This window comes from Rhizobium sp. TH135 (assembly GCF_002855515.1).
Lineage (GTDB): Bacteria > Pseudomonadota > Alphaproteobacteria > Rhizobiales > Rhizobiaceae > Allorhizobium.
Genome location: NZ_PKRP01000001.1, coordinates 730,903 through 787,691 on the forward strand (window position 1 = coordinate 730,903; position 56,789 = coordinate 787,691).

The following is a 56,789-nucleotide window of genomic DNA, read 5'->3' on the forward strand; positions in this document are numbered from 1 at the left end:
CCTGCAAAATCAATATCCTAACATTTTTATTTGATCGCCTTCCGGGAACCGGTGAGCCGCTTGCGAGTTCACCGCTGCGAAATGGAGGAAGGCATGACTGAAGCCGATTTTACCTGGAACATCCCCGTCGAGCTCGAACTGCCCTGTGGCCTGACGCGGCGTTTCCTGAATGCCTATGACGCGCTCGATTTTCTTGACGCGGAATGGCCGACCCGGCGCGGCGAGGCCTATCAGCGGGCTCTGCGCCTGTGTCAGAACGCCTTGTGGGGTTCGCGGGCCACAGAACTTGCCCGAAGCGCCTTTATCGCGGCCGCCTATGAAGCCGGCATGCCCCAGTGTTCAAACCCGCAGAAACTCGTGAGCTTCCTGCCGCGAGCCCGATCCGCCGCCTGAGGGCGGCGCCGGAGGATGCGATGCGCCCTAAGGCGCATCCGCACCCGCGCCTATCTCACTCCACCTCTGACATCAGCATGACCACCGTCTGACCATCCAAGAGGTCGCGCAGCGCAAGCGGCTTGCCACTCGCAAATCTGCGCCCCGTCAGCACATCGGTGAAAGTCCGCCCGGCGATCTCCCCCGGCAAGTCGACGACCGTGTCGCCCCAGAACGCGGCAGAAGCCAGTCCTTCGCCTTCCCCGAGCATCGCGACCGGCAGACGGCAGGCAACCGTCACAGCACAGATGCCCGCCCTCTCCCGGGCGAAAGCCACAGCGTGGGCCTGGCGCGGCCCAGTGACCGTCAGCGGCAAATAGCGCCCCTCCAGGAAAAGCGACGAATAGCGATTTCGCAGCGCAAGACCGCGACTGATCACGGCCTGCTTCAGCCATCCCTCCTTCAGCGCACGCTCGTCCGCAAAGGCAAGTGGTGCCTCAGGATCGAACTCACAGAGCGTATCGAACAGTGGCAGACGTCGATTGTCAGGATCGACAAAGCTCAGATCGATCGCCTCGCTCCCCTGATAGATATCCGGGATACCGGGCGCCGTGAGTTTGATTACGGTCTGCGTCAGTCCGTTGATCAGTCCTGCCCGGATCAAAGGCTGGATCTCCCGCACCAACTCGGCGACGAAGTCGTGATCGCCCAGCAGTGCGCGCACATAATCTGCGGCAGCGGCCTCATACTCCGCATTCACCTTGTTCCAGTCGGTCCGAAGCTTCGCCTCCCGCAGGGATTTTTCAACGAAGGCCGTGACACGCTCGGAAAAATCCGACAGGCCTTCCCGGTCATCCGCACTAAGATCGACCGGCCAGTGACCGATAAGGGCCTGGAAGATCATCCACTGAACTTCCGGCTCCGGCGCCATCCGTCCGTCGATGTCGATGACGGCACTCTCATGCGCCTTGCGCCACCTTTCGATCAGGCGAGCAAACCGCGGCGCATCTTCGGCGAGCGCAAAGAGGCGGGCGCGGGCATCCTCGCCGCGCTTGGTGTCATGGGTGGAAGAGGCCGAAAGCCCAAGCGGTTGATGCTCTGCCCGCCGCTGCATCTCGGCGTGGAAGTGCTGCAAGCCGCCGTCTTCCGGCTCGAGTTCGCCGCCCACCTCGTTGAGAGCCAGGAACTCCACATGGCGAAAGAACAGCGTGTCTTCGAGAGACTTGGCCATCAGCGGACCGGTCAACTGCTGGAAGCGACGACGGAAGATCGCTGCCGATGGGCGGTTCTCTGCCGCCACGCCGTCACCCTTGAGCAGGGTGACCAGATCCTCTGCCACCGCCTGAGCATCGCCCCCGAGCCGGTCTGTGACAGACGACAGCACTTCATCGAGTAGGGCACGATCTGCAGCCGGCATGCCCTGATCGGTGCCATAGGTCCGGTAGCGTGGGAAGGCGAGCAGCAACTCCTCGAGAGCTCTCCGAACCAGGTCCGTCGTTTGCCCGAGCAGGCGCGAACCCAGGTCAACCAGCGCCTTCACCTCACCGGCAAAATTCACCCGGACCATCTGCAGTTTCGCGTCCCGCATCTTATCCGCGACGGGAGCCTGGGGCCCGGCGACATCGGCATAGGCCTCTCGCATGGCAAGGAAGCCTGCGGAATCAAGAATGACAGGCACTTGGGCTGCGATGAATTCGTAGCCGGTCGAGCCCTGCACGGGCCAGGCCTTCGGCAACTCTTCGCCGGACGCCAGGATTTTCTCGACGTAGATCGGGATCTCCGGCCCAACGGCGGCCCGCAACTGCTCCAGATAACCGGTCGGATCGGCAAGCCCGTCCACGTGGTCGATGCGCAGCCCGTCCACCTGGCCGGCACGCACCAGTTCCAGCACCGTCCGGTGAGCCGCCTCGAAAACATCCACTGCCTCCACGCGCAGCCCCACGAGTCCGGCGATTTCGAAGAACCGTCGATAGCTCAGGCCTCTCGCCGCTTCGCTCCAATGCATCAGGCGCCATGGTTGAAGATCATGCAGGAAGAGCAGGAATTCCCCTGCCTGTGCCTTGGCGTTCAATTCCTGCAGCAGCCGTTCACAGCCGTGCTCACCGCAAAGCGCCAGCACCGAATTGTGAAACGCCTGCTCATCGCCGGGCTTGACCTGCCGTCCGAGTTCGCCAAGCTGAGCGGCCATTGGATCACTGCAACTGTTGAGGACCGCCGGATAGGTGGAGGGGTTCAGCGGATAGAGGCTGTCGAAGTACTTGAAGGCGAGCGCACCCTCATTACGGTCGAGCGTCAGCGATATCTCGCCGTCCACCACCGCCTGCTCGAAGGGTTTTCCAAGAAACGGCAGGGTGAGACGCTGGCTCCAGTCGATGTCGAAGTAATGCCCGTAGCGGCTGGCTTCTCCCCACTCGATGACGCTGCGCCACCAGGGATTCTCCAGGCTCGCCGCCATATGGTTCGGTACGATGTCGAGGATGAGACGCAGTCCTTGCGCCTTCAACGCGGCTGCAAGCTGCTCAAGCCCCGCACGACCGCCGAGCACCGGATCGATCAGGTTCGCATCGGTGACGTCATAACCATGGGTCGATCCGGCCGTGGCGGCGAAAACGGGGGACGCGTAGAGATGCGTGATCCCGAGCCGCTTCAGATAAGGCAAGAGGCCGATGGCACGGTTGAAATCCATGCCACCGCGAAATTGAAGGCGGTAGGTTGAAACGGGAAAAGGCATGCTGGCATCCTTGCGGCTGGCGGTATCCGACGCCAGCTAACGCCCTCCTGCCCCCCTTGTTCCAACCTCGGCCGGTGCATGCTGCAGCATCAGTGGAAGTCGAATTCTCCATCCAGCTTGCGCCACTCATTGGGGCCGATCAGCCGCTGGTGACTGAAGCGCACCGAATGCAGATCACCGTCGAGATTGGTCCGCCAGAATTCGAGAAATTTGGTCATTTCCGGAAAGTTTGGCGCCAAGTCGTAATGCTGCCAGAGGAAGGTCTGCAACACGGAACGAAAGTCCGGCATCCGATAGAGGATATGCGCAGTGGTGAGGCCATACCCCTCCATCTGGAGGGTGAAGTCATGCGATGAATTCATGCGGTTTCCCTCTTGTTAGTTGGCGATAAAAAGTCTGCCAAAAAATTGCGGAAAAACAATAGAGTTCTTGAATTTTATAGCAAATTCATACTGTTAGCAGCAGAGTAAATGAGTGCTGATTTTTTCGTGGACGCCTCTTGAAACGCAAAATCGGAAAAACCAAATCTTCGCGCGCCGGATGCCATTGAAGGGTCCGGCGACCCGCCCGGACCCAATCCGGTCCGGCCTTTGGGGACGTTCCATTTTGTTTGTCCAGGAGGAAAACATGAAGTTCCGTCCGCTGCACGACCGCATCGTCGTCCGCCGCGTTTCGTCCGAGGAGAAGACCAAGGGCGGCATCATCATTCCCGACACTGCCAAGGAAAAGCCGCAGGAAGGCGAAGTCATCGCCGTTGGCCCCGGCGCTCGCAACGACCAGGGCCAGATCGTCGCCCTCGACGTGAAGGTCGGCGACCGCGTTCTCTTCGGCAAATGGTCCGGCACCGAGATAAAGATCGACGGCGAAGAGCTGCTGATCATGAAGGAAGCCGACGTCATGGGCATCATCGAAGCCCAGGCCGCCGAAAAGAAAGCCGCCTGAGAACCATCAGTCATCATTTGCCTTTGAGGAGTGAACCATGGCTGCAAAAGAAGTGAAATTCCACACCGATGCCCGCGAAAAGATGCTGCGTGGCGTCGACATCCTCGCCAATGCCGTGAAGGTGACGCTCGGTCCCAAGGGCCGAAATGTCGTCATCGACAAGTCCTTCGGTGCACCCCGTATCACCAAGGATGGCGTCTCGGTCGCCAAGGAAATCGAGCTTGAGGACAAGTTCGAGAACATGGGCGCGCAGATGCTGCGCGAAGTGGCGTCCAAGACGAATGATCTCGCCGGCGACGGCACCACCACGGCAACCGTGCTCGCCCAGGCCATCGTCAAGGAAGGTGCGAAGGCCGTCGCCTCCGGCCTCAACCCGATGGACCTCAAGCGCGGCGTCGACCTCGCCGTCGAAGCTGTCGTGGCCGAACTGAAAGCCAATGCCCGGAAGATCTCCAACAATGCCGAGATCGCCCAGGTCGGCACCATCTCCGCCAATGGCGACACCGAGATCGGCCGTTACCTCGCCGAAGCGATGGAGAAGGTCGGCAATGACGGCGTGATCACCGTCGAGGAAGCCAAGACGGCCGACACCGAACTCGAAGTCGTGGAAGGCATGCAGTTCGACCGCGGCTATCTCTCGCCCTACTTCGTGACCAACCAGGAGAAGATGCGCGTCGAACTCGACGATCCCTACATCCTGATCCACGAGAAGAAGCTGTCGAACCTGCAGGCCCTGCTGCCAGTCCTCGAAGCCGTCGTCCAGTCCGGCAAGCCGCTTGTCATCATCGCGGAAGACGTCGAAGGCGAAGCGCTCGCGACCCTCGTCGTCAACAAGCTGCGCGGTGGCCTGAAGGTGGCGGCCGTCAAGGCACCGGGCTTCGGCGACCGCCGCAAGGCCATGCTCGAGGACATCGCCATCCTGACGGGTGGTACGGTCATCTCCGAAGACCTCGGCATCAAGCTCGAAAACGTCACCCTCAACATGCTGGGACGTTCGAAGAAGGTGTCGATCGAGAAGGAAAACACCACCATCATCAACGGCGCCGGCTCCAAGGCCGAGATCGACGGCCGGGTGGCCCAAATCAAGGCGCAGATCGAGGAGACCTCCTCCGACTACGACCGCGAAAAGCTGCAGGAGCGTCTGGCCAAGCTCGCCGGTGGCGTTGCCGTCATCCGCGTCGGCGGCTCGACCGAAGTGGAAGTCAAGGAAAAGAAGGACCGCGTGGACGACGCCCTGCATGCGACCCGCGCGGCCGTCGAGGAGGGAATCCTGCCCGGTGGTGGCGTTGCCCTCCTGCGTTCGGTCAAGGCACTCGACAACCTGAAGACCGCCAATGACGACCAGCGCGTCGGCATCGAGATCATTCGCCGCGCAATCGAAGCCCCGGTGCGCCAGATCGCCGAAAACGCAGGTGCAGAGGGCTCGATCATCGTCGGCAAGCTGCGCGAGACGTCGGAATTCGCTTATGGCTGGAACGCCCAGACTGGCGAGTATGGCGACCTCTTTACCCAGGGCGTCATCGATCCGGCCAAGGTCGTCCGCACGGCGCTTCAGGATGCAGCATCGGTGGCAGGCCTGCTGATCACCACCGAAGCGATGATCGCCGAGAAACCGAAGAAGGAAGCCGCCCCGGCAATGCCGGCCGGTGGAATGGACTTCTAAGGTCTGAAACAGTTCCGAACGAGGAAGGGCCGCTCATGAGAGCGGCCCTTCTTTTATACGGGGATTGGGAATTTTCAGGCGGCAAGCGCAGTCGGAATGGGGCTGAGCCCCTCGAAGGTCGGCCGGGCGATATAGTAGCCCTGGATCAGATCCACGCCGAGTTCCGTCAGCAGCTGAAGCTCACCCGCCGTCTCCACACCTTCGCAAACCGCGGTCACGCCGAGATCGCGCAGCATGTCGAGCGTCCGGCTGACGACGATCTGCTTCACCGTATCGGTATCGATGCCCCGGATGAGATCCATGTCGAGCTTCACGAGGTCAGGCTGGAAGCGCGTGAGAAGGTTGAGGCCTGAATAACCGGCACCGAAATCGTCGATCGCCGTCTTGAAGCCGATCTCGCGATAGCTCTTCAGAATGTTGAGGAGATGCGCGGTGTCGAGCTTCTCGACTTCGGTAAACTCGAAAATGATGCGGTCGAGCGGGAAGTCGGTTCGCCGTGCGGTCTCGAGCGTCTGGCGAATGCAGGCGCGCGGTTCGTAGACGGCATTCGGCATGAAATTGATCGACAGATGCGGCATCGCGTTGCGAGGAAAGAGGTTCGCAGCCAATTCGATTGCACGTACTCTGCATTGCTGGTCGAAGGCGTAGCGATTGTCGGGATCGACAAGTGAAAGCACCGACACGGCGCCGCTGCCATCACGGCCACGGACGAGCGCCTCATGGGCGAAAACCTCGCGACGCCGGGTATCTATGATGGGCTGAAATGCCATCGAAAATCGTGACTCGAAGGCGGTCCCATTCTTGCAACCCTGGCAGGTCATCACGGCTCCTAAATTATGCATCACAACAAAAACACAACCGTCTTAAGGAAGCTTGAAAGCTGCTACGCAACCAGTTTCCGAGGAAGCAACCGCCTTGTTTCGCAATTCATGACCTTTTTTGGATTGCTGATTTAACCAATCGAGATAATCGAATATCCTTGAAATATGAGGCTGATTCGAGAAAGCCTCGCGGGCTAAATGACTTAGCTGGGGATGCGGACATGCGGGAACAGATCGATATCGAGACCTGGGCAATGGTCAGGGCTCATGAGATTGTAATGCAGCAGGGTGCCAATCTGGTCGTCGCCGCTCAGAGATTGGACCACAAGAAAACCACAGCCAACACTTATGCACTGAGAACGGCGATCATGGCATCGCTGATCGAAGCGCTACAGGCACCCCCGGCAGATGTACTGGCCGCCATGCAGACGCCGGCTGGCCTGCACCAGGCCTGACATTACATCCGCGATCCGGCGATCTGCCATTTGTCTCCGACAAGGCGATCATATTCCGGCGGCTCGAAGGCTTCGAAGCCGCCGCCCGGATAAAGCGTGAGCTCACCGACGAAGAGATTGTCGCCCGTATCGAACAGGTCGACGCGGACGAAATCCAGATCACGCCCCAAGGTTTCCGACAGCGACACCATCAGGTCCAGCTGCTCCGGGCGCGGGATCTCGTTCGGATAGGGCGGATAGTAGTCCGGGTCGTAGAACGGCAGGCGTTCCCATGAACGCGAATAGGTCGCGGAATAGCCCTGATCGTCGGTGCGCGTATCGATGATGATGTGCGACAGCCGTCCGTTGAAGACGAAACAGCGATAATCCCAGGGGATGCCACCATCCTTGCTGAGCATCTTCTCGATGACAACCTTCCGCGCGACCTGCGAATAGGCCCATTCCCTGTTGTACCGGGCATGGTCGATCGACAGCCATTCGGCACAGGGGTCATTGCGCTTGAGGGTTTCGACATCTTCAGTCGTGTAAAGGAACTCGCCAAGCCCGCTCGCATGGTTGGGCTTGATCACAGCCGGCAACGGAATGGTCGACCAGTCCACCTCCGATAGGTGGGTGCCTGCCCAATAGGTGGGGATCGTGTGCTCGGCGCCAACCTTCTCTGCGACGTAGTCCTTCACCGCCAGCTTGTCGACCAGCTTTCCATAGAGCGGATTGCGGTCATGGATTTTGCGATACTGAACCTTCTCCGAGAAGGTCTTCGGGTTGTCGACATCGGGCCATTCGCCCTTGATGCTCCAGAACTTCAGCTGGATGTAAAGCTTGTCCGGCAAAGGCCCGATCAGGCGCCAGAAGATGCGCTTCATGAGATAGAGCAACGAGCTTTGGTCGTAACCCGCCCGGATGAAGCTTTCCTTCTGTTCTTCTGCCAAGACCGCGTCTCCGTTTCCCGTTGCTGGCGAACTTTAGTGGTCCCGGTTTATCGTCGAGTTAACCGGAAGCCCTGAATACAGCCTTTCCGCCAGCTTGATCGCAGACGTCAGACATGCGAGCGTCCGGCCATGCGCATTCTGCTTGTGGAAGACACGCTTGACGTCGGAGAGGCAATCTCCCGCCGCTTTGAAACCATCGGCCATACGGTCGACTGGCAGACGGACGGCCGTGCTGCAGCCGATATCCTCGATTTCACCGAATACGACCTCGTCATCCTCGACGTCATGCTGCCCGGCATGGACGGGTTTTCGATCCTGAAGAGGCTGCGGGACAACGGAAGCGCCGTGCCGGTGCTCGTCCTGACGGCGCGCTCCGAGATCGACGATCGCGTAGGCGCGCTCGATCTCGGCGCCGACGACTACCTGGTGAAGCCCTTTGACTTCCGCGAACTCGAAGCCCGCGCCCGCGTATTGATGCGTCGCCGCGCCGGAGGCGAGGCAACCAATGTGATCGTCTGCGGCGACGTTTTGCTCGACCGCTCCCAGCGCTCGGTCAAGGTCGGCAATCGCGAAGTGCCGCTGAAACGTCGTGAAATGACATTGCTTGAAATTCTCGCCAGCCGACCGGGTCGCGTGTTCAGCAAGGACCAGTTGCTCGACCAGCTCTTCGGCTTCGATGAACCGGCTGGCCCCAATGCCATTGAGCTCTATGTCGGGCGCCTCCGAAAGAAGCTCGAGGGGGCAAAGGCCCGGATCGTGACCGTTCGCGGCGTGGGCTATCAACTGGTGTCTGATGCAGAGGACTAGGCGCTCACTTTTTGCCCGACTGGTCATCCGGGTTGCCGTGGTTCTCGCCGGCGGCGCCGCGATCCTGATGACGGCGGCCTGGCTTTATGCCCGCGCGGCCGCCGACGAGGCCTATGATCGGCTGCTTCAGGGCGCCGCGATCCAGATCCTCGACAGCCTTGTGGTCGAAGAGGGCCGCATTGCTGTCGACCTGCCGCCGAGCGCCTTCGAGCTCCTCGGATTGGCGCCGCGCGACAAGATCTTCTACCGCGTCGTCGCCCCCGATGGCACGACGCTGACCGGCTACGAAGACCTTGAGTTTCCGACCGACACCGCCAATGCCCGCACCGACACTCTGTTCCAGACCTCACGCTTCCGCGATCAGCCGGTGCGCATGGTGGCAGCGAGCCGCGCGATTGCCGATCCCTTGCTCGGTGGTTGGGCCAAGGTCCTGATCGCCCAGACCATCGGGGCCCGCCAGGAACTGACGACCGAATTGACGACCCGTGCCCTAGCGCTGGTCGGGGTCATGAGCCTGCTTGCGCTCGGAGGGACAATTCTTGCCGTGCGTTATTCGCTACGGCCGCTCGATGCACTCGGCGACACGCTTCGCCGCCGCGACAGCCAGGACCTGACACCGCTCGCCGTCGACGTGCCTCGCGAGCTCTCCCCCTTCGTGGAATCCATCAACCACTTCATGGGCCGACTGGATGACCGATTGCAGCTGTTGCAGCGCTTCATCGCCGACAGCGCCCATCAGATCCGCACCCCACTGACGGCATTATCGGCCCAGGTCAGCCTGATCAACGAAGAAGCACTTTCGGAGAATGACCGCCGTCACCTCGACCGGGTGAAGAACCGGGCATCGGAGCTTGCGCGGTTCACCACGCAATTGCTCAACCATGCCATGGTCATCCACCGTTTCGATTCCGTGCAACTCTCGCCGATCGACGTCGTCGATGTCGCGCGTAAAGCCTTCCGCGCCGCCGTCCCGATCACCATCGACCCCGACATCGTCGTTTCATTCGAGGCGCCGCCGGAGCCGCTGATGGTGCTCGGTGATGGCTTGAGCCTGCGCGAGGCGATCGTCAACGTCATCGACAATTCGCTGCGCCATGGTGTGGTGTCGAGCCTTGCGGTGCGGGTGATCCGGCGCGGCGATTTCGTTCTGGTCGAGGTTGAAGACGATGGCCCAGGCATCCCGGCCCAGGACTGGGCGCAAGTGACCCGACGCTTCGTCTCTTCGAAGTCAGGCGAAGGCAGCTCCGGCCTCGGCTTCGCCATCGCCTCTGAGGTGGCCACAACGCTGAACGGTGCGCTGGCCTTCCGCGAACGGACGCCCGGGACAGGCTTCACCACCTTTCTTGAACTTCCCCTGATCGATGCGAGGCCAAACGCATGAACCTGTCGACGATGTTCCGCGCCGTGGTGTCGGGATGTGTAACGGCGGCCCTGGCCTCGACCTCGGCTCTCGCGATTGAGGGCGAGCGCTCCGTCTTCCCCGCACCTGAACAGGAGCGGACAAGACTTGTCATCAACGGGGTGACGGACGCCGACGTCATTGCGCCGCTGATCCGGGACTTCCAGGAAACGGCGCGCGACGTGACGGTCGAATTCAACGACTATGTCAGCAACGATCTCTTCCGCGAGGCGGAACTGGCCTGTCGCCAGCGGCGGAGCCACGGCGACCTCTGGATTTCCTCGTCGGTCGACCATCTCGTCAAGCTCGCCAATGACGGCTGCGCCAGGTCCCACCAGTCGGAGGAAACGGAGCGTGTTTCGGCCTGGGCAAACTGGCGCGACGAAATCTTCGGCTTTGCCTTCGAGCCCGCCGTCATCGTCTATCACGCCGCGCAGGTGCCGCCGGAGGATGTGCCCCGCTCGCATGTCGAGATCGCCGAACTCCTGCGCCGCAAGCCGGACGAATACTGGACACGGATCGGCACCTACAACGTCAAACTGTCAGGCGTGGGCTATCTGCTAGCCTTCCATGACGCGCAACAGGCGCCGACAAGCTACGGCCGTCTGCTGGAGAGCTTCAGCCGCGCGCAGGTTGTGACCAGCTGTTGCAACAAGGAAGTGCTCGACCTGATCGAGACCGGCAGGTTGAAGATCGCCTACAACATCCTCGGCTCCTATGCCTATGCGCGCTATCTGCGCAACAATGACATGCGGGTGGTCGTGCCGCGCGATTATACGCTGATCCTCACCCGCGGCGCGATGATCCCGACCCATTCGCCACAGCCCGACCTCGCCGCTCGCTTCGTCGATTATCTGGTCTCGGAGCGCGGCCAGAAGGTCGCGCGGGAAAAGGCCTTCTACTTTGCCGAAAACGCACCTTTGCCACCCGGCGTTGATGGGCCGATCTCGCTGATCGAATCCGGCATCGGCCGCCCGATCCGTGTCGGCCCGGCGCTCCTTGCCGCCCAGGACAGGGCGACGCGCGAGGAATTCATCCGCAATTGGACATCGCTTCTCGCGCCCGGTGCGCCCTGATGAAAAAAGGCCGGCGTCTCCGCCGGCCTTTGCAAAGTACCAGGATCAAAGACCTCAGTCCTCTTCCTGGAAGACCTCCTCGCGCTTCTTCTTGACGCTCGGAAGGAAGACCACGATCAGAACCGCAAGCGCGAGCAGCAGCAGGGTGAGGCTGATCGGCCGGGTGACGAAGGTCGACGGATCGCCGCGCGACAGGATCATCGCTCGCCGCAAGTTCTCCTCGAGCAACGGTCCCAAAACGAAGCCGAGCAACAAGGGTGCCGGCTCGCAGCGCAGCTTGACCAGCACGTAGCCGATGAGCCCGAAGAAGGCGACGGCATAGAGGTCGTAGATGTTGCCGTTGACGCTGTAGACCCCGATCGAGCAGAAGGCCATGATGATCGGGAAGAGCACGTAATAGGGGATCGTCAGAAGCTTCACCCAGAGCCCGATCAGCGGCAGGTTCAAAACCAGCAGCATCAGGTTACCGATCCACATCGAGGCAATAATGCCCCAGAACAGGGCCGGCTGTTCGCTGGCGACATTCGGACCGGGCACGATGCCCTGGATGATCATCGCACCGACCATCAGCGCCATGACCGGGTTTGCCGGAATACCGAGGGTGAGCAGCGGGATGAACGAGGTCTGCGCGCCGGCATTGTTGGCCGATTCCGGACCTGCTACCCCTTCGATAGCACCATGCCCGAACTCCTGCGGGTTCTTCGACATGCGCTTTTCGACCGTGTAGGACGCGAAGGACGCCAAGATCGCGCCGCCACCCGGCAGGATGCCGAGCGCCGAGCCAATGCCTGTGCCGCGCAGCACCGGGCCGACCATCCGCTTGAAGTCGTCACGCGTCGGCATCAGGCCGCTGACCTTAGTGATCAGGACTGTCCGGTTACGATCGCTTTCGAGATTGCGAAGGATTTCAGCGACACCGAAGACACCGACGGCGACAGCGACGAAATTCAGACCATCCGCATATTCGGTGATCCCCATCGTGAAACGCGGCGTGCCGGAATAAATGTCCGTGCCGACAAGGCCGAGCAACAGGCCGAGTGCGACCATGGCTAGCGCCTTGATGATCGACCCATGGGCGAGCGCGATCGACGAGACGAGACCGACGATCATTAGGGAGAAGTACTCGGCAGCCCCGAATTCGAGCGCGATGGCGGTGAGCGGCGGCGCGAAGATCGCGACGAGGAAGGTCGAGACGGTGCCGGCGAAGAAGGAGCCGATTGCGGCAATCGCGAGTGCCGCCCCTGCCCTGCCATTGCGGGCCATCTGGTAGCCGTCGATCGCGGTGACGGCGGATGAGGATTCGCCCGGCATGTTGATCAGGATGGCCGTGGTCGAACCGCCATACTGCGCGCCGTAATAGATGCCGGCGAGCATGATCAGCGACGAGACGGGCTCAAGCTGGAAGGTGATCGGCAAGAGCATGGCGATCGTGGCTGTCGCACCGATGCCGGGAAGCACGCCAATCAGCGTGCCCAGGATGACACCGATCAGGCAGAAGAACAGGTTCTCGATGGAACCGGCGGTCGCGAAACCGAGGGCAAGATTGCTGATGAAATCCATGTTCGTCGCCTCAACGGAACCAGGGGCCGAAGCGTTCGAACGGCAGGCCTAGGCCGTAGCTGAACACGAGGACCGAGAAGAAGGTGATGCCCGTCGCAAGCGCGAGAGCCGCCGGAACCCGGAGCCGCTCAGAGGCGAAGCTTGCGATGAAGGCGGCAACGAAAAGGGCCGGCACGAAACCGGCGCCGCGCACCAGGAGACCGAAGACGATCGGTGCCGGCAGAATGAAGAGCATGCCGCGCCAGGCGATTGCGCCGATCACCTCGCCGGTGACCTTCACGGACTGCACAAGGATGACGACGCCGAGCAGCGTCAGTACACCGGCAAGCACGAGCGGGAAGTAGCCCGGCCCCATGCGAAACGCGGTTCCGAGTTCCAGCGACAAGGATTGAATGACGAAGAAGAGGCCAAGCCCGATGAACAGCAAACCGCAAAGCAGGTTGGCCGTGTCGAAGCGTAAGGATTTCATGTTGTCCCCCGACAAAAGGCGCGGACGGCCTTGGACTTGGCCGACCGGCACGACAAGTCGCGGACCCGGCCAACCGGGCCCGCGCAGATGTGGATGGATCAGTCGGCGTACTGGCCGGCAGCTTCGATCACCGGCTTCCACCGGGCGATTTCGCCTTCGAGCTTGGCCTTGAGGGCCGCAGACGTCACATCGCTGTCCGGCGACGGTGCGGTGCCGAGTTCGGCGAAGCGAGCGACGACGTTTTCGTCCTTGAGAGCCTTCTTGAGCGAGGCGTTGAGCTTCTCGATCGCTTCAGCCGGCGTGCCCTTCGGCGTGTATACGCCATGCCAGATACCGACCTGGAAGTCGTTCAAGCCACCTTCGGCAGCCGTCGGCACGTCAGGCAGGACCGGCAGGCGCTCGGCAGAGGTCACAGCATAGGCCTTGATCGTGCCACCCTGGATCTGCTTTGTCGTATTGGTGGTCTGGTCGCACATGATATCGACCTGGCCGCCGAGCAGATCGGTCATGGCCGGACCCGTGCCCTTGTAGGGAACGGTGACGAGCGGGGTCTCGATCTGGCTCATGAACAGCATGCCGCAGAGATGCGAGGCTGCGCCGATGCCGGCATTGGCCACGGTGACGGTATCCTTGTTGGCCTTCACATATTCAACGAGACCCTTGAGATCGCTGGGCTCGAAATCCTTGCGAGCGACGATCGTCATCGGAACGTCGGTGACGAGACCGACATAATCAAAGGCGTTCAGCGGATCATAGGCGAGCTTGCGATAAAGGCTTGCGCTGGTCGCCATGCCGATGTGGTGAAGCAGAATGGTGTAGCCATCCGGCTCCGAGCTTGCGACGCGGCCGGCACCCAGCGTGCCACCGGCGCCGCCGACATTCTCGACGAGAACCTGCTGGCCGAGATCCTTGGACATGGATTCAGCGACGAGACGCGCGACGGTATCCGTCGGGCCGCCTGCTGCGAACGGGACCACCATGGTGATCGAACGCTCGGGATAGGTCTGGGCCGATGCGGATGCTGCGATGAAGGTTGCCGCAATGGCAGTCGCGCTGAAGAGCGACTTGAAGAAAGTCATGAAAGCCTCCCGGTTCAATTGATCCTGCCGGTTCGGCTCCTCCCGCCCGGCATTGGATGGCCCGATCTTCTTCAGGCGAGACCGCGTCACAATCGCCCGGTCAGGTATCAGCCGAGCTTTTGTGAGGCATCGCAGTGCAACATGGGTGGGTTTCCTCCCAAGCGGCTCAGATGATGTGTGGAATTCCACCCATTACTTAAGGAGGGTGCGGTCAGGAGGGCCCCTAGTCCCTGCCATCGAAGGCGAGGCTCTTGTCGAGCCCATGCTTCTGCATCTTCTCGTAAAGTGTCTTGCGGGAGATTCCGAGCTGCTCGTAGACCGGCCGCAGCGATCCGCCATGGGCGGTAATGGCATTGGCGATCAGCTGCTTTTCATAGGCCGCCACCTTGTCGGCCAGACGCGTATTCGCCGTTTCGAGTGCTGCCGCACTGTCGAGCCCGGTTTCCAGCCCGAGCACCAGCCGATCGGCCGCATTCCGCAACTCGCGAACATTGCCCGGCCAGTCACGCTCGGCGATCTCGGAGAGGATCTCCGGCTCCACCTCCATGTCATCGCGGCCGTAGCGTGCACACGCTTCGCGCACGAGATGCAGGAAGAGCAGCGGAATGTCGGCCCGCCGCTGCGCAAGCGAGGGCACGCGGAGTGTCACGACATTCAGCCGGTAGAAGAGGTCCGCGCGGAAACGCCCCGCCGCCACCTCGCTCTCGAGATCCACCTTGCTCGTGGCGAGGAAGCGCACGTCGAGCGGCACCGTTTCGTTCGACCCCAGACGCGTGATTGTCCGCTCCTGCAGCACCCGCAGGAACTTCGCCTGCAGGTCGAAGGGCATTGAGCCGATTTCATCTAGGAGAATGGTTCCGCCGCGTCCGTGTTCGAACTTGCCGTAGCGTGCCCGAAGCGCACCCGGGAAGGCACCGGCTTCGTGGCCGAAGAGCTCGCTTTCGATCAGGGTCTCAGGCAGAGAAGCACAGTTGATCGCGAGGAAGGGGGCCTTCGCCCGGGCGCTGATATCATGCAGGCTGCGCGCAACGACCTCCTTGCCGGCCCCCGTATCGCCGATAATCAGCGCGTCAGCCTCCGTCGCACCGATCGCCCGTACCCGATAGCGCAGGTCGACCATGACAGGCGTGCGGCCGGGAAGCCGCGTCTCGATATCGTCGCGCTTGCCGGCAACGGCCCTCAGGCGCCGGTTTTCGAGAACGAGCGAACGGCGGTCCAGCGCATGGCGCACGACGCCCGCCAACGCCTGACTTGCAAAAGGCTTCTCTATGAAGTCATAGGCGCCCTCGCGCATGGCCTTCACCGCGAGCTGCACTTCGCCATGGCCCGTCACCAGAATGACGGGGATTTCGTGATCCAGTTCGCGGATCCGGTGCAGAAGCGTCATTCCGTCCATGCCCGGCATCCGGATGTCGCTGACGACCACGCCATCAAAGCCGAAGCCCACCCGCGAAAGGATCTCGTCGCCCGAGGCAAAGGCCTTAACTTGCAGACCATGCAGTTCCAGCGCCTGACTGGTGGAGAAGCGCAGCTCCTCCTCGTCATCGACGAGCAACACCAGACCTGAATTCATTCCGCCGCCTCGTGCAATGCTTCCGCTTCCAGGAGATCGATCCGGAACAGGGCACCGCCACCCTCACGTTCCCGAACCGTCAGGCTTCCGCCGAAATCCTTGATGATATTGTAGGAAATCGAAAGGCCAAGCCCAAGGCCCTTGCCGACGCCCTTTGTGGTGAAGAACGGATCAAAGATGCGCTCCATGATCGCCGGCGGCACACCCGGTCCCCGATCCACGATCTCGATCACCACACGACCATTATCCCGACGCGCCGAAAGTTCGATCGCGCGATCATCGAGCCCTTCGACAGCATCGCAGGCATTGGTCAGAATATTGACGAGCACCTGTTGCAGGCGAACGGATCCGCCCTGCACAGGCGGCAGCCCCGGCTCGAAATTCAGCGACAACGTCGCATCCGCCGTGCCAAGACGCGCGGAGACGATTTCGAGTGTCTCTTCCACCACCTCTTCGATCGAGATGGCGCTCAGCTTCTCGTTCGGCTTGCGCGCGAAATTGCGCAGGTGCCTAGAGATCGAAGCCATCCGGTCGATGAGATTGGAAATACGCCCCAGATTGTCCCGCGCCTCGGAGATCCGGTCGCGATCGATCAGCATGGTCGCGCTGTCGGCATAGGTCTTGGCAGCAGCGAGCGGCTGGTTGAATTCGTGTGAAAGGGCAGCCGACATCTGGCCGAGGCCTGCAAGCTTGCCGGCCTGGATCAGGTCGGCCTGCGTCTGGCGGAGCTGCAGGTTGACCCGGGCGAGATCGGCGGTACGCTCCTCGACCCGCCGCTCCAGTTCAGCCTGAGCCTCGATCTGCATATGCATGCGCTCCTGCAACCGGGCACGACGCTGGATGACGACAGCCAGCCCCAGCCCGAACAGGCACAGGAAGAGCAAAATGGCGACCAGCATGGTCCGCGCCTGGGCATGGATGGTGCCGGTGTCGAAGAGCACCTTCACCGTCCAGTCGGCGTCCGGCATGTACTGCTCAAGAACCAGATACTCCCGAGATCCCGCCCCCTGGTTGACGGTCATCAGCACATGATCATCAAGCGCACTTCGCTTGATCGGCAACTCCCGCAAGACCGCATCGGAATAGCGCCGCGAGGCGGTGGTCCGTTCCAGTCTCTCCGGCGTGAGCGGCAGCACGGAGGCGTAGAGCCATTCGGGATTCCCGGTCATGAAGATGATCCCCTCGGGATCATGCACGAGGATCTTGTACTCCCCACCCCGCCAGGAGGTTTCGATGCCCTCGATATCGACCTTGAAGGCGATGACACCACGGACCGTCCCATCCACCTCGATCGGCGCCGAGAAATAGTAGCCGCGCTTGGCCGAGGTCGTACCGAGTGCGTAGAAACGCGCCTGCTTGCCGGCAGCCGCTTCGTAGAAATAGGGACGGTAGATGAAGTTCTCGCCGACAAAGCTCGCGACACCATCGAAATTGCTCGCGGCGATCGTGTTGCCGTCCATCGTCATCACATAGATGTCGGAGGACTCGAGCAGCGTGTTGATTTCCTTGAGATAGAGATTGGCAGCCCGCCGTAGCGCCGGATTGTCAGGATCAAGGATGAGTTCCTTCATGTCCTCATGGTCGGCGATCAGCGCCGGCAAGGTCTCATAGCGGCTGAGATGGCCTGAGAGCGCCGAAGTCGCCAGACGCAAGGCGCTGTTGGCCTGCAGCGACGCTTCCGCCATGACATTGCGGGTGAGGAGCCGGTTGCCGATGGTGGCGAGTGCAAGGCTTGCAGCGATGAGGATCAGCACGAGCGCCAGGATCATGCGCCGCGCCACGGCCAGTCGTCGCGCCGGTGGTGTCGTTGCTGTCGTCACGGGCTGTCTCCTCCGAGCACAAGGATAGCGACCTGACCGTCGCTTTCCAAGCCGGCTTGCGAACGCGGCCTCGGCTCACGAAAAAGCCGCCAGACCTTTGCGGATCCGGCGGCTCGAAAACGTGGCGGGCCTGGAGGCAATCAGGCCGCGCGGCTGTGTGAATGCGCAGAGGCACGACGACCTTCCGGCGCGAGCTTGAACTGGTTGACGAGCTGCATCAGCGCATCCGCCTCGTCGGCTAGCTGGCGGGTGGCGGCATTCGTCTCTTCGACCATGGCAGCGTTGCGCTGGGTCATCTGGTCCATCTCGTTGACGGAGGAATTCACTTCCGCCAGCCCGTTCGACTGATCACGGCTCGCCATGGCGATGACCGAAACGCGGTCGGCAACCGTGATGATATTGGCCGAGATCTCGGCGAGTACCGCACCAGTCTGCTGCACCAGCTTGGATCCGGCCGAGACTTCCGTGCTCGACTTGTGAATGAGGTCCTTGATCTGCTGGGCGGCACCCGCCGAGCGTTGCGCCAGTTCACGCACTTCCTGGGCAACGACGGCGAAGCCCTTGCCGGCCTCGCCCGCACGTGCCGCTTCGATGCCGGCGTTCAGTGCCAGCAGGTTCGTCTGGAAGGCGATCTCGTCGATGACATCGATGATCTGCACGATCTGGCCCGAGGCGTCCTCGATACGACCCATGGCGTCGATGGCATTTCCGACAACCGTCGACGATGTGTCAGCGCGGCCCTTAGTATCGGCAACGATGTTGTTCACTTCCTCAGCGCGCTCTGCGGACGACTTCACGGTCACCGTGATCTCGTCGACGGCAGCCGCCGTTTGCTCGAGCGAGGCCGCCTGCTGTTCGGTGCGCTTGGCCAGCTGGTCGGCCGCACTGCTCATCTCGGCGGCGTTGCGCTGGATCATGTAGGTGTTCGAACGGATCTGCGTCATCGTATCCTGCAGATGCTCCAGCGACTGGTTGAAGTCGTTGCGCAACTGCTCGAGACGACCGTGGAACGGCGTCTCGATGGTCTCCGAAATGTCGCCCTTTGCAAGGCGGCCAAGACCGGTGGCAAGCGCATTGACCGCGAAGTCGATCTGACGGTCGATCTCCTGCTTTTCGAGATCGTTGCGACGACGCTCTTCCTCGGCCTGGACCCGTTCGGCCTCGCTGCGGCTTTCGATCTCGATCTTCGACAGCGCGTTCTGCTTGAACACGCCAAGCGCACGGGCCATCTCGCCGATTTCGTCGACGCGGGCTTCGCCATTGATCTTGGTGTCGAGCACGCCTTCGGCCAGACGACGCATGGCGCCGGTGATCTGGCCGATCGGGCCCTTGAAGGTCAGCACGAGGCCGATGCCTGCAAAGATCGAGATGAGGATGCCGAGGCCTGTCGCGCCGATGGAGATGGAGTTCGCCTCCTGGCGCTCCTCGCCCGCCGAGACCTTCTGCATTTCGGCAAAGGTGGTCAACTGCTTCCAGATGACATTGAGATCGGAGGCGGCCTGCTCGAAGCTTGACTTGCGCTCCTGGCTGACCTTCACGAGTTCAGCGCTTGCCCCGATCATGGAATCGACGGCCGGCCCGAGCTCCTTCTTCACCTGCATCATGATCGGCTGATCGGCAGCAGTCTTGTCGAGTGCGGCCAGGAACTTCTTCACGGCATTGAACTGTTGCTCCAGGAGCATCCGGTTCTGCTCGGTCGGCTCCAGCAGGAAGCGAGCCATCATGATCTGCAAGGCATAGCCGGCAGCCATGACCTGGCGACCGTCGGCGATGACGGCCTGGGCCTTCGCGAGCGGCGCATCGAGCTCACCGAACTTGATGGTGGCTTCCTTCATCTTCTGCTGGGCGGCAAGACCGAGATAGGCGTTGAGCTGGGTGAAGTTGCGCAGCTTGCCGGCGAGATCGGTGATGACGGCTTCGGACTTGTCGTTGGCAGCCACGGCAGCCTTCAATTCGCCGCCGATCTTGTCGAGCGTCTTTGCGGCAGACTGGTTGGCCTTGGGCAGGACGGCAGCCAGCACCTGCTGGCGCGCAATGATTTCGTCGACGCGGGCCGTGATCACGGCAAACTTCTCGTCCGGCGTCTTGGCCTTGGTGAAGGCGGAATTGGTTTCGGTCAGGAAGGTCCCGGTGCTGCGAATGCTCTCAGCATCGCGCAGCATGGTCTTGGCGGCGGCATCATCCCCCTGGACGGCGCGTTCAAGGGTGGCCATGGCGGCGGTCACGCGGCCTTGGGCGACAACGATCTGCTTGGTGCCCTGCTGCAGCGTATCCACAAGCTTGGACTCGGCATCATGCAGCGTCCAGAGATCGCCGATATGGACGAACACCTGGTCGATCAGTTTGCCGGCTTCTTCAAGTTCGGGGCGGCCATCGGCATCGGGGGCGAGTTGCGAAAGCGTCGTCTCGAGATCCCGCTTCTGCTGCTCGAGGCGCCCCGTCAGATCAGCCCTTGCCTCTTCCGTCGTGTTCGCAAGGAAGCTGGTCATCGAAGCGGAAACATCACGGAAACCGCTCAGCGACTGCAGCACACTGTTCGAAATCTCGATGCGCCCCTGCAGCAGGCCCGACGCGTAAAGGCCGGTAAAGCCGACGGCGGAAATGCTGATGACGAAAGGCAGAATGAAAATCAGCACCTTCGTCTGAATATTGAAGCGCGACAATATACGGTCGATGAACACGGTTTGGTCTCCTCCGACATCGGCAACCGGCTAAACTGCGGTCATCGAGGTCCATGCCTGAATCGTATGGAGAATGGGCAAGGAAGACTAATATGACCTTAATGAGACAGGTCAGATTGACGTCCGGGAAGCGGTATCAGCGACACCGGAACCTCAACGGAATGCGCAACTTTAAATCGAAAATCGCAACGCAAGACGGCACGCGAGATGGACGATCCCGCATGCCACAAGAATGTGTATGACCGGTATGATGAACTGGTCGAGCTCAGCGCATGTCTTCGATGGCCACCGGATCCACGTCGGTATAGTCGACATTGTCGCCGGCCATGGCCCAGATGAAGGAATAATTCGCCGTTCCCGCACCCGAATGGATCGACCAGCCGGGCGACAGCACCGCTTCCTCGTTCTTCATGATGATGTGGCGCGTCTCGTCCGGCTCGCCGAGCAGGTGGAAGACGCGCGTCTTTTCCGCCATGTCGAAATAGAGATAGGCCTCCATGCGCCGGTCATGGATGTGACACGGCATGGTGTTCCAGACGGAACCCTTGGCGAGGCTGGTCATGCCGACCACGAGCTGGCAAGTTTTCACGCCCTCCGGGTGCACGAACTGGAAGATCGAGCGCTCGTTGCTGGTTTCCTGCGCTCCAAGATCGAGCCGCTTGGCATCGCCGATACCGATATGGCGGGCCGGATGGCGGGTATGGGCAGGCGCACTCAAGAGGTAGAACTTCGCCGGCTGCTCGGACGACACAGATGAGAAGCTGACCGAGGAGCCCATGCCGGCATAGACCATGTCGCGGTTGCCGGCCTCGAACCTTTCGCCATCAACCGTCACGACCCCTGCGCCACCGATATTGACCGCAATCATCTCACGGCGCGCCAGAAGCTCCGGCGTGCCGGCCGGCTTGATCGTTTCAAGCGACAACTCCGACGTGACGGGCACGGCGCCACCGACGATCATGCGGTCATAATTGGTGTAGTGCAGCTGGATGCGTCCAGGCACGAAGAGCGGCGGCAGCAGGAAATTCGACCGCAATTCGTCCGTGCCGAAGCCGGCAGCGGTCAAGGGGTCCACGGCGAAGCGATTGGTGAAGTCGGTGTGCGACATCATTCCTCCCATACATGTTATTTCAACTTATCATACATGTTGGAAATTGCACAGCAAGGAGAAAATCTCAGTGCGCTGGCCGAAAAGCCGCCTCTAGGATCTGCTTCGCTGTAACTCATAAGACAGGTTTTAGGGGCGCAGCAGCGGATACACGACCTGCCCGTCTTCTTCACCACGCGGAAAGGCCCCTTCCCGGTTGCGGCGTTCCGCTTCGCGATAGCCCTGCGGGCTGATGCCGATATAGCGCTTGAACATCCGGGAAAAATAATAGGCGTCCGTATAGCCAGAAATGGCAGCTGCCCGCTTCACCGTGCATCCGCCGGCCAGCAACCCCATGGCGCGCTCCATGCGCTTGAACTCCTGAAACTTGTCCATGGTCCAACCGACGCGCTTGCGGAATTCACGCTTGAAATAATCCGGATTGTACGGCGCTGCGGCCAGCACCTGTTCGCTGATTGCCTCGTTCAGCGGGTCGGCTGCGATCTGGCTGGCGGCCACCATGATCGCAAGCGAGAGCTGATCCGGATTGGCAACCGTACCGACGGATTGCTCGCGCCACCGGACGAAAGCCTGCTCGATGAATTCGATGAGCAGGAACATGAAGACATGATGCTGCTGCAGCGTCGTCGAATAGGGCGGCGCCGTCTCGCGGAAATGCCGGACCACCTTTTCCAGCATGTCCCAACGGGCAAGCTTCACCGAAAGCGCCAGATCCATTTGCGCAATCAGGTCGAGGCGACCGAAGAGATCGAGCGTGAAATGCTGCGCGATGCCCGTATAGGCCTCGACAGAAGCCGACCGCCCGACAAACCGCGTGCCGGCTGGTAGAAGCATGGCAGAGCCCGGCTCAAGCTCTACCGTCTGTCCCTCGACCTCATAGATTCCGCGACCGCTGAGGCAGATCACGAGATCATGCACCCGGTTCGACTTGTCGATCGACCAGGTCTGCGAATGCTGCATCCGGATGGTCGAGCGGGTCAGGTTCAGCGCGAGTGCCTGCATTGGAATGCCGGTGAGAACGCTACCTTCAGTTTCGTCCATCATTTTTCCCCTATTTGTCGATTTCCGCGCGAGACCAATTGGGGGGATATTAGCCACAGGAGCGGCCCTTTTGGGAAGGCCGGGAGGATATCAGGAGGAGAAGGGACGTCGGCCAGACGGGCAGCCTTGTGGGCCGCCGCAAAGCCGCAGCCCTTGAATGTTGCGATGCAGAAAACGGAATACACGCGCTCGGTCACCATCGCCTATATCGGCGGCGGCTCGCTCAACTGGGCGACGAAACTGATGGGCGACCTGGCCCAGGACGGCACCGTTCCGGCAACCGTCCGGCTCTACGATCTCGACCATGCCGCCGCCGAGCGCAATGCCCGCATCGGCAACCGCTATGCCACCCGCAGCGACGCACGCGCACGCGTCACCTACTCAGCCGAGCGGACGCTCGAGGCCGCCCTTGCCGGTGCCGACATCGTGATAATCTCGATCCTGCCAGGCTCCTTCGAGGACATGGCGAACGACATCGCGATCCCCGAGCGCTACGGCATCCGTCAGTCGGTCGGCGACACCGTCGGACCCGGCGGTTTTGTCCGCGCCATGCGGGCAATACCGATGATCGCCGAGATCGGCCGCGCCATCGCCCGCCATTGCCCTGAGGCTTACGTCTGCAACCTGACAAATCCCATGTCGGTGCTGACGGGCACGCTCTATGCCGTCTTCCCGGAAATTCGTGCATGGGGCTCCTGCCACGAGGTCATCAAGACCCGCAAGATCATGGCCTATCTGGCCAACCGTCGGGCTGGCGAGGTTCTCTACGGCTATCGCGACGCCCAAGTGAATGTTCTCGGCATCAACCACTTCACCTTCGTCGATCGAGCTGCCGTCGGCGGCGTCGACATGATGCCGGCCTATCTCGATTTCGCCCGCGAGCATCTCGCCACGGGCTGGCGGGAATCCCCGCTCGATCAGGCCAACGAGCACGACCGCTACTTCACAGACAGTTTCCGCGTGAAGTTCGATCTCTCGCTCCGCTTCGGCATCGCCGCGGCCGCCGGTGATCGCCATCTCGTCGAGTTCCTGCCCCAGGCGTGGTATCTCGATGATCATGCCGCATGGAAATTCGGCCTCACCCCCGTGGAGTTCCGGATGCGCGAGCGAAAGCAGAAAGTCGATCACGCGGAGGCGCTCGACAAGGGAGCCGCCCTGCCGCCGGCCCTGGCCTCCGACGAGGCCATCGTCGAGCAGATCAAGGCGCTCCTCGGTGGGCCCGAGCATGTGAGCAACGTCAATCTGCCGAACCGGGGGCAACTTGCTGGGTTCGCGGAAGGCACCATCGTCGAAACCAATGCCCGCTTCAGCCCACTCGGCGTACAGCCCGTCGTCGCAGGGCGATTGCCGCAGGCGATTGAGCTGCTCGCCCGGCCCCATGCTGACCGGCAGAACGCCCTCGTCGCAGCGGTCCTTTCCGATGACGTCGACGCTCTTCTGCCACTCTTTATCTCGGACCCGCTCGTCGCCGCCCTGCCCCAGGACAAGGCGAAGCGCCTCTTCCGCGAGATGGTGACAGCAACCCAGCATCGCCTGCCCGAAACGCTGAGCAGAGCCGGAGGTGCCGCATGAGCGGAGACAGCCGTTACCTCGGGCTCCTCTACCTGGCGCCTTACATCATCGGGCTGCTGATCTTCACGGCGCTGCCCTTCGTCGTCTCGCTCTATCTGAGCTTCACCGACTACAATCTCATGAGCGCGCCGATCTTCACCGGCTTCGACAACTATGTCAGGCTCTTCACCGGCGATAGGACCTTCCGCAAGTCGCTCTGGGTGACCCTCATCTACGTCTTCACGACGGTGCCACTGAAGCTGATTTTCGCGCTCTTCGTCGCGGTGATCCTGAACTACAAGCTGAAGTTCATCAACGTTTACCGCACGGCCTTCTACGTGCCCTCGATCCTCGGCGGCTCGATAGCGATCGCGGTTCTCTGGCGCTACATGTTCGCCGATGTTGGCCTGGTCAATATGGGGCTGGCGATGATTGGCCTCGAACCCGTCAACTGGTTCGGCGATCCGACCAATGCGCTCTTCACCATCACGCTACTGCGTCTCTGGCAGTTCGGCTCCGCCATGGTGATCTTCCTCGCCGCCCTCCAGAGCATCGACAAAAGCCTCTATGAGGCAGCCGCCATCGATGGCGCCGGCAAGTGGAAGAGCTTCGTCCACATCACCCTGCCGCTGATCACGCCTGTCATCTTCTTCAACCTGATCATGCAGATGGTCCAGGCCTTCCAGGAGTTCAACGGCCCCTACATCATCACGCAGGGCGGCCCGTTGAAGGCCACCTATTTCCTGCCGATCTACATCTATGACGAAGCCTTCAAGCGCTTCGACATGGGCTATGCCTCGGCCATCGCCTGGGTGCTCTTCGTCATCATCATGGCGCTCACCCTCATCGCCTTCTGGTCTTCGCGCCACTGGGTCTACTACGCCGGCGACAAGCGGAGCTGATCACATGACCGACCACGCCCTCACCCCCTATGCCACAGGCTTCGACGAAGTCGACAAGGCCCATCGCCGCGATCTGCGCCGTCAGAAGATCACCACTGTCTTCCGCTACGCCGTGCTGACGCTGGTCGGCCTGATCATGATCTATCCGCTGGTCTGGCTGATCGGCGCGTCGTTCAAGACCAACTCCGAGATCTTCGCCAATCCGGGCTTCTGGCCGGAAAACCCGACCGCGGACGGCTATATCCGCGGCTGGCAGACCTCGACGCCCTATTCCTTCGGCACCTTCTTCCTGAACACGCTGTGGATCGTTCTGCCGAAGATCATTGGCACGGCGATTTCCTGCACGGCCGTCGCCTATGGCTTCGCCCGCTTCGACTTCCCCTTCAAGAAGCTGCTCTTCGCGACGTTGATCGCGACGCTACTGCTGCCGAATGTCGTCACCCGCATTCCCCAATACCTGCTCTTCCGCGATCTCGGCTGGCTCGATACCTATCTGCCGCTCTGGGTCCCCTCAGCCTTTGCCGGCGACGCCTTCTTCGTCTTCATGCTGGTGCAGTTCCTGCGCGCCATCCCACGTGACATGGAGGAAGCCGCCCGCGTCGACGGGGCCAATACCTGGCAGGTGCTGGTTTTCATCGTCATCCCGCTCCTGATGCCGGCCCTGATCTCGGTCTGCCTCTTCCAGTTCATGTGGACGATGAACGATTTCTTGGGACCGCTCATCTACATCTCCTCCGTCGACAAGTTTCCCGTCTCCCTGGCGCTGAAACTCTCGATCGATACGACGGAGGCCTTTGAATGGAACCGGGTGCTCGCGATGTCGGTGCTGACGCTGTTGCCAGCCCTCACCGTCTTCTTCCTCGCCCAGAAATACTTCATCGACGGCATCTCCGCCGGCGGCATCAAGGGATAAAACAATGGCCCGGTTGCAACTGAAAAACCTCGAAAAAGACTATGGCGCCTTCCGTGCCGTGCACGGCATCAACCTCGATGTCGAAGACGGCGAGTTCATGGTTCTGGTCGGCCCTTCCGGCTGCGCGAAATCGACGACACTGCGCATGATCGCCGGCCTGGAAAGGATCACCGGCGGCGAGATCCGCATCGGCGGCGAGCTCGTCAACGACCGCGCCCCCGGCGATCGCGGCATCTCCATGGTCTTTCAGAATTACGCGCTCTATCCGCACATGAAGGTGAAGAAGAACCTCTCCTTCTCCATGCGCCTCAAGCGCCGCCCCCAGGCTGAAATCGACGAAGCGACCGACAAGGTGGCGGGCACGTTGGAGATCGGCGCCCTGCTCGACCGGTTGCCGAAGCAACTCTCCGGTGGCCAGGCCCAGCGCGTCGCTGTTGGCCGCGCGCTGATCAAGAAGCCGCAGGTCTTTCTCTTCGACGAGCCGCTGTCGAACCTCGACGCCAAGCTGCGCGCCTCGATGCGCGTGCGCATCACCGACCTGCACAAGCAGCTGAAGGCCGACGGCATGGCGGCGACCGTCATCTACGTCACCCACGACCAGACGGAAGCCATGACCATGGGCGACCGGATCTGCGTCATGAAGGACGGGCACATCATGCAGGTAGCCGATCCGGTGACGCTCTACAACCGCCCGGCCAATGCCTTCGTGGCCGGCTTCATCGGTAGTCCGGAAATGAACCTGATTGCGGCAGAGCTCACCGGAAACGGAGAACTCGTCACTGCCGGCCAGACGCTCTCGATCATGGATGGCCTCGCCCAGCGGCTGCATCGCGATGCCGCGCGTGAGGTCACCATCGGCATACGCCCACAGCATCTGAAGATCGCGCCGCCTGAAACGCCGGGCACGCTGTCCGGGCGCATCAGCCATGTCGAGTTCATGGGCCACGAAGTCTATCTCTATGTGGATATCGGCGGCGAGCGCGTCATCGCCGTCGTCCCCTCCAGCCAGTACGACCGGTCCGCGATCCGCGACAACCGCGTCTGGCTGAGCCCGGACATCCGGTCCACGCACATCTTCAACCGCATGACGGGCGAGAACATCTCGCTCGCCGACTGAAAGCCGTCATCGTTCAAACTTGGGAGGAGCTAGAATGAGAACCTTGATCATGACCGCCGCACTTCTTGCGGCAACCAGCCTGAGCACTGCCTATGCCGCCGATTTGCGCATGTCCTGGTGGGGCAGCGACGACCGCCATATCGCCACGCAGGAAGCCTTGAAGCTCTGCGGCGGCAAGTTCGGTCACACTGTTGCGCCCGAGTTTACCGGCTGGACCGGTCACCAGGAGAAGATCACGACGCAGCTCGCCGGCCGCACCGAAGCCGACATCATGCAGATCAACTGGCCATGGCTGCCGATCTTCTCGAAGAACGGCGACGGCTTTGTCGATCTCAACGAGTTCAAGGACGTGATCGACCTCAGCCAGTGGTCGGAGACGGACCTAAAGGGCGGCACAGTCGAGGGCAAGCTGAACGGCCTGCCCGTTTCGACCACCGGCCGCGTCTTCATGTTCAACAAGACCACCTATGACAAGGCAGGCCTCGCAATCCCGACCACCTGGGACGAACTGCTCGCCGCAGCCCCGGTCATGAAGGAAAAGCTCGGCCAGGATTACTATCCCTTCGAAGGCACAGCTCTCGACGCCCGCCTCGTCGTGATCCTGCGCACCACGCAGAAGACCGGCAAGGACCTGATCGATCCGGCGACCAACCAGGTTGCCTGGACCGTGGAGGAACTGGCCGATGGCCTGAAGTTCTACCAGACGATGGTCGACAACGGCGTCATCAAGTCCTGGAAGGACGTAGCCGCCGGCGGCAATGCGCCGCTGCATGAGAACCCGGCCTGGGCCAGCGGCAAGATCGCCGGGACCTATCAGTGGGACAGCACCTACGGCAAGATCTCCGGTCCGATGGAAGAGGGCCAGCAACTCGTGCCCGTGAAGCTCCTGCAGATCGAGGGCGCAACGACCGAAGGCGTCTACCGCAAGCCCTCGATGCTGCTCGCCATCTCCAAGAACAGCAAGGAGCCGAAGGCGGCCGCCGAGATCGTCAACTGCCTGCTGAACGATCCGGAAGCGATCAAGATCCTCGGCGCAACCCGTGGCGTGCCCTCCAGCAAGGTGGCGCTCGACGAACTGACCAAGGCAGGCTCGATCAAGCCGGTGCAGGTCGAGGCGAACAAGATCGTGCTGGAAAGCAACGGCGTCGGCGTCTCACCGCTCAACGAGCATCCCCGCGTGACGGAAGCCTTCGACAGCACCTTCGAAGCCTTCGCCTATGGCCAGGTCTCCGCCGAAGACGCGGCCGCCGAGATCATCGACGGCATCAACAGCGCGCTGACCGGCATCTGAGGAGGACGATCTTGACCGACGGCCCCATCCAGCTGCTGCACCTGTCGTCGAGGACGGCAGCACTCACGATCGAGGCGGACGCACATCTGTTCGCCCTCGACCGGGCGTTGCCCTGGGTGCTGCAGCTGGATGACGGCACGACGGTCAAGACCGGCAGCGCGACCTCGGTCGTGCTGTGCATCGACGGTCTCGAACCGGACAACGAGTACCGGTTCTCGACCGCGATCGGTGGCATCACCTTTCGAACACGCGACGAGACGGCCCTGGTCGATATCCGCGACCACGGCGCGCGACCAGACAGCAAGGACAATACCAAGGCGATCCAGTCCGCGATCGCCGCGGTGCCGGCGGGTGGAACACTCCGGCTGCCCGCCGGCTCCTGGACTTCAGGCCCGCTTTTCCTGAAGAGTGACATGACGCTGCTGATCGAAGACGGCGCGGCTCTGCAAGACATCGGCACCCGCGAGCGGCGCCCGATCCTATCCGCCCGGCATCCGGACGGACGCGTGCTCGGCACCTGGGAAGGGGTCGCGGAAGCCTGTTTCGCCAGCCTGCTCAACGCAATCGATTGCGACAACCTGACGATCTGCGGCAAGGGTATCGTTGATGGCGGCGGCGACCGTGGCGACTGGTGGACCTGGCCAAAGGAAACCCGCGACGGAGCCCGGCGCCCACGCACGATCTTCCTGCCCGGCTGCCGTCATCTGACCATGGCCGGCATCACGGTGCAGAATTCCCCCTCCTGGACCGTCCATCCAGTGCTCTGCGAGGATGTTCTCGCGGCAGGACTGACGATCCGCAACCACCCTGACAGCCCGAACACCGACGGGCTGAACCCCGAATCCAGCCAGAACATTCGCCTTGTTGGCCTCGACATTTCGGTTGGCGACGACTGCGTGGCGGTCAAGGCCGGCAAGCGCGATCCGCGCGGCGGTCCGGATCGGCCGACCCGCAATGTCGAGATCCGCAACTGCCTGATGCAACGCGGCCATGGCGCCGTGGTCATGGGCAGCGAGATGAGCCAGGGGATCAGCGACGTCACCATCAGTCGCTGCCATTTCATCGGCACGGACCGAGGCCTGCGCATCAAGACCCGGCGTGGCCGTGGCGGCACCGTGTCCAACATCAGCGTCCATGACTGCCGCATGGAGCACGTCGCGACCCCGATCGCCGTCAACGCCTTCTATTTCTGCGATGCCGATGGACGCTCCGATTATGTCCAGTCCCGGATCGCCCTGCCCGTCTCCGTGACCACGCCGAAGATCGAGGGCATCGACATCCGCAATCTCGAGGTTTCAGGCGCCGAGACGGCGGCTGCCGTCTTCTACGGTCTTCCGGAATCGACCATCGACGCTGTGTCGATCGACGGCATGCACATTGCCTACAGCGCAGATGCGAAACCCGCCGTGCCGGAAATGGCCTGCCATCTGCCGGAACTGCGCCACGCCGGCATCATTGCCGAAAACACGAGGTTCAGTCGTCTGACGCGCCTCTCACCCGCTTCCATTCACCCGGACCCATGAAGACCGATGCTGATCTCCTATTTCGACGACTACGCTCGCGACTACGAACCCTACAAGGCCGGTGCCTGGTGTTATGAGGATGGATGCCTCTATCGCGGCCTGATCACGCTGCATGAGGCGACGGGAGACCGGCGCTGGCTCGACCATCTGACCCGTCTGATCGATGCGCAGGTGGATGCCGACGGCGGTCTTGCCGACTACCGGATTACTGAATTCAACATCGACAACATTCTGCCAGGCCGGGCATTGTTCTACCTCCATCGCCTGACGGGACAGGTCCGTTATCTGGAGGCCGCCAAGCTGCTTGGCCGGCAACTCACCCATCACCCCCGCATCGGAAGCGGCCCCTATTGGCACAAGCTGCGCTACCCGCATCAGGTCTGGCTGGATGGCCTATACATGGCCATGCCTTTCAAGGTCGAGCTTGGCCTGGCACTCGGTGACCAGCGCCTCGTGGACGACGCGATCGCCCAGTTCAACACGGCGCTCGACCTGACATTCGACACAGCCTCCGGCCTCTATCGCCACGGCTACGACGAGTCGCGCCTGCAGGACTGGGCCGATCCCGACACCGGTCTCTCGCCCGCCCGTTGGGCGCGCTCCATCGGTTGGCTCGCCATGGCCTTCGTTGACGTGATCGAGCATCTGCCGGAGGGCAATAACCGCCGCGACCTCTCGGCCCGGCTGGCAGCGCTCAACGATCGGCTTGCCGCGCTGGTGACCAAAGATCATCGCTGGTTGCAGGTGATCGATGCACCGGACGCCAGCAACAACTACCCTGAAAGCTCGGCAACGGCCATGTTCGCCTACGCCCTGCAAAAGTCCGAACGGTTGGGGGTCGACCGCCATGCGTCCCTCGGGCGATCCGCGCTGCAGGCGCTTGCCGATCATGAGGTTCGACCCGTCGAGGGCGGACGGCGTCAGTTGCAGAACATCTGCTGCGTCGCGGGTCTCGGCCCTTTCCAGGGCATCTATCGCGACGGAAGCATCGCATACTATCTCACCGAAGCCATCCGGCCGGATGACATCAAGGGTGTCGGTCCGCTGATGATGGCTGAGGCCGAGCGTCTGCTTGCGAGCGGCAAGACCGCATCGCATGTGTCGGAGGCGTCGCGGCTCCAGACCGCCAGCGCTGTCTGACAGGCAACTGGTCACCGCCGACGCAAAAGGCCGGCGGCTTCCACTTTTCCCATTTCAGCTCGCGGCCTTTTGCTCGACGTCAGATGCCGCACTCGGACGGGTATCCGTCCAGCCGAGATTGCCGGCATAGCGCCAGGCCATCTGCCCCTGCTCGTCGAGCGTGAAGAGATGCAGCCAGCCATTGTCGAAGAGGGCGCGCACCTGGGCATGCCGCTTCAGGATGTCTGAAATCGCCTCCTTCGGCGCATCGACGGCGACCGTCAGTCGAAGCGGCTCGTGGACGAAATTCTCCCCGTCATGCACCGACTGCCAGGGAAGCCCGGCGCGCAGGTTCCCGCCATTGCCCTCGACGACCCCGATACCGCCGACGACATTGTGCAACAGCTTGTTGCCAGCTCCGAAGAGCGAGGGCGCAACCGACGAGCCGAAGTATTGCAGGCTGATCCAACTCGCGACGACCACGGGAGCCGTCAGGATGAGTTCGAGGATCTTGAAGCCCTCGTCCTTCTTCCACACATAGTCGTGCAGGAAGGCCTGGCCTTCCAGTGAGCGACCAGCCGTCCGTGAGCGCGGTGCCGCGATAAAGGCGCGGCAACCGGCAAGCCCGAGTTCTGGGCGAACTTCTGACCAGTCCTTGCTGCGCTCGATGACACGGTCAGCGGTCGCCCGCGGCAGACGCCGCGCCCGCTCTGCCCGCGTCAGGCTGCCGGCCTGGGCGAGCCACTGGCGGATCCGAACGATGTCTTCAGGCAGAATATCGTTCTCAAGGTCGTCCTCAAACAGCGTCACGCTATCAGTCGTCGTGTCATGCAGGCCACCGAGGAAGACAGTATCGGCCGGGATGCTGATCCCGTTCCCCGCCAGCTTTTCCCGCACGGCGCGGTCGTTCAAGAGATCGGCCAGCAGCCGCGCGTTGACGTCACCCGCATACCCGCCACAGGCACCGCAGTGAAGCGCACTGGCATAGGGGTTGTTGACCACATTCGCCCCATGGCCGGAGATCAGCACAAAGCGGCCGAACCCTTCCGTCAGCGACATCGCTTTCAGCACCGTTTCGGCGACCACGGCGCGGGTATCCAGATCAAGGCTCGGCGCAAAGCGGGGCTTTGCGGCGTCAGGACCCTTGCCCTTGCCGAAGCCGAGACCATCACGCAGCAGCTTGCCGGCATAAACAGGCCCCATTGCCTCGACGAAGGCGAAGGAGGACACGGCGGCCAGCTTGAACCGGCCCCAGGCACGGGTCGCGCGCGCGCTGAACCGCGCCTGCTGATCGGCATCCTCGTCATGATCGACAGCACTGCAGCTGAACACGGAGGGCTTCAGGAGAACCGGCAGACGATGCTCTGATACGTCGGAGGCAAAGCCTTTGTGGCTGGCACCCAGACCGAAGAAACCGGCAAAGCCGAGTGTGCGAACAGCAGGATCAACGCTTTCGATCGCGCGGCGGAAGACTTCCGAGCGCACGTCGATGCAGAAGGCCGCCTGCAGCACTGGCCGCAACTCGGCAACCTTGATCGGCGCGGGTGCAGCAAGCGTAGCCGCAAGCTTCCGCTGCGCCGCCCGCTCGGCAGCGACCTGCAGCAACCCGTCGATGACGGTGTCGAAGTCAGGGCTGACCGGCTCGACATGGCTCCGCCGCACCTGCTGCCACTCACTCTCGATGGCGGCCTTGTGACGCGCATAGAGCGCCTCTTCGAAGACCAGCCTGATCGCCAGCAGCTCAAGCGCCGTGGTGTCCGTGCGTCCCTCGACCTCGGCCTTGAACTGGATGTGGCGCGCATACTGCGCCCAGCCGCCGACGGTCAGCAGCAGTTGGTGGAAATAGGTGCCGGGCTCAGCACCGAGGCCGAGCGAAACGGCCGCCCGCTCAATCGCCCCATGCGGCGTCTCCGGCGTTTCATCGACATGGATGCTGAAGCCCTTCAGCCCCAAGATCTCAGGCGTCAGGTCATGGGTCGCAAAGGCACGCCAGGCAGCGTAGAGACCGTTGCGCCGGGAAGCGGCCCAAAGCGCCTGGCCCTGATCGAAGAAACCGGCTGCAAAGGTGCCGATCCGCTCGGAGACGAGCCCCGGCCAATCCTTGCCCGTGGCCCGCGCGGCAAGTTCCGCGATCGTTGGGAGTGCTGCCACCGGCTGCGGCTCCTCGGCGACGGCAGCTTTCAGCGCCTGCAAGTCGATGCGGTTGAAGAGCGTGCTCGACTGAAGTGCGGCGACCAGATCTTCATCGATGATCTCGCCCTTGGCGATCTGGTCGGCATAATACTTGCGCGGGAGAGCAAGCCTGACGCCACCGATCCGGGCGAGCCGGGCTGCGGTGTTGTCCAGCGTTTCGCTGATCTGGCCGAGGAAGGGATTGACGGCGACGGTCGCCGTCAGCGGCCAGGCCGGCGGGATCGCCCGCACGGCCTGATCTGCCGCCCGGGCAAGGGCTTCGCCATGCAAGGTGTCAATCGTGGTCATCTCGGTCATCGGTTCACTCCTTCACGGAAGCAGGCGTTGCGGAGGTGGTGCGCGGAAGCGTCCAGCCACCGAGCAGGCGATCGAAGAGGGCATTGACGTAGAGGCCGTTGGCGAGATGGACGCGCAGGCCCGCCGCTGCCGGATGATAGGCCCAGAGCGGGAAGAGCGACTGAGCGACCGCCACCACGCCGAAGGTGACGACGGCGAGCAGCATCAGTGTCCATTCGAGCGGCCCGGGCTGTGGGGTCGCGGGCAGCGTGCCAAGCATCAGCTTGTCGGAAATACGCTGCAGGGCGAAGTAGGCCGTGGCCGCCGAGATCGCGTAGAGCGAGGTCCGCCAGGTGAGCGCCCGGGGAGCCGCATCCGCCAACCCTTGTGCAATGAGATAGGCGACGCCGAAGATCAGGATCGCACCGAGTGCCAGCGCCTGCGGCGGCTTGTCGGCAAAGCCGAAGAGCACACCGATGACGGCATAGATGGCCAGCGCCAGCAGGAAGGCACGCCCGACCGCCTTGGCATTCGGTATCGCGACCGGACCGGGACGCTTGATCGAGGCGACCGTCTCGATGGCGGAGCCGGAGGCGAGGAAGGCATGAGCCTTGTAAAGCGAATGGGCGACGATGTGCAGAAGCGCGATCGGGAACAGTGCCAGACCACACTGCAGGATCATGAAGCCCATCTGCGCGACCGTGGACCAGGCGAGCGAGGTCTTCACCGCCGACTGCGTGAGCATCACGAGGCTGCCGAAAAGGGCCGTGAAGCCACCGACCATGACCAGCACCGCAAGCACCACCGGCGCCTGCAGCATGACATCGGCAAAGCGGATCAGCAGGAAACCGCCGGCATTGACGACGCCAGCATGCAACAGGGCGGAAACCGGGGTCGGCGTTTCCATGACTTCGGTGAGCCAGCCATGGGTCGGGAACTGGGCGGACTTCAGAAGTGCCGCGATCGCCAGCAGGGCTGCGGCGGCAATCGTCAGCGGCAGCCCCTCGCCCTCGCGGGCCGCGGCGAGAATGGTGGCGATATCGCCGGTGCCGAAGGAGATGGCGAGCAGGATGACAGCGCCGATCAGGGCGGCATCACCGGTGCGCGAGACGATGAATTTCTTGCGCGCGGCCCGCTGGGCAGCAATCCGCTCGGGATAGAAGAGCAGCAGCTGATGCAGGAGCAGGCTGGTCGCGACCCAGCCGACAACGAGCTGGAGCAGCGTGCCCGACTGTACGAGGAGCAGGACGGCAGCGAGGGTCGCCGTCATCCAGCCGGTGAACGGACCCTGCCGCTCTTCCCCGTCGAGGAATGTGCCGGCATAGCGCAGCACCACCCAGCCGATGAAGGACACGAGCAGCAGCATTACCAGGCTGACAAGATCAAGCCGCGAGGCAAGTGCGAAGTAGCTATAGCCGATGGCAGGACTGGTTCCCGGCCCCTGCAGCACCAAGACAACAGCGGAAAGCCCTGCGACGAGGATCGAACCGAGGGCAGCGAATTCGGCAATGCGGATCGCCTGACGCGGGCGAAGCCCGGGTGCCTGGAAGGCACAGAGCGAAGCACCGGCAAGCAGCAGCGGCGCGAGAAGCGGCAACATATGGATCACTAGATGTCTCCGGTCTGGGCCGCTGCTTGGGAGGAGGCAGCGGCGATCTCACAGACCTGTTATCAGCGGCGTGATCGCAATAAAAATTCATTGTTTCTCTAAATTCGTTCTATAAAATAGAACTATGTCCGAGCTGAACTATCATCACCTCCGCTATTTCCGCGCCGTCGCCCATGACGGGAACCTGACCCGCACGGCCGAGCGGCTGAACCTGTCGCAATCGGCGCTCTCGATCCAGATCAAGCAACTGGAGGAGCGGTTGGGCCATTCTCTCTTCGAGCGTCGCGGCCGACAGCTCTATCTGACAGAAGCCGGCCGCATCGCGCTCGACCATGCCGACACGATCTTCTCGGCCGGCGAGGAACTGGTCGAGACGCTGAAGGAAACCGGGAGGACACGCCGCGCCATCCGTATCGGCGCGCTTGCAACGCTCTCCCGCAACTTCCAGATGGAGTTCCTGCGTCCGATCCTCGGACGCTCCGACGTCGACATGATCCTGCGCTCGGGCAGCACCAGCGAGTTGTTGGGCGCGCTCGAAGCCCTCAACCTCGACATCGTTCTGCTCAACCAGGCGCCGATGGCCGACTCGGTGACACCCTTCATCGCCCAACACGTCTACCAGCAGCGGGTCAGTCTCATCGGCAGACCGTCCTACGGCAAACCGGGCGCCAAGCTTGCCGACCTGCTGGGCGAGCATCCCGTCATCCTGCCGACGCTGGAAAGCGGCGTGCGCTCGCAGTTCGAAGCACTCGTCGCGCGCCTCGGCATCACGCCGCAGATCGCCGCCGAAGTGGACGACATGGCGATGATGCGTCTTCTCGCCCGCGAAGGTGCGGGCCTTGCCGTTCTGCCGCCGATCGTTGTCAAGGGCGAGCTTGAAGCCGGCACGCTGGTCGAATTCGACGCCCTGCCCGGCATGATCGAATCCTTCTATGCCGTGACCGTGAAGCGTCGCTTTCCGAACCCGCTCATCCGGCCACTGCTGGAAGCGAGCGAAGACGGCAAATCCACCACCGCCTGAACCGCGTAAAGCAGAGGCGCGCCAAGCGCTTGAGAGAGGGATTGCGTGAAGACGTCCATTGCCATCATCGGAGCCGGGATCGCCGGCATAACGCTCGCGCGGGCGCTAACCCCGTCAGCCGACGTCACCGTTTTCGAAAAGAGCCGAGGCCTCGGCGGCCGGATGGCAAACCGCCGCCGGGAGGGCTTTGCCTTCGACCATGGCGCCCAGTATTTCACCGCCCGCTCGCCGGCATTCCGGTCGGTTGCGGAACGTGCCATCAAGACGGGTCATGCCGGCATCTGGCCGAAGGCGGTGCACACGCTCAGGGCCGACGGATTGGTGGCCGACAGCCGCCCACCGGAGCCGCGCTATATCGGGCTGCCTGGCATGAGCGGGTTTGCGAACGGATTGGCCGAGGGCCTTCAGATCCGCAAGGAAGCGACGGTTGCCGCCCTCAAGCCTGCCGAACATGGTTGGTCACTCACCGATAGCGAAGGCCAGGATCTCGGTAGTTTCGATCTTGTACTTTCCACCGCCCCGGCACCACAAACCATCCGCCTGTTGCCCGAGGCATTTTCAGACTGCGAAGCGCTGGCCCGTGTCCGCATGAGCGGCTGCTTCACCCTGATGATCGGCCTCGACGAGCCCCTGCATCTCGGCTTCGATGCCGCCCGCATCGAGGATGACGTCTTGAGCTGGATCGCCATCGAGGGCAGCAAGCCCGGCCGCGGAGAGAAAGAGGCGCTCACCATCCACAGCCGCAATGATTGGGCCGAGTCAAACCTGGAACGCGACCGCGACGAGGTGAAATCGGAAATGCTCGCCTCACTGAAGCGCCTGCTTGGACGGGACTTCTCGAACGCCGCCTGGCTGGATATGCACCGCTGGCGCTACGCCAATGTGGACCAAGCCGCTGACCAACCGTATCTCTTCGATGAAGCCCTCGGCCTCGGCGCCTGCGGCGACTGGTGCCTCGGCAACCGCGTCGAGGCAGCGGTCGAAAGTGCGACGGCCCTGTCGGAACGACTGATCACACGCCTGCATGGAGCCTGACCGATGTATCGCGATCCCGCGCTCACCAAACTCCTGACCTATGCCGGCGCCCTGCCCTTTTGGGCGGTGGGGCTGGCCCAGGTGCTCGGCTACCAGCCCGCACTCGCCGCGCAAGCCTTCATCGCCTACGGAACCGGCATAGCCTGCTTCATGGCCGGCACGCTCTGGAGCCAGGCTCAGATCCGCGCTCAGGATCCACGGCTCATGCTGATCGTGAGCAATGTCGCGGCCCTCGCTGCCATTGGCGGGGTTCTGGCCTATCCTTACATCCCGGCTTTGACGATGGCGCTGCATGTGGGGGTATTTCTGGTCCTGCTTGCCGCCGATCTCGGCATCCACCGCAAAGGCGACCAACCCGCCTGGTATCTGGCGCTCCGGCGCAACGTCACGCTGCTGGTAATTGCCGCCTATGCCGTGGCGATGATCCTGACATGAGATTTTTTCTGCGCGACCTGTAAGATGGCGCTGAAAGCCGCGACCAAATGAAGGCGTGCTGTGTTGCGCGCCGGGTCTTGGCAGGCGCGGGCAATGTCCGGGGGATCACGATGGTAAATGCGGGCGAGCAGGAATTGAACGGCGGAAACGGTGCAGCCGCGCCGTTTCTGGCCGATGCGATGTATATGGCGGAGCTGCGTCAACGCATGTTGAGTTTCGCAAGCCTCCAGCTTGCCGATCCCGGCCTTGCCGAAGATGCCGTCCAGGAAGCGCTCGCCGGCGCACTTCGCAATGCCAAGGCCTTTGCGGGACGGTCTGCCTTTCGCACCTGGGTCTTCGCCATCCTGCGCAACAAGATCGCCGACCAGATCCGCTTCAAGCGCAAGCAGTCGCAGATGATCGCCATGCCGCTCGGACATTTTCCGGATGAGGATGAGCCGCGCTACTTCGATGTCAAGGGTCACTGGGTTCCGGAAAACCGCCCGAGCGACTGGGGCAATCCGGAAGTCGAACTACTCGGCAAGGACTTCTGGCGCGTTTTCGAGGCCTGCCTCGATCATTTGCCCCCCGACCAGGGCCGCGTTTTCATGATGCGGGAATTCGTCGAGATGGACACGGAAGAAATCTGCGCCGAGATCGGCATCACCACCACCAACATGCATGTCCTGATGCACCGCGCGCGGCTTCGTCTGCGCAACTGCCTGCAAGGACACTGGTTCGCGCCGGAGGCGACATTGTCATGATGTGCGAAAACGCAACGAAGCTCGCCTCGGACGAACTCGACCGACGTCTGTCGCTTGGGGAAACAGTCGGCCTGCGTCTGCATCTCTTCAAATGCGGCGCATGTTCGGGCTTCGTCCGGCAAATCCAGATGATGCGCAAGGTCACCCGCCGCTACGTCGCGACCGATGCATCCGATCCGAACGAGGGCTGATCAACGCTCGCCGAGCTGTTCGATCGACTGCAGGACTTCAGTGCCAAGCCGCGTGGCGGCCCCCGTGGCGATTGCCATTTGCGGCAAGATCATCCATTCGAGCGTCCAGGCGGCGCCCGATCGCTCCTGCTCATGCACCAGGGCCTGATGCAGGCCTGAGATTTGCACGGCATTGAACCGGGCGAGCGTGACGAGAACTTCGGCCTTCACCGGGTTTCTCTTGTGCGGCATGGCGGACGAAGCACCGCCGCCGCCGATCACTGCCGTGCCATTGTCCGCCATCAGCGCCAGATCCTGGCCGATCTTGCCGAGGCTGCCAGTGATGAGGGAGAGGAGACCGCCTATCTCGGCAATTACGGCCCGCTGGCTGTGCCATTGGGGCCGGTCTGAGAGTTGAAGGAGTGTGGCGAGCCTTGTACGAACGAACGACGCCTTGTCTCCAAGCTTTTCGAGCGTGCCGGCAGCGCCGCCGAACTGAAGCGGCAGACCGGCTTTCAGCATGTCCTGAACAGCAGCCCGATGCGCGACGACCGGCCCCTTCCACGTGGCAAGTCGATCGGCAACCGTGATCGGAATCGCCGCCTGCATGCGCGTGCGCCCCATCAGGGACTGGGTGCCGAAGCGCGTCTCCAAACCGTCAAGCGACGAGATAATCGCCGCCAGACGCTGATCGAGGATTGAAAGCACAGCACCCAGCCGCAGCATCAGACCGGTATCGATGGCATCCTGGCTGGTCGCGCCGAAATGGAGATGTTTTCCGGCGTCGCCCAGTCCTGCACGCCACTGCCGCACGAGATCGGGGATAACAACACCGTCGCGTCCAATCGCCTGCTTCAGAGCGTCGAGATCGGCAACGAACGCCTCCGGCAGCGCCGCAATCTCTTCAGCGGATGCGCGCGGAATAAGCCCTTCGGCAGCCTCCGCCTCGGCAAGTGCCACCTCGAAACGCAGCATGGCCGAAAGCTCGGCTGCGGCCGAGAACTGAGCTCCGATTTCGTCATCGCCCAGAAGGCCGGACAGGATCGGATGGTCGAAGACGGATGCGGTCATACTGATCTTAAGGCCCTTCTCAGATGTCGAAGAAGACCGTCTCCTTCTCACCCTGCAGGTGGATGTCGAAGTGATAGGTCGAACCGTCCCGCTGTGCAATCAGCGTCGGCACGCGCACGCGGTGCTCGATGCGCGCGAGGATCGGATCCTCGGCATTGGCCGCCTCTTCGTCACCGAAATAGAGGCGCGTGTTGAGGCCGAGATTGATGCCGCGCGCGACGATCCAAAACGAGATATGCGGCGCCATAAGTCGTCCGTCCCGGAAGGGTACCCGGCCCGGCTTGATCGTCTCGAAGCGATATTCGCCGGTCGAGAGGTCACAAGGGCAGCGTCCCCAGCCAGTGAAGTTCGGATCGGCGCTGCCGCGCGTCTCGGACGGACTGTTGTAGAGACCCTCGGCATCCGCCTGCCAGATTTCGATCAGCGCGTCCTTGAGCGGCGTGCCCGAGCCATCGATGACGCGACCGGTCACAGTGATGCGCTCACCGCGCGTCTTGTCGTTGACCATGGTAGTGCCAAGATCAACCGGATAAACGCCCTTGATATCGGCGAAATTCGGCGTGAGGCCGATGTGGACGTAAGGGCCCGCCGTCTGCGAGGCGCTTTCCTTGAGGTAACCGAGATCCTGGACCATCAATTTCCCTCCATCCGGTTTTCGAACAAGGTCGAACGCCGTCCGCGCAACACCATATCGAACTTGTAGGCCCGCGCATCCATCGGGATGGTTGCCGACCAGTCGAGGGCTGCGACAAGCTGCTCGATCGCCGCACGATCCGGGATCGTCAGCACGATCGGACACTTCCAGATCATCGGATCGCCCTCGAAATACATCTGGGTGATCAGACGCTGCGAGAAGCCATGGCCGAAGATCGAGAAATGGATATGCGCCGGCCGCCAGTCGTTGACACCATTCGGCCAGGGATAAGGACCGGGCTTGATCGTGCGGAAGGCATAATAGCCGTTCTCGTCGGTGATCGTGCGCCCGCAGCCGCCGAAGTTCGGATCGAGCGGTGCGAGATAGCTTTCCTTCTTGTGGCGATAACGACCGCCGGCATTGGCCTGCCAGAACTCGAGGAGCGCGCCCGGAACCGGCCGTCCGCGCTCGTCGAGCACACGGCCATGCACGATGATCCGCTCGCCGATCGCGCTCTCGCCCGGCTTGGCGAAATTGTGGATCAGGTCGTTGTCGAGCTCACCCAGGATCGAGTGACCAAACACTGGACCTGTTATCTCGGACTTCGTGCCGTCGAGCGACAGCAGCGCCTTCTGCGGCGAGCGCAAGACGGAGGTCTTATAGGTTGGCGTATAGGCCGGCGGATGCCAGTTGCGGTCACGCGGGAAGAAGGCACCCGTCTCCGGCTTCTTGTTCGGCAGATCAGTCATGGCTCCCTCCCGCAGTCTCGCCCGCATCCATCTGTTCAAACACGTGTTTGGCGATCTTGAAAGCCCTGTTGGCGGCGGGAACGCCGGCATAGATGGCAACATGCATCAGCGCTTCGGTGATGTCCTCGCGGCTCGCCCCGGTATTGGCGGTGGCACGCACATGCATCGCCACTTCTTCGTCATGTCCGAGGGCCGCGAGCAGTGCGATGGTGATCATCGAGCGCTCGCGCGAGCTGATGGTTGGACGCGACCAGACGGTACCCCAGGCGCCCTCGGTGATCATTTCCTGAAACGGCTGATCGAAGGGAGTGGCCAAAGCCGAAGCTCGGTCGACATGGGCATCGCCCAGGACACGGCGGCGTGTCGCCATGCCCTGTCGATAGCGGTCAGAGGGGCTGCGGGCGTCAGCCATGGGATATATCTCCTGAAACGAGAGGCGCAAGAAAGGCCTCAATAACGGCGGTCAGCGCCTCCGGCTGTTCCACGCAAGGGATATGGCCGGCACCGGAAATGACTTCGTAGCGGGCCGAAGGAATGAGACGTGCCAGCGACAGGACCAGATCCGGCGGGGTCGCCCCGTCCTGATCGCCGACGACACAAAGGGTCGGCACAGCGATCTTGGTGGCGGCCACGGTGAAATCGGCATCGCGGATGGCGGCACAGGTGCCGATATAACCCTCGACGGGTTGGCGAAGCATCATGTTGCGATAACCGGGAAAGGCAGGATTGGAAGCATCGCGGAACGGGGCCGTAAACCAGCGTTCCATCACGCCATCGACAATGCCGGAAAGGCCATTCTCCTCGATCGCCTTGATCCGGGCAGCCCACATCTCCGACGTGCCGATCTTGTGGGCTGTATCGCAGAGGATGAGCGCCCGCACGAGATCCGGCCGGCGCGCATAGAGGCCCTGGGCGATCAGCCCGCCGACCGAAAGACCGCAGATCACCGCCTGCCGGACATTCAGATGCTCCAGAATGCCGATCAGGTCGTCGACATGGTCATCAATCGAATAGGGCGCCTCGCCGACATCCGACAGACCATGGCCGCGCTTGTCATAGGTGAGCAGCGGATAGTCGCCTGCCAAGCGCACCAGCACGTCACGCCAGATCCGGAAATCGGTTCCAAGCGAATTGATGAACACGATGACGGGACGCTGCGCCGGTCCGCCGATGACCTGGTAGTGCAGCGCCGCATCGTTGACCTGAACGAATTGCACGAATGTGTCCTCCACTGCCAGCATATTGCTTGCGCAGTTTGGTTAGGTAAAATGATGTTTTCGCCGCCACCCTTAACTGCAGAGTTATGATTCCACCATGATCGACAACAGGATCAAGTTTCGCCATCTGCAGACCTTCGTCGAGGTAGCACGCCAGAAGAGCGTGATGAAAGCGGCGGAAATCTTGCATGTCAGCCAGCCGGCCGTGACCAAGACCATCCGCGAGTTGGAAGAGGTCCTCGGCGTTGCCGTCTTCGAGCGCGACGGCCGCGGCATCCGCATCACCCGCTATGGAGAGGCCTTCCTGAAACATGCAGGTGCTGCCCTGACGGCGCTCCGCCAAGGCTTCGATTCCGTTTCACATGCGCTTCACGCCGATGCCCCGCCGATCCGGGTGGGCGCCCTGCCGACCGTCTCGACCCGCATCATGCCGCAGGCCATGACCCAGTTCCTCTCGGAAGACATTCCCGCCCGCATCAAGATCGTCACCGGCGAGAATGCCGTGCTGCTCGAACAATTGCGAGTCGGTGACCTCGATCTCGTCGTCGGCCGTTTGGCGGCACCCGAACAGATGACGGGCTTTTCCTTCGAACATCTCTATTCGGAGCAGGTGATTTTCTGCGTGCGCGCCGGCCATCCGCTACTCCAGCAGGGACCGGGCGTCTTTGCCGAACTGGAGCGCTATCCGGTCCTGATGCCGACCCGCGCCTCGATCATCAGACCCTTCGTCGAGCGCTACCTGATCGCCAACGGTATTTCCGCGCTGCCGACCCAGATCGAGACCGTCTCCGACAGCTTCGGCCGCGCCTTTGTTCGCTCGACCGATGCAATCTGGATTATCTCGGCTGGTGTCGTGGCAACCGACTTGGCGGACGGTACGCTGGCGGCTCTGCCAATCGACACCAGCGAAACCAAGGGACCGGTCGGCCTCACGGTCCGCGCCGATTCCGTACCCTCCATGCCGCTGGCTCTTCTGATGCGTACCATCAGAGACGTGGCAGCCGGCATCACGCCCGGCTGATCGGGTTACGGCAGAAGGGGCCGCAAGCCCACCTGCACCTCACGCAGCGCATCGAGACAATGCCCCGGCAGGGCCTCGGCCGATAACATGGCCGCCGGTGCGCCGACATTGATCGCCGCGACCACCTTGCCGCGCGCATTGCTGACCGGAACGGCGATCGAGCATAGCCCCATCTCCAACTCCTGATCGATCACGGCATAACCCTGCGCCCGCACCCGGCCGATTTCGGCGATCAGGTCCTGCGGGTCGGTGCGAGTCAGAGGCGTATGCGCCTTGATCTGGGAGGCAGCGAGGATGGTTGCTACCTCTGCATCGCTGAGCGTGGCCAGGAGAACGCGCCCCATCGAGGCGCTATAGGCAGGCAGCCGCGAACCGGGCATCAGGTTGATCGACATCACCCGCTTCTGAGCGGCGCGTGCAATGTAGACGATCTCCGTGCCATCCAGCACGGAAGCCGAGGCGCTATGCCCCAGCCGCTCCGACAGCCGGTCGAGGAAAGGTTGCACGATCGTCGGCAGCGGCGTCGCCGACAGCCAGGCATGGCCGAGCCGCAGGATCTTCGGCGTGAGCGCAAAGAATTTCCCGTCATAATCGGCGTAACCGAGCTGGGCCAGCGTCAGCAGGCAGCGCCGGGCCGTCGCCCGGTCGAGCCCGCTGATTTCGGCAGCCTCTGCGATGCTCAGCCGCTGGCGCTCCGGGCCAAAGGCCTCAATCACCCGCAGTCCCTTGGCGAAGCCACCCATCAGGTCGCGCTCTCCGACGGTCATCGACGCTCCCGTTTGTGCGATTATCGAACAAATATCAAATATCGCACAAATTTCTTGCTGTCGATGCCGTGAGGGACATATTTGTGGACAGAAGACAGCGGCTGGACCGCTGCCCGAGGAAACGGGAGTTCCCATGGACAAGACAATTGCGAGCCTGGCAGACGCCGTGGCCGAAATCGGCGACGGCGCAACGGTGATGATCGGCGGCTTCGGCGGCTCCGGCGCGCCGATCGAGCTCATTCACGCGCTTATCGACAAGGGCCCGAAGAACCTGACGGTCATCAACAACAATGCCGGCAACGGTCGCATCGGCATCGCCGCCATGATCGATGCCGGCCTGGTCAAGAAGATGATCTGCTCCTTCCCGCGCTCCTCCGACCCGCGCGCCTTTACCGACCGTTACCTTGCCGGTGAGATCGAGCTGGAATTGGTGCCGCAGGGCACGCTCGCCGAGCGCATCCGTGCCGGTGGCGCCGGCATCCCGGCCTTCTACACGCCCACGAGCTTCGGCACGGAACTGGCCAACGGCAAGGTGATCGCTGAGTTCGATGGCCGCAAATACGTGCAGGAGCGCTGGCTGAAGGCCGACTTCGCCATCGTCAAGGCGCATCTCGGCGATACCATGGGCAACCTGACCTACCGGATGGCAGGCCGCAACTTCAATCCGCTGATGTGCATGGCCGCCGCCAAGACCATCGCCCAGGTCTCGAAGATCGTCGCCCCCGGCGGCATCGATCCCGAGCAGGTGATTACACCCGGCATCTTTGTCGATGGCGTCGTTGAAGTCGCCAACCCGCAACAGGAAGAAGCGCTGATCCGCGCCGGAGTGGTTTACGCATGAGCGACGCAGCTGCAATCGACACCCGCGAAGACATCAAGCTCTCCAACGCCCAGATCGCCTGGCGCGCCGCCCAGGACATTGAGGACGGCGCCTATGTGAATCTCGGCATCGGCTTTCCGGAAATGGTCGCCAAGTTCCAGCCTGAGGGACGCGAAGCGATCTTCCACACGGAAAACGGCGTGCTGAACTTCGGCGAAGCCCCACCGGCGGGCGAGGAAGACTGGGACCTGATCAATGCCGGCAAGAAGGCGATCACGCTGAAGCCGGGTGCGGCCTTCTTCCATCACGCCGACAGTTTCGCCATGGTCCGCGGCGGCCATCTCGACGTCGCGATCCTCGGCGCGTACCAGGTGGCCGAAAACGGTGACCTCGCCAACTGGCGTGTCGGCTCCAAGGGCGTTCCCGCCGTCGGCGGCGCCATGGACCTCGTGCACGGTGCCAAGCAGGTCGTCGTCATCACCGAACACGTCACCAAGGATGGCAAGCCGAAACTCGTTGAGCGCTGCACCTTCCCGTTGACCGGCGTCGGCTGCATCACCCGCGTCTATACGAGCCACGCCGTCATCGACATCGTCGACGGCAAGTTCGTCGTGCGCGAAAAGCTCGCCGCCATGACCATGGACGAGCTACAGGCCATGACCGGTGGCAAGCTCCACACCGACGGTCCGGTCGCCGACCTCGTCGTCCCGGCCCTGTGAGGAAAATCCAATGACCGAAGCCTTTATCTGCGATTACATCCGCACGCCCATCGGCCGTTTCGGCGGTTCGCTCTCCTCCGTCCGCGCCGATGATCTTGGCGCCGTGCCGCTCAAGGCACTGATGGAGCGGAATGCCTCCGTCGACTGGGAAGCCGTCGAGGACGTGATCTTCGGCTGCGCCAACCAGGCTGGCGAAGACAACCGCAACGTCGCCCGGATGTCGCTGCTGCTGGCGGGCCTCCCCGTTTCGGTGACCGGCACCACGATCAACCGTCTCTGCGGGTCCGGCATGGATGCCGTGATCACGGCGGCCCGCGCCATCAAGTCAGGCGAGGCCGAGCTGATGATTGCAGGCGGCGTCGAAAGCATGAGCCGCGCGCCCTTCGTCATGCCAAAGGCCGACACAGCCTTTTCTCGCAATGCCGAGATCTACGACACCACGATCGGCTGGCGCTTCGTCAATCCACTGATGAAGAAGCAATATGGCGTCGATTCCATGCCGGAAACCGGCGACAACGTCGCGATCGATTTCAAGGTCTCGCGTGAAGACCAGGACGCCTTTGCAGTCCGCAGCCAGGCCAAGGCAGCGGAAGCGCAGGCCAATGGCCGACTGGCGAAGGAAATCACAGCCGTCACAGTACCTCAGCGCAAGGGCGATCCCGTGATCGTCGACCGCGACGAACATCCGCGCGCGACCTCGGTCGAGGCGCTGGCCAAGCTGAAGCCGGTCAACAAGATGGAGGGGGCTACCGTCACCGCCGGCAATGCGTCGGGCGTCAATGACGGCGCTGCCGCCCTGATCATCGCGTCTGAAGCTGCCGTGAAGAAATACGGCCTTAACCCCATCGCCCGCATCCTGGGTGGCGCGACGGCTGGCGTCCCGCCGCGCATCATGGGATTCGGCCCGGCACCGGCCTCGAAGAAGCTGCTTGCCAGCCTCGGGCTCACGCAGCAACAGATAGATGTCATCGAACTGAACGAGGCCTTTGCATCCCAGGGCATCGCCACGCTGCGCGATCTCGGCATTGCCGACGACGCCCCGCGCGTAAACCGCAACGGCGGCGCGATCGCTCTTGGCCATCCGCTTGGCATGTCGGGCGCCCGCATCGCCGGAACGGCAGCGCTGGAACTGAAGGTGACAGGCGGGCGCTATGCGCTTTCCACCATGTGCATCGGCGTCGGCCAGGGCATCGCGATCGCTCTGGAGCGTGTCTGATCAGAATACCAGTGCACGCCAGACCGGCGTGCACGTCTTCGTCACGGATTGAGAAAAGCCAGGATCAACTGATGCACCGCCCCGCCGGGCGACATCTCGATCTGGTCGTATTCGCTATGGCGCGCACCGTGCGCGTCGGAAATCGGTTTCAACTGCGCCTGCAGCGCCGCACGCACCTTCTTGCAGCCCGGATCGTTTTCATCACGCAGGCCGATCGACACATCCTGGATCGCCTGCGTGAGGTCCTTCATGAACTGCCCATGCAGCTTCTCATGCTCGACGATCCCGTCGTAGAAAGTCTGCCACTTCGCCGCCACCTCCGGTGGAAGCTTCTGAGCGGGCTTCGGCAGCGTGTAAGTGATAACAAGTCTCGGCTTGGCCGTCGCTAGCACGCAGGCCTGCCCCTGCTGCTGATAGTCGCGCTGCCAGGTGAGCTTGAAGGTCGTGTGGGCAATCACCCGCCCGAGGCTGAGCTTCGGTCCACGCTCGCCGATCGACTGGTAGAGCTCCATCGGCGCGATGCCATTGACCTTGTAATGCTCCACCTTTTCGGTCGCCTGCCATTCCTGAGCGGCGGCTGGCAATGCTGCGGCGAGTGAGGCGATGAGGACGGCGAGCAGACGAGAGATCGAATTCACGGTGAGGCGGCTCCTAGGATCAGGCATCCTGATACCGGCCGACTTAGCCAACCGCAATGACCATCTGAAGGCAGCCTGCGATGGTGCTTGAATCTGGTAGTCCGCGCTTTCCGCAATTTTAACGGATTCTCATATAAAAAAACAAGCTTGAAGCGACGGGGAGAGCGGACAGGCGTGGCTGAAAAAGGGACGATGCAAGACATCCGAAGCCGGATGGGAGAGTGGTTCGGCCTGCTAAAGGTTCCCAACGGCAATCCGGCGCTGACGGCAGCCCAGTTCGAGGCTTTCTCCAAGCAGGTCCCCCTGCTCTACTTTATTCTTGCCACAAACCTGATCTCGCTCGCCTGGACGCATCAGGGTGCAGCACCGGCTTATCTCGTCGTCTACCTGCCGACTGTCCTGACGGCCCTCTTCGCCCTGCGCTCCCTGATCTGGCTCAGGGGCCGGAACCGCGAGAGAACACCGGAGCAAGCCTACAGGCAGCTCCGCGCCACCAACATTCTCAGCTTTCCGATCGCCGTTTTCTGCACCGCCTGGTCGATTTCGCTGCTTCCCTATGGTGACGCCTATCAGAAAGCGCATGTCGCCTTCTTCATGGCGATCACCGTCATCGGATGCATCTTCTGCCTGATGCACCTGCGCTCCGCAGCCCTGATAGTGACGGTGACGGTCAACCTGCCTTTCTTCGTCGTCATGTGCCTGTCGGGCGAGCCGACCTTCATTGCCACCGGCGTGAACGTAATTCTGGTGACGATGGCGATGATCATGATCCTCGTCTCGCACTACCGAGACTTTCGCCAGCTGCACGAATCCCGCAATGTCCTGATGCTGCAACAACAGGCGCTGCAGGAGCAGAACAAGGCCATGCAGGCGCTCTCGGACGAGAACCTGCGCCTTGCCAATCTAGACAGCCTGACGCTTCTCGCCAACCGCCGCAGCTTCTTTCACATGCTGGAGACGGCCTTTGCGCGGGCGAGCGTCGCGGGTGACAAGCTTGCGGTCGGCGTCATCGACCTTGATGGATTCAAGCCGGTCAACGATCTCTATGGTCACTCCGCAGGCGACAAGGTGCTGATCGAAATCGGTGCCCGCCTGTCGGCCATCCATGACAAAGGACTGTCGGTCTATCGTCTCGGCGGCGACGAGTTCGGCCTCTTGCTCGAGGGTGAATGCGGCGACAACGAGGTCATGGCGCTTGGCCAGAAGGTCTGCGAACTGATTGCCGAACGCATCAATATCGGCAGCGGCATGGTTCAGGTCACCGGCTCCGTCGGTTTTGCCCTCTATCCGAACGTCGGTGAGACAGGCCAGGAAATCTATGAGCTTGCCGACTATGCGCTCTACACCGCCAAGCGCCATCACCGCGCAGGCACGGTGATTTTCAATGCAGATCAGGCCAACGAACTGAACCGCCAGAAAATCGTCGAAGAGGCCCTCGTCGCAGCCGACCTGGATAAGGAACTCTCGCTCGTCTTCCAGCCGATCACCTGCGTCAACCGCCGTATCTGCATCGGCTTCGAGGCTCTTGCGCGCTGGGAAAGCCCGCGCATCGGCCAGGTCTCGCCCGCAGAGTTCATTCCCGTTGCCGAACACAATGGTCGCATCACACTGATCACGCGCCTCCTGTTGGAACGCGCTCTGAGCGTCGCACATCTGTGGCCGGATGACGTCTATCTCTCCTTCAACCTCTCACCACACGATCTCAGCTCGCCGGAAAACACGTTGAAGATCGTCTCGATCGTGCTGAAGAGCGGCTTCGACCCGCGCCGCATCAACTTCGAGATCACCGAAACCGCCGTCATGCACGACTTCGAGCAGGCGAGCGCCTCGATCCAGATGCTGCGCGAAATGGGGGCCGGCATTTCGCTCGACGATTTCGGCACCGGCTATTCCAGCTTGAGCCATGTGCACAAGCTACCGCTCACCAAGATCAAGATCGACGGCAGCTTCGTGCGCAACATTCACACGCGCCGGACGAGCTTCAACATCGTCAAATCCGTGCTGGCGCTTTGCGCGGAGATGGAGCTGGAAGCGATTGTCGAAGGCGTCGAGACTGAAGAGGAACTGCGGATCCTTGAAAATCTCGGTGTCCGGGCGGTGCAGGGCTACTACTTCAGCAAGCCGATGCTGGCGGCCGAGACCGTCAAGTTCCTGGCGGCAAAACCTGCCCAGGCGATGGCGTCTTAAGGGTCAGTCCCGCCCCGGCCGCAACTGCGCCTTCAGAAGACGGACGATATCGGCATCCGTGTACCGGGGTGCCTCGGTCGAGAAACCGAGTTCGGTCAGTCGTGGCTCGCCGATACCCGCCCGGCTGCAGGACGCATGCAGTTCCCTCACCCCGGCAATCGCGAGAAAACGACCCGCATTCTCTGGCCGCACGCCACCCCCGGGCATGATCGAAACGCGGCCGGAACCCCGCTTCGCCAGTCGGGCAATCACATCAATGCCCTCTTCGGCATGCCGCGCACCGCCCGATGTCAGCACACGGGAGAAACCGAGTTCGATCGCAAGATCAAGGGCTGCATCCATGTCTTCAACGACATCGATCGCCCGATGCAAAGTGAGGTCCAGCCCCTGTGCCGCATCGATGAGCCGACGGATGACGTCTTTATCCAGCGCACCAGCGGGCGTGGTCACGCCGATCACAACTCCGGCCAAGCCGGCCTCGCGCGCAGCCACAATGTCGGCCTCCATCAGCGCGACTTCGGCCTCGCTAAAGATGAAGCCACCGGCGCGCGGACGGATCAGCGCATGGACGGGGATCGGTGCTTTGGCCGCGACCACCATGAAACCACGAGAGGGCGTAAGCCCGCCGGAACCAAGCGCTGAGCAGAGTTCGATCCGGTCAGCGCCACCGGCGACGGCCGCGTCCAGCCCGGCGACGTCATCGACGCAGATTTCGAGCAGCGGTCCTGCGGCTTTCTCCCGAGATGTCACCATGCTCCTCCCTCAACCCTCTGTCTTCACGCGTGGCACCCGATCGAGCAACCACAGCAGGCAGACGCCGATGAACCCCGCGATCGAGGCAATGATCGCAGTCCCTGCATAGTCGCTGATGCTGGTGCCGAGCGCAAACATCAGCGAGGCCATGCCACCGCTGAGGAAGATGTTGACCGCAATCAGCGAGCTACCGAGGCCGGCCCGGTCCGCGATCAGGTTCTGCAGATAGGTAATCGGGATTGCGATGATGCCTGCCGCTCCAAGGCCTGCAACGACAGTCAACAGATAGACGTCCATCGGTCGGTCAGCGAGGCCGAGGAAGACGAGATAGCTGCAATAGATCAGCGCAGCCGTCACCATCGCGAAGAGGATGGAGGTTCGGGCTTCGACCCATCCCCAGAAGAGGATGAAGATGATCTCGAGGAAGGCTACGATACCGACGATCACGCCGACGTCAGCCGGTGTTCCGCCGGCCTTGCCGGTGACGATCAGCGGAAGCACGGTGCCATTGGCATGCAGCATGGCCGAGATCAGCGAGATCGCCAGAAGCCTTGGCAACACGCTTGCCGAGCCGATCTGCCGGATGGAACGGAAGAAGGAATAGTGCTGCCGTTCCCCCTCCTGCACAGGCGGCAAGCGATCGAGCCCGAAGACGAACAGAAGAAGACACACAAGGCAGGCGAGGCTCGCGAGCAGGAAAGCCGGCAGCATGCTGGGCTGGCCGGCAAGCAGCGCCCCGACGATGCCGGGAACGAGCACCCACGAAGCAGACAGTACAGCCCGGACGGCAGAATTCACCGCCATCAGCTCGCGCACGGCCATGCCCGAGGAGACCGCCCGGATATTGGCGAAGATCAGCGAATTGATCGTGCCGAAGACCGGGATCAAGACCAGCGTCGCGATGGCGAACATGACAGGTGTCGGCACCACATAGACCAACCCGAAACCGCCGATGCCGAAAAGCGCTGCCAGGATCATCGGCGACCGGAAATGGCCGAGCCGATCGGCGATGATGCCAGCCGTCACGCTGGCCGTAACATTCACCACGGCGGCTAGGAAGATCAGCACTGAGTAGACGGCGTCGGACAGTCCGAGTTCGCGGATGCCGATCAACGACATGTAGGGCGACGTCGCAGCGCCCGAGAAGCCGAAGAAGAAGATCGCGGCCGCACTGACCCGGATCGGCTTGTGGCGATAGACCACCGAAAAGGAGGACAACATCAAGGGTACAATCGGGTTGGGGATCGTGCCGCCGAAGGGGCGGCACCGACATCAATGTCTCAAGGGAATCGCGTCGAGAAGAAGACCTTCGGCATATAACTGAAATCCTTGACGAAGGGATAGCTCGGCTGATGGCGTCGGTGACTGGGCAGGTTCTCGATATCCTGGTTGATCACGCCATCCGTCAGCGCCATCAGGTTCGGATTGGCGATCGGCGCAAGCTCCGGCGAGAGATAGCCCGACTTGACGACGAGCAGCCGAACCTTGGTCGGATCGAGACCAAGCCGGGTGAAATCCGCGATGTTGTGATAGGGCCTGCGCCTTGCCGCGAGCACCAGCGTGATGCCACCAATCTTGACGACCGCCTGTTGCTCGGCAGCCGAGCCGGGATCATCGAGAAAGACGACATCCGCCTCCACCTCGACAGAAGGGCTTGCCGGATCGAGCGAACCACCGACCGTCAGCGACACCCGCGCGCCGGCACCGGCTTCGAAACAGCGTTCGACGGCGGGACGGTCGGTTATGCCAGCAATCAGGACATCATCGATCGACCGCGCCAGAAGCGCCTTCAACACATCCGCCCGGTCGCCCACGCCACCCCCGGTCGGGTTGTCGCCGGAATCAGCGAGGATAACAGGCCGTGTCTCGGTGCTTTCAGCGATATCCAGCATCTCCGCGAGAGGACCCGTAACCGGTCCAAAGCGGAAGTCTTCGCGCGCATCCCAGTAGGACTGAGCAATGGCAGCCGTAACCTTTTCCGCCGCAGCCTTGTCGACAGCCGTGACGACGGCACAGGCCGTCCCGCGTGGCTCGTCGGCCCAGACATAGCCGACCATCAGGTTGGCGTCCCAGATGCCTGGCACGGCATCATGCTCCGGCAGCTTCAGATAGAGGCTCTTCGCCGGCTCGTCCTCGGTCGAGGTGCGCTCGCCGGGCAGGAGAACCGGCACCGGCGCCCAGGCGACGCCCGGCTTCTCGCCGGTGGTGAGCGTCCGAACCAGCATCGACCAGGCCCGCGCCATGGTCTCCCGCACATCGATATGCGGCGCTGTGCGATAACCGGCGAAGATATCCAGCTGATCGACAATCTTCTGTGTGACATTGCCGTGCAGGTCATAGCTCGCCGCAACCGGGACATCGGGCCCGACGACTGCGCGCGCCGCCGAAATCCAGTCACCCTCGGCATCATCCATGCCCTCGACATTCATCGCGCCATGCATGGCGAGATAAAGCCCGTCGATCGGCAGTGCAGCTTTCAGCCGCTCGAGGAACTCAGCCTTGAAGCCCTCATAAGTCGCGCGCGCCAAGGGACCCCCGGGAACTGCGCGGGCATGCAGCAGTGGCAGATGCTCCACGCCTTCCGCTTCGAGGAAATCGAAATACTCGTGCGCCAACAGGTCCGGCCCGCGCAGCACGCGAAAATCCTCCGGCTGCATCAAGACGGGAGACGAGGTCGAGCATTCGGTATGGATACCGCCAACGGCGATGCGGAAGGTCATAGGCCTCAATTCCTCAGTAGCGGGGGCTCAAACGAACGATGGCGGCAAAGCGCAGCCAGTCCTTGTTGTCCTTCGGCGTCCAGGCCGCCTCGGCGATGGCCGGAAGACGCGGGAAGACGAGGTGATTGAAGTAGTCGCGGGTCAGGAAGTGTTCGCACCAGATGCAGGCTTGAACGCCGCGCATGCGGGCCGCAAGCTCGGCCGGAAACTCGGCGACCGCCTCATACGTGTAGGTATGCTTGGGTGGAACAGTGCCGGCCCAGCTTGCACCCGGCTCCTGGAAGGCCTCGTCCTGCACCATGTCGAGATAATAGGCCTGGCCCGGTGTCATGACGACGTCGTAGCCCTGTTTTGCCAGTTCCAGCCCGACCTCCGGCTTCTGCCAGGCCATCAGCAATGTGCCCTCGGGATCGACGCCGCCGCCATGGCTGACTTCGTCCCAACCGGCGAGCTTGCGGCCGCGCTCGGCCAGCATCTTCTGGATACGCTTCATGAAATAGCTCTGCAGCCCGAAGGTGCCTTCGATGCCTTCCTGCTCCATCAGCTTGCGGGCAAGCGGAGAGGCCATCCAGGTATTGGCCGCCACTTCATCGCCGCCAATATGAATAAGCGTCGACGGGAAGAGCTCGACCATTTCGTCGAACACCTTGCCCAGCACCTCGTAGGTGTATTCGATCGCCGGGTTAAGCGCATTGTTTGGATAGCCCTGCACCGAGCGATAGCTGTCCGGTGCTTCCTGTCCGTCGACCAGTTCCGGCAGCGCCACCAGCATCGCCGTGCTGTGGCCGGGGATGTCGATCTCCGGCACCACTTCGACCTGTAGAGCTGCGGCATGGGCAACGATGTCACGCACCTCGTCCTGGGCGTAGAAACCGCCGACCGGCTCGGCGCCATTACCGAGCTGCGGCAGGAGCGGCTCGTCCGGACCGCGCAACACGCCAAGCGTCGTCAGCTGCGGGAAAGCCTTGATCTCGAGCCGCCAGGCTTCGTCATCGGACAGATGCCAGTGGAAGGTGTTCATCCGGAACCAGGCGAGGATGTCGATCAGGCGTTTAACGTCCGCAACGGGGAAGAACTGGCGGGAGACATCGAGATGGCAACCGCGCCAGTCGTAGCGCGGCTTGTCGGCGACCGTGCCTGATGCGGGAAAACGGAAGGTCTCCGGCTGGGAGCGCGCACCGTGCAGCATCTGGGAGAGCAGGGTCAGTGCATATTGCAGGCCCGCGACATCGCCATAGGTGAGCGTGATGCCATCAGCGGCGAAGTCTAGCCGAAAGGCAGAGGCACCAAGCGCCTCGTCGGACTTGAGGAAGAGTGCCCGCCCCTGATGCACCGGCGCCAGCGAAAGCGGCGCATGGCCGACCGGGAACAGCCGGCAGAAGAGGCGCAGCACATTCTCGACAGCGCGCAGTTCGACCAGCGAGGCGCCTTCTGCCGGATAAAGCGCGACGGGGAAGCCTTCTCCGGCGATCAGGTCGGCCGATGCCGGCCAAGGCAACATTGCAAAGGGCTGGGAAACCTTGCCCTCGGGCAGGAGCGCTGGAGGTGGTGCACTATGACCACCGCCGAGAATCAGGTCGGCAACTGCGACGGCGGCATGCTGACCGGTGGAGAGGGTGATGTAGGCGGACTTCGCCCCATCCGTCCTGTGTTTGGCTGGGCGCCAGAGGCCACCGACCCGGAAGGTCCAGGAAGCACCCGGTTGCAGCACGAAGCCTGCCGGCGGCGCGAACTGATGGAAGTTGGCATTGCGCTTCAGGAAGATGGCGTTCTCGAGGAGCGGCTCTTCCAGATCCTTCACGCGGGTGAGCGACGTATAGGCGAGCTTGAAATCGGAAAGCGCCACGTCGGAGAGATTGACCAGCGTGAAGACGAAGGCGCCGCAGTCGTCGCCCTCCACCGGATGCCACGCGTTTTCGAGGCGGAACTGAACTTCTGTTGCCATGGGGAATGCTCCTGGCTTGTCGATTTCAATAATTGTCGGATTGCGAGAAGGTTCGCGCGAGTTCGGCCTGGCCCGCTGTCAGCCCGCAATCGACCGGAAGGCACACGCCCGTGATGGCAGCCGCCTGATCGCTCGAAAGGAAGAAGACCGCATTGGCAATGTCCTCAGCCGTCGCAATGCGGCGCAGCGCATACCAGCGCTTGGCTTCCTCGAAGACCTGAGGATTGGCGGCAGCCCGCGCCTCCCAGGCTTGGGTGCGCACCGTGCCGGGGGCGACCGCATTGGAGCGGATGCCGTATTTGCCGTATTCGACGGCAATCAACTTGGTGAGATGAATAAGCCCGGCCTTTGCCGCGCTGTAGGCGGGATGACCGAAGACGGCCATGCCATTGACCGAGGAAATGTTGACGAGCGCGCCCTTGGACGCCTTCAGCGCGTCCTCAAAAGCGCGGAAGCAGAGAAAGGGCGCTTCGAGATTGAGCGCATTATCCTTGCGCCAGATCTCACCATCGGTATCGCCGAGGCTCACCGCCCGCGCTGCGCCGGCATTGTTGACCAGCGTATGCACGAGGCCATGGCCGGCCACGCGAGCAGCGGTATCGGCGAGAGACACCTCGTCCGTCACATCGCACGTGAGCGGCACGAAACGCGGATCGCTTCCGAGCTCCACGATTGCCTTGTCCAAGGCAGCAGAATCCAGATCCAGCAACACCACGATGTCGTGGCTGTCCGCCAGACGCTTGGCGATCGCCCGCCCGATATCTCCGGCAGCACCGGTTACGACAGCAACCTTATGCGTCACGGCAGGTCTCCGCTATCGATACTGGCATGGGCTCAGTCTCCGAGAAGTTGCCGGTCGTCTCCGCCATCGCGGTGTTCGACCAGCTGTTGCTTGATATGGCGCAGCGTCACCTGCGACTGCTTGCGATTGCGATAGGCGACCAGGCTCGCGATCACGTCGACGACGGCGAGATAGGCAAAGCGCGTCGAGGTCGGCCGGAAGATGTTTTCACCCTCCGGCAGATCGATGCCGATGACGAGTTCGGACGCCTCGGCCACCAGGCTGTTGCTTTGGGTGAGCGCGATCGTGGTGATGCCGTTCTCGCGGGCGAGCTTGAAGCATTTCACCAGCTCGGCGTTGCGACCCGAAAACGACGAGCCGATCAAAACGTCATTGGAGCGAGCAGCAGCCGTCAGCATCAGTTGCATATTGTGATCGGCAGAGGCCGTGACCCGCGAGCCCAGACGAAACAGGCGGTTCTGAATCTCGCCCGAGATCATCGACGAATTGCCGCCCGAGCCGAAGGCATAAACCATCTCTGCCCGCGCCAACCGGTCCGCTACCTTGTCGAGAACTGCAGGATCGAGCGCCCGGTGCACCATGAACATGGCGTTCTGCGCCTTGGTGATGACATCGGTGGCCACATCGGCAGGCTCAGTGCTCTGCGCCTCCGGGTTGAGATAGCGCACGCCAACATAGGCCGTGCGCGCCAGGCTCACCTTGAAATCGGCGAAGTTCTGGCAGCCGAGACGACGGCAGAAGCGCGTCACCGTCGGCGGCGAGACCTCTGCCTTCTCGGCCAGTTCGATGATCGAGGCATTGACGGCGAAGTCGAAGGAATTGAGCAGGATATCCGCGATGCGTTGCTCGGAGGCCGAAAACTGCCCTGCCTCTTCCTGAATGCGCGCGAAGATATCCAATGCCCTGCCCTCTCTCTTATTTCGAAGGCTTGAAGGCTACGCAGTCGATCTCGACCTTGCAATCAACCATCATCGAGGCCTGGACGCAGGCGCGCGCCGGTGGGTGTTCGCCGAAATACTGCTGGTAGATCTTGTTGAAGGTCCAGAAGTCGCGGGGGTCATCCAGCCACACGCCACAGCGCACCACATGCTCCAGCCCATAGCCGG

General features: G+C 62.3%; 53 protein-coding genes (2 of these 53 only partly in view). 25 read left to right on the plus strand and 28 right to left on the minus strand.

The genetic code is table 11. The features are described from left to right. Both C0V73_RS03510 and C0V73_RS03515 read left to right on the plus strand, forming a co-directional pair. On the plus strand, positions 1–21 hold the final stretch of the coding sequence (locus tag C0V73_RS03510) for a PfkB family carbohydrate kinase (RefSeq protein WP_102018577.1). Its footprint begins 834 nt before the window's first position; the window shows 21 of its 855 coding nt (coding positions 835–855); its start codon lies off the left edge, out of view; it ends in the stop codon at positions 19–21. 72 nt (positions 22–93) lie between these two features. Further along, on the plus strand, positions 94–393 hold the full coding sequence (locus C0V73_RS03515) for a DUF982 domain-containing protein (RefSeq protein WP_102018927.1): 300 nt from the start codon (positions 94–96) through the stop codon (positions 391–393). Between the two features lie 55 nt (positions 394–448). On the opposite strand, the gene treY is transcribed toward C0V73_RS03515, so the two are convergent. Together treY and C0V73_RS03525 are read right to left on the minus strand one after the other, a co-directional pair. Beyond that, on the minus strand, positions 449–3,103 hold the full coding sequence (gene treY / locus C0V73_RS03520) for a malto-oligosyltrehalose synthase (protein ID WP_102018578.1): 2,655 nt from the start codon (positions 3,101–3,103) through the stop codon (positions 449–451). Between the two features lie 89 nt (positions 3,104–3,192). Then, positions 3,193–3,465 carry an usg protein gene (locus C0V73_RS03525; protein ID WP_102018579.1) on the minus strand — a complete coding sequence of 91 codons (273 nt, stop codon included), beginning with the start codon at positions 3,463–3,465 and terminating at the stop codon, positions 3,193–3,195. Positions 3,466–3,730: 265 nt separating this feature from the next. Here C0V73_RS03525 and groES point away from each other — a divergent pair, with 265 nt between their 5' ends. Together groES and groL are read left to right on the plus strand one after the other, a co-directional pair. After that, positions 3,731–4,045, plus strand: coding sequence for a co-chaperone GroES (groES, locus tag C0V73_RS03530; protein WP_102018580.1), 315 nt, complete (start codon positions 3,731–3,733; stop codon positions 4,043–4,045). 37 nt (positions 4,046–4,082) lie between these two features. Beyond that, the gene (gene groL, locus C0V73_RS03535; protein ID WP_102018581.1) at positions 4,083–5,708 is read left to right on the plus strand and encodes a chaperonin GroEL; all 1,626 of its coding nucleotides are present in this window, start codon (positions 4,083–4,085) and stop codon (positions 5,706–5,708) included. 74 nt (positions 5,709–5,782) lie between these two features. On the opposite strand, the gene C0V73_RS03540 is transcribed toward groL, so the two are convergent. After that, positions 5,783–6,529, minus strand: a complete 747-nt coding sequence (locus C0V73_RS03540) for an EAL domain-containing protein (protein WP_102018582.1) — start codon at positions 6,527–6,529, stop codon at positions 5,783–5,785. 221 nt (positions 6,530–6,750) lie between these two features. Between C0V73_RS03540 and C0V73_RS03545 the strand changes: the two genes are divergently transcribed. Next, positions 6,751–6,984: a hypothetical protein gene (locus C0V73_RS03545; RefSeq protein ID WP_102018583.1), complete on the plus strand. Its 234-nt coding sequence runs from the start codon at positions 6,751–6,753 to the stop codon at positions 6,982–6,984. Positions 6,985–6,986: 2 nt separating this feature from the next. Here the strand turns inward: C0V73_RS03545 and C0V73_RS03550 are convergent, their stop codons facing one another. Beyond that, positions 6,987–7,913, minus strand: a complete 927-nt coding sequence (locus C0V73_RS03550) for an ATP-grasp fold amidoligase family protein (protein WP_102018584.1) — start codon at positions 7,911–7,913, stop codon at positions 6,987–6,989. 129 nt (positions 7,914–8,042) lie between these two features. Here C0V73_RS03550 and C0V73_RS03555 point away from each other — a divergent pair, with 129 nt between their 5' ends. From C0V73_RS03555 to C0V73_RS03565, 3 genes are read left to right on the plus strand one after another with little or no spacing between them, the layout of a single operon-like run. Continuing rightward, entirely contained in the window at positions 8,043–8,720 is a 678-nt protein-coding gene (locus tag C0V73_RS03555) for a response regulator transcription factor (protein WP_102018585.1), read from the plus strand. Next, entirely contained in the window at positions 8,707–10,101 is a 1,395-nt protein-coding gene (locus tag C0V73_RS03560) for a sensor histidine kinase (protein WP_102018586.1), read from the plus strand. Before C0V73_RS03555 ends, C0V73_RS03560 begins: the two co-directional genes overlap by 14 nt. Then, a complete protein-coding gene (locus tag C0V73_RS03565) occupies positions 10,098–11,195 on the plus strand; it encodes an ABC transporter substrate-binding protein (RefSeq protein ID WP_102018587.1) in 1,098 nt (365 codons plus the stop codon). Before C0V73_RS03560 ends, C0V73_RS03565 begins: the two co-directional genes overlap by 4 nt. Positions 11,196–11,249: 54 nt before the next feature. Here the strand turns inward: C0V73_RS03565 and C0V73_RS03570 are convergent, their stop codons facing one another. From C0V73_RS03570 to C0V73_RS03605, 8 genes are all read right to left on the minus strand, one after another. Continuing rightward, positions 11,250–12,755 carry a tripartite tricarboxylate transporter permease gene (locus C0V73_RS03570; RefSeq protein WP_102018588.1) on the minus strand — a complete coding sequence of 502 codons (1,506 nt, stop codon included), beginning with the start codon at positions 12,753–12,755 and terminating at the stop codon, positions 11,250–11,252. Between the two features lie 10 nt (positions 12,756–12,765). Continuing rightward, positions 12,766–13,224 (minus strand): tripartite tricarboxylate transporter TctB family protein, encoded by a 459-nt coding sequence (locus C0V73_RS03575; protein WP_102018589.1) that lies wholly within the window; start codon positions 13,222–13,224, stop codon positions 12,766–12,768. Between the two features lie 98 nt (positions 13,225–13,322). Beyond that, complete coding sequence (locus tag C0V73_RS03580; RefSeq protein ID WP_102018590.1) at positions 13,323–14,303, minus strand: tripartite tricarboxylate transporter substrate binding protein BugD; 981 nt, start codon at positions 14,301–14,303, stop codon at positions 13,323–13,325. 223 nt (positions 14,304–14,526) lie between these two features. Continuing rightward, complete coding sequence (locus C0V73_RS03585; RefSeq protein ID WP_102018591.1) at positions 14,527–15,876, minus strand: sigma-54 dependent transcriptional regulator; 1,350 nt, start codon at positions 15,874–15,876, stop codon at positions 14,527–14,529. Beyond that, a complete protein-coding gene (locus tag C0V73_RS03590) occupies positions 15,873–17,645 on the minus strand; it encodes an ATP-binding protein (protein WP_102018592.1) in 1,773 nt (590 codons plus the stop codon). Before C0V73_RS03590 ends, C0V73_RS03585 begins: the two co-directional genes overlap by 4 nt. A gap of 191 nt (positions 17,646–17,836) precedes the next feature. Then, positions 17,837–20,377 (minus strand): methyl-accepting chemotaxis protein, encoded by a 2,541-nt coding sequence (locus tag C0V73_RS03595; protein WP_102018593.1) that lies wholly within the window; start codon positions 20,375–20,377, stop codon positions 17,837–17,839. Positions 20,378–20,642: 265 nt separating this feature from the next. Then, positions 20,643–21,485, minus strand: a complete 843-nt coding sequence (gene kduI / locus C0V73_RS03600) for a 5-dehydro-4-deoxy-D-glucuronate isomerase (RefSeq protein WP_102018928.1) — start codon at positions 21,483–21,485, stop codon at positions 20,643–20,645. Between the two features lie 129 nt (positions 21,486–21,614). Beyond that, positions 21,615–22,526, minus strand: coding sequence for an AraC family transcriptional regulator (locus tag C0V73_RS03605; protein WP_102018594.1), 912 nt, complete (start codon positions 22,524–22,526; stop codon positions 21,615–21,617). A gap of 165 nt (positions 22,527–22,691) precedes the next feature. Between C0V73_RS03605 and C0V73_RS03610 the strand changes: the two genes are divergently transcribed. The 7 genes from C0V73_RS03610 to C0V73_RS03640 all read left to right on the plus strand — a co-directional run bounded on the left by C0V73_RS03610 (position 22,692) and on the right by C0V73_RS03640 (position 30,963). Next, positions 22,692–24,098: an alpha-galactosidase gene (locus C0V73_RS03610; protein WP_102018929.1), complete on the plus strand. Its 1,407-nt coding sequence runs from the start codon at positions 22,692–22,694 to the stop codon at positions 24,096–24,098. Further along, on the plus strand, positions 24,095–24,979 hold the full coding sequence (locus C0V73_RS03615) for a sugar ABC transporter permease (RefSeq protein ID WP_102018595.1): 885 nt from the start codon (positions 24,095–24,097) through the stop codon (positions 24,977–24,979). The genes C0V73_RS03610 and C0V73_RS03615 overlap by 4 nt, the downstream gene beginning before the upstream one ends. Positions 24,980–25,115: 136 nt before the next feature. Beyond that, positions 25,116–25,892, plus strand: a complete 777-nt coding sequence (locus C0V73_RS03620) for a carbohydrate ABC transporter permease (protein WP_348627169.1) — start codon at positions 25,116–25,118, stop codon at positions 25,890–25,892. Between the two features lie 4 nt (positions 25,893–25,896). Continuing rightward, positions 25,897–27,009, plus strand: coding sequence for an ABC transporter ATP-binding protein (locus C0V73_RS03625; RefSeq protein WP_102018596.1), 1,113 nt, complete (start codon positions 25,897–25,899; stop codon positions 27,007–27,009). Positions 27,010–27,043: 34 nt separating this feature from the next. Further along, complete coding sequence (locus tag C0V73_RS03630) at positions 27,044–28,300, plus strand: ABC transporter substrate-binding protein (RefSeq protein WP_102018597.1); 1,257 nt, start codon at positions 27,044–27,046, stop codon at positions 28,298–28,300. An 11-nt stretch (positions 28,301–28,311) separates the two neighbouring features. Continuing rightward, on the plus strand, positions 28,312–29,823 hold the full coding sequence (locus C0V73_RS03635; protein ID WP_102018598.1) for a glycoside hydrolase family 28 protein: 1,512 nt from the start codon (positions 28,312–28,314) through the stop codon (positions 29,821–29,823). A 6-nt stretch (positions 29,824–29,829) separates the two neighbouring features. After that, positions 29,830–30,963 carry a glycoside hydrolase family 88 protein gene (locus tag C0V73_RS03640; protein WP_102018599.1) on the plus strand — a complete coding sequence of 378 codons (1,134 nt, stop codon included), beginning with the start codon at positions 29,830–29,832 and terminating at the stop codon, positions 30,961–30,963. A 54-nt stretch (positions 30,964–31,017) separates the two neighbouring features. Here the strand turns inward: C0V73_RS03640 and C0V73_RS03645 are convergent, their stop codons facing one another. Both C0V73_RS03645 and C0V73_RS03650 read right to left on the minus strand, forming a co-directional pair. Further along, the gene (locus C0V73_RS03645) at positions 31,018–33,432 is read right to left on the minus strand and encodes a DUF2309 domain-containing protein (RefSeq protein WP_102018600.1); all 2,415 of its coding nucleotides are present in this window, start codon (positions 33,430–33,432) and stop codon (positions 31,018–31,020) included. 4 nt (positions 33,433–33,436) lie between these two features. Continuing rightward, the gene (locus C0V73_RS03650) at positions 33,437–35,011 is read right to left on the minus strand and encodes a proton-conducting transporter membrane subunit (protein WP_172450056.1); all 1,575 of its coding nucleotides are present in this window, start codon (positions 35,009–35,011) and stop codon (positions 33,437–33,439) included. A 133-nt stretch (positions 35,012–35,144) separates the two neighbouring features. On the opposite strand from C0V73_RS03650, the gene C0V73_RS03655 reads away from it, so the two are divergent. From C0V73_RS03655 to C0V73_RS03675, 5 genes are all read left to right on the plus strand, one after another. Then, entirely contained in the window at positions 35,145–36,041 is an 897-nt protein-coding gene (locus C0V73_RS03655) for a LysR family transcriptional regulator (RefSeq protein WP_102018602.1), read from the plus strand. A 45-nt stretch (positions 36,042–36,086) separates the two neighbouring features. Continuing rightward, on the plus strand, positions 36,087–37,076 hold the full coding sequence (locus C0V73_RS03660) for an FAD-dependent oxidoreductase (protein WP_102018603.1): 990 nt from the start codon (positions 36,087–36,089) through the stop codon (positions 37,074–37,076). Between the two features lie 3 nt (positions 37,077–37,079). Beyond that, positions 37,080–37,511, plus strand: coding sequence for a DUF3429 domain-containing protein (locus C0V73_RS03665; protein ID WP_102018604.1), 432 nt, complete (start codon positions 37,080–37,082; stop codon positions 37,509–37,511). 110 nt (positions 37,512–37,621) lie between these two features. Continuing rightward, positions 37,622–38,254, plus strand: a complete 633-nt coding sequence (locus C0V73_RS03670) for a sigma-70 family RNA polymerase sigma factor (protein WP_102018931.1) — start codon at positions 37,622–37,624, stop codon at positions 38,252–38,254. Beyond that, positions 38,251–38,445 (plus strand): zf-HC2 domain-containing protein, encoded by a 195-nt coding sequence (locus C0V73_RS03675; protein ID WP_102018605.1) that lies wholly within the window; start codon positions 38,251–38,253, stop codon positions 38,443–38,445. The genes C0V73_RS03670 and C0V73_RS03675 overlap by 4 nt, the downstream gene beginning before the upstream one ends. On the opposite strand, the gene C0V73_RS03680 is transcribed toward C0V73_RS03675, so the two are convergent. The 5 genes from C0V73_RS03680 to pcaD are packed head-to-tail and all read right to left on the minus strand — an operon-like array spanning position 38,446 to position 42,095. Then, positions 38,446–39,495, minus strand: coding sequence for a 3-carboxy-cis,cis-muconate cycloisomerase (locus C0V73_RS03680; RefSeq protein WP_102018606.1), 1,050 nt, complete (start codon positions 39,493–39,495; stop codon positions 38,446–38,448). Between the two features lie 19 nt (positions 39,496–39,514). Continuing rightward, entirely contained in the window at positions 39,515–40,129 is a 615-nt protein-coding gene (gene pcaG, locus C0V73_RS03685; protein ID WP_102018607.1) for a protocatechuate 3,4-dioxygenase subunit alpha, read from the minus strand. Then, positions 40,129–40,878, minus strand: coding sequence for a protocatechuate 3,4-dioxygenase subunit beta (pcaH, locus tag C0V73_RS03690; RefSeq protein WP_102018608.1), 750 nt, complete (start codon positions 40,876–40,878; stop codon positions 40,129–40,131). Before pcaH ends, pcaG begins: the two co-directional genes overlap by 1 nt. Next, positions 40,871–41,290, minus strand: a complete 420-nt coding sequence (gene pcaC / locus C0V73_RS03695) for a 4-carboxymuconolactone decarboxylase (RefSeq protein ID WP_102018609.1) — start codon at positions 41,288–41,290, stop codon at positions 40,871–40,873. Before pcaC ends, pcaH begins: the two co-directional genes overlap by 8 nt. After that, entirely contained in the window at positions 41,283–42,095 is an 813-nt protein-coding gene (gene pcaD / locus C0V73_RS03700) for a 3-oxoadipate enol-lactonase (protein WP_102018932.1), read from the minus strand. Before pcaD ends, pcaC begins: the two co-directional genes overlap by 8 nt. A 97-nt stretch (positions 42,096–42,192) precedes the next feature. Here pcaD and pcaQ point away from each other — a divergent pair, with 97 nt between their 5' ends. After that, positions 42,193–43,116 carry a pca operon transcription factor PcaQ gene (pcaQ, locus tag C0V73_RS03705; protein WP_102018610.1) on the plus strand — a complete coding sequence of 308 codons (924 nt, stop codon included), beginning with the start codon at positions 42,193–42,195 and terminating at the stop codon, positions 43,114–43,116. A 5-nt stretch (positions 43,117–43,121) separates the two neighbouring features. Here the strand turns inward: pcaQ and C0V73_RS03710 are convergent, their stop codons facing one another. Continuing rightward, entirely contained in the window at positions 43,122–43,883 is a 762-nt protein-coding gene (locus C0V73_RS03710) for an IclR family transcriptional regulator (protein WP_102018611.1), read from the minus strand. Between the two features lie 133 nt (positions 43,884–44,016). Between C0V73_RS03710 and C0V73_RS03715 the strand changes: the two genes are divergently transcribed. The 3 genes from C0V73_RS03715 to pcaF are packed head-to-tail and all read left to right on the plus strand — an operon-like array spanning position 44,017 to position 46,638. Continuing rightward, positions 44,017–44,724, plus strand: a complete 708-nt coding sequence (locus tag C0V73_RS03715; protein WP_102018612.1) for a 3-oxoacid CoA-transferase subunit A — start codon at positions 44,017–44,019, stop codon at positions 44,722–44,724. Continuing rightward, a complete protein-coding gene (locus C0V73_RS03720; protein ID WP_102018613.1) occupies positions 44,721–45,422 on the plus strand; it encodes a 3-oxoacid CoA-transferase subunit B in 702 nt (233 codons plus the stop codon). The genes C0V73_RS03715 and C0V73_RS03720 overlap by 4 nt, the downstream gene beginning before the upstream one ends. Positions 45,423–45,432: 10 nt before the next feature. Further along, the gene (gene pcaF / locus C0V73_RS03725; protein ID WP_102018614.1) at positions 45,433–46,638 is read left to right on the plus strand and encodes a 3-oxoadipyl-CoA thiolase; all 1,206 of its coding nucleotides are present in this window, start codon (positions 45,433–45,435) and stop codon (positions 46,636–46,638) included. 41 nt (positions 46,639–46,679) lie between these two features. Here pcaF and C0V73_RS03730 read toward each other — a convergent pair whose 3' ends face one another. Continuing rightward, complete coding sequence (locus C0V73_RS03730) at positions 46,680–47,276, minus strand: DUF922 domain-containing protein (RefSeq protein ID WP_348627163.1); 597 nt, start codon at positions 47,274–47,276, stop codon at positions 46,680–46,682. 192 nt (positions 47,277–47,468) lie between these two features. Between C0V73_RS03730 and C0V73_RS03735 the strand changes: the two genes are divergently transcribed. Continuing rightward, complete coding sequence (locus tag C0V73_RS03735) at positions 47,469–49,463, plus strand: EAL domain-containing protein (RefSeq protein WP_102018616.1); 1,995 nt, start codon at positions 47,469–47,471, stop codon at positions 49,461–49,463. Between the two features lie 3 nt (positions 49,464–49,466). On the opposite strand, the gene C0V73_RS03740 is transcribed toward C0V73_RS03735, so the two are convergent. The 7 genes in view from C0V73_RS03740 to C0V73_RS03770 are tightly spaced (at most 59 nt apart) and all read right to left on the minus strand, a layout consistent with a single transcriptional unit that may run on beyond the window. Further along, positions 49,467–50,216, minus strand: a complete 750-nt coding sequence (locus tag C0V73_RS03740; RefSeq protein WP_102018617.1) for a copper homeostasis protein CutC — start codon at positions 50,214–50,216, stop codon at positions 49,467–49,469. 9 nt (positions 50,217–50,225) lie between these two features. Next, positions 50,226–51,437 (minus strand): MFS transporter, encoded by a 1,212-nt coding sequence (locus C0V73_RS03745; protein WP_102018618.1) that lies wholly within the window; start codon positions 51,435–51,437, stop codon positions 50,226–50,228. Positions 51,438–51,496: 59 nt separating this feature from the next. After that, on the minus strand, positions 51,497–52,936 hold the full coding sequence (locus C0V73_RS03750) for a M81 family metallopeptidase (RefSeq protein ID WP_102018619.1): 1,440 nt from the start codon (positions 52,934–52,936) through the stop codon (positions 51,497–51,499). Between the two features lie 13 nt (positions 52,937–52,949). Next, positions 52,950–54,881, minus strand: a complete 1,932-nt coding sequence (locus C0V73_RS03755) for a family 20 glycosylhydrolase (RefSeq protein WP_102018620.1) — start codon at positions 54,879–54,881, stop codon at positions 52,950–52,952. A gap of 25 nt (positions 54,882–54,906) precedes the next feature. After that, positions 54,907–55,683 (minus strand): SDR family oxidoreductase, encoded by a 777-nt coding sequence (locus C0V73_RS03760; RefSeq protein WP_102018621.1) that lies wholly within the window; start codon positions 55,681–55,683, stop codon positions 54,907–54,909. A gap of 32 nt (positions 55,684–55,715) precedes the next feature. Next, positions 55,716–56,582: a MurR/RpiR family transcriptional regulator gene (locus tag C0V73_RS03765; RefSeq protein WP_102018622.1), complete on the minus strand. Its 867-nt coding sequence runs from the start codon at positions 56,580–56,582 to the stop codon at positions 55,716–55,718. A 16-nt stretch (positions 56,583–56,598) separates the two neighbouring features. Then, positions 56,599–56,789: the end of a RidA family protein gene (locus tag C0V73_RS03770; RefSeq protein ID WP_102018623.1), read on the minus strand. It continues 196 nt past the right edge of the window; 191 of the gene's 387 nt are visible here — the last part of the coding sequence; its start codon lies off the right edge, out of view; the stop codon is at positions 56,599–56,601.

What these genes read in the sequence shown, in the direction of transcription:
- C0V73_RS03515 (WP_102018927.1), top strand. Translation starts at nt 94, where the DNA reads ATGACTGAAGCCGATTTTACCTGGAACATCCCCGTCGAGCTCGAACTG.
- treY (WP_102018578.1), bottom strand. Translation starts at nt 3,103, where the DNA reads ATGCCTTTTCCCGTTTCAACCTACCGCCTTCAATTTCGCGGTGGCATG.
- C0V73_RS03525 (WP_102018579.1), bottom strand. Translation starts at nt 3,465, where the DNA reads ATGAATTCATCGCATGACTTCACCCTCCAGATGGAGGGGTATGGCCTC.
- groES (WP_102018580.1), top strand. Translation starts at nt 3,731, where the DNA reads ATGAAGTTCCGTCCGCTGCACGACCGCATCGTCGTCCGCCGCGTTTCG.
- groL (WP_102018581.1), top strand. Translation starts at nt 4,083, where the DNA reads ATGGCTGCAAAAGAAGTGAAATTCCACACCGATGCCCGCGAAAAGATG.
- C0V73_RS03540 (WP_102018582.1), bottom strand. Translation starts at nt 6,529, where the DNA reads ATGACCTGCCAGGGTTGCAAGAATGGGACCGCCTTCGAGTCACGATTT.
- C0V73_RS03545 (WP_102018583.1), top strand. Translation starts at nt 6,751, where the DNA reads ATGCGGGAACAGATCGATATCGAGACCTGGGCAATGGTCAGGGCTCAT.
- C0V73_RS03555 (WP_102018585.1), top strand. Translation starts at nt 8,043, where the DNA reads ATGCGCATTCTGCTTGTGGAAGACACGCTTGACGTCGGAGAGGCAATC.
- C0V73_RS03560 (WP_102018586.1), top strand. Translation starts at nt 8,707, where the DNA reads ATGCAGAGGACTAGGCGCTCACTTTTTGCCCGACTGGTCATCCGGGTT.
- C0V73_RS03565 (WP_102018587.1), top strand. Translation starts at nt 10,098, where the DNA reads ATGAACCTGTCGACGATGTTCCGCGCCGTGGTGTCGGGATGTGTAACG.
- C0V73_RS03570 (WP_102018588.1), bottom strand. Translation starts at nt 12,755, where the DNA reads ATGGATTTCATCAGCAATCTTGCCCTCGGTTTCGCGACCGCCGGTTCC.
- C0V73_RS03575 (WP_102018589.1), bottom strand. Translation starts at nt 13,224, where the DNA reads ATGAAATCCTTACGCTTCGACACGGCCAACCTGCTTTGCGGTTTGCTG.
- C0V73_RS03580 (WP_102018590.1), bottom strand. Translation starts at nt 14,303, where the DNA reads ATGACTTTCTTCAAGTCGCTCTTCAGCGCGACTGCCATTGCGGCAACC.
- C0V73_RS03585 (WP_102018591.1), bottom strand. Translation starts at nt 15,876, where the DNA reads ATGAATTCAGGTCTGGTGTTGCTCGTCGATGACGAGGAGGAGCTGCGC.
- C0V73_RS03590 (WP_102018592.1), bottom strand. Translation starts at nt 17,645, where the DNA reads ATGATCCTGGCGCTCGTGCTGATCCTCATCGCTGCAAGCCTTGCACTC.
- kduI (WP_102018928.1), bottom strand. Translation starts at nt 21,485, where the DNA reads ATGTCGCACACCGACTTCACCAATCGCTTCGCCGTGGACCCCTTGACC.
- C0V73_RS03605 (WP_102018594.1), bottom strand. Translation starts at nt 22,526, where the DNA reads ATGGACGAAACTGAAGGTAGCGTTCTCACCGGCATTCCAATGCAGGCA.
- C0V73_RS03610 (WP_102018929.1), top strand. Translation starts at nt 22,692, where the DNA reads ATGCAGAAAACGGAATACACGCGCTCGGTCACCATCGCCTATATCGGC.
- C0V73_RS03615 (WP_102018595.1), top strand. Translation starts at nt 24,095, where the DNA reads ATGAGCGGAGACAGCCGTTACCTCGGGCTCCTCTACCTGGCGCCTTAC.
- C0V73_RS03620 (WP_348627169.1), top strand. Translation starts at nt 25,116, where the DNA reads ATGATCTATCCGCTGGTCTGGCTGATCGGCGCGTCGTTCAAGACCAAC.
- C0V73_RS03625 (WP_102018596.1), top strand. Translation starts at nt 25,897, where the DNA reads ATGGCCCGGTTGCAACTGAAAAACCTCGAAAAAGACTATGGCGCCTTC.
- C0V73_RS03630 (WP_102018597.1), top strand. Translation starts at nt 27,044, where the DNA reads ATGAGAACCTTGATCATGACCGCCGCACTTCTTGCGGCAACCAGCCTG.
- C0V73_RS03640 (WP_102018599.1), top strand. Translation starts at nt 29,830, where the DNA reads ATGCTGATCTCCTATTTCGACGACTACGCTCGCGACTACGAACCCTAC.
- C0V73_RS03645 (WP_102018600.1), bottom strand. Translation starts at nt 33,432, where the DNA reads ATGACCGAGATGACCACGATTGACACCTTGCATGGCGAAGCCCTTGCC.
- C0V73_RS03650 (WP_172450056.1), bottom strand. Translation starts at nt 35,011, where the DNA reads ATGTTGCCGCTTCTCGCGCCGCTGCTGCTTGCCGGTGCTTCGCTCTGT.
- C0V73_RS03655 (WP_102018602.1), top strand. Translation starts at nt 35,145, where the DNA reads ATGTCCGAGCTGAACTATCATCACCTCCGCTATTTCCGCGCCGTCGCC.
- C0V73_RS03665 (WP_102018604.1), top strand. Translation starts at nt 37,080, where the DNA reads ATGTATCGCGATCCCGCGCTCACCAAACTCCTGACCTATGCCGGCGCC.
- C0V73_RS03670 (WP_102018931.1), top strand. Translation starts at nt 37,622, where the DNA reads ATGGTAAATGCGGGCGAGCAGGAATTGAACGGCGGAAACGGTGCAGCC.
- C0V73_RS03675 (WP_102018605.1), top strand. Translation starts at nt 38,251, where the DNA reads ATGATGTGCGAAAACGCAACGAAGCTCGCCTCGGACGAACTCGACCGA.
- C0V73_RS03680 (WP_102018606.1), bottom strand. Translation starts at nt 39,495, where the DNA reads ATGACCGCATCCGTCTTCGACCATCCGATCCTGTCCGGCCTTCTGGGC.
- pcaG (WP_102018607.1), bottom strand. Translation starts at nt 40,129, where the DNA reads ATGGTCCAGGATCTCGGTTACCTCAAGGAAAGCGCCTCGCAGACGGCG.
- pcaH (WP_102018608.1), bottom strand. Translation starts at nt 40,878, where the DNA reads ATGACTGATCTGCCGAACAAGAAGCCGGAGACGGGTGCCTTCTTCCCG.
- pcaC (WP_102018609.1), bottom strand. Translation starts at nt 41,290, where the DNA reads ATGGCTGACGCCCGCAGCCCCTCTGACCGCTATCGACAGGGCATGGCG.
- pcaQ (WP_102018610.1), top strand. Translation starts at nt 42,193, where the DNA reads ATGATCGACAACAGGATCAAGTTTCGCCATCTGCAGACCTTCGTCGAG.
- C0V73_RS03710 (WP_102018611.1), bottom strand. Translation starts at nt 43,883, where the DNA reads ATGACCGTCGGAGAGCGCGACCTGATGGGTGGCTTCGCCAAGGGACTG.
- C0V73_RS03715 (WP_102018612.1), top strand. Translation starts at nt 44,017, where the DNA reads ATGGACAAGACAATTGCGAGCCTGGCAGACGCCGTGGCCGAAATCGGC.
- C0V73_RS03720 (WP_102018613.1), top strand. Translation starts at nt 44,721, where the DNA reads ATGAGCGACGCAGCTGCAATCGACACCCGCGAAGACATCAAGCTCTCC.
- pcaF (WP_102018614.1), top strand. Translation starts at nt 45,433, where the DNA reads ATGACCGAAGCCTTTATCTGCGATTACATCCGCACGCCCATCGGCCGT.
- C0V73_RS03735 (WP_102018616.1), top strand. Translation starts at nt 47,469, where the DNA reads ATGCAAGACATCCGAAGCCGGATGGGAGAGTGGTTCGGCCTGCTAAAG.
- C0V73_RS03740 (WP_102018617.1), bottom strand. Translation starts at nt 50,216, where the DNA reads ATGGTGACATCTCGGGAGAAAGCCGCAGGACCGCTGCTCGAAATCTGC.
- C0V73_RS03745 (WP_102018618.1), bottom strand. Translation starts at nt 51,437, where the DNA reads ATGTTGTCCTCCTTTTCGGTGGTCTATCGCCACAAGCCGATCCGGGTC.
- C0V73_RS03750 (WP_102018619.1), bottom strand. Translation starts at nt 52,936, where the DNA reads ATGACCTTCCGCATCGCCGTTGGCGGTATCCATACCGAATGCTCGACC.
- C0V73_RS03755 (WP_102018620.1), bottom strand. Translation starts at nt 54,881, where the DNA reads ATGGCAACAGAAGTTCAGTTCCGCCTCGAAAACGCGTGGCATCCGGTG.